Raw genomic sequence first — 48,079 nt, 5'->3', positions numbered from 1 at the left:
CCGCAGACGCGACGCGCCGCCGCTACGCGGCGGTTCAACTGCCCTGCTCCGCAGTGCAGTTGGTGGCGTCACTTCGTGACGCCTGGTTGGATCGCTCCGCGATCCAACCGCTGCGATTCGCTCCGCGAATCGCAGTAAAAGCGGCTGACTACGGGGCAGGGTGCTGCTTGTTTTCGGATAATGGTTTCTTGCCTTTTGCCTTTCTGGTTAATTGGTTTCGGATTTTATTCTTGGATTCTTTGGTGCGGTCTATTCTTGGTTTGATGGGTGGTCATATTGGTCTGGAATTCTTTGTGTTCGTGGTTGTTGGTTGTGTGTGAGTGGTCTGGTGGGGGTGGGTGGTTGTGGTGGCTGTGTGTGGGTGCGGTTGTTTGGCGGTGTCCGCGTTGTTGGGGGGGCGGGCGGGGTTGGGGTCGCGGTTTTGTTGTGGGTGTCGGTCAGGGTGGTGGGTGGCTGGTGGGTGAGGTGGCAGGCCGCAAGGGCCGGGCTGGTGTTGGCGCGTCTGTGCGGTTGCTGGGTTGGCGTGTATCGGGTTCTGTTTGAGGTGGAGAGTGGGTCTTGGTCCGGCGGGTTGTTCTTGGCCGTGCTTCGTGTGGACTGGGGTTTTCTGGTCGGTTCTAGGCACTGGCTTTGGCAGGCGAGTGGGTCTTCAGCTTGTGCTGGGGGCCTGCTTTACCGAGCTGGTGGTGGGTAAGTGCCTGGGCATGCTGGGGCTTGACGTTCCAGCGTCTGGATGAGCGGGCTGTCGAGCAGGATGTGAAAGGAGTCTGCTTCTGGCACGAAGAGACCTGGCTGGGGGCCGGGCTCAGGCGGAGAACGGTGAGGTTCTCTTCGCCGGCCAGGCCGGGGTCTGCTCGCCCCAGGTTGCCGGTCACACCTGGGGCGAGCGGGGACGGGCTCTGGTCGTCCGTCAGATGGGGAACCGGTTCTCCGTGAGCGTGATGTCCGCGATCAGCACAGAAGGCCGGATGTCTTCCAGGGTGTTCACGAAGTGGTCCGACGCGAAGGTCATGTGCCGTTTCCTCGCCCCGGCTTGTCAGCGACTTCGCCTGGAAGGACCACTTGAACATCGACCGGCACTCGGCCCCCCGCTCGAAGACCGTCCGGGCCCGGCCCGACAGCCACGAAGAACAGACCGCGCTGCGCTTCCTGCCCTCCTACTTACCCGAGCTGCACCCGGACGAACTGGCCAACACCGGTCTTGAACGCGGCCCACTTCACACCCACCAGGCCCGGCTGAAGCCGGAGGCGGCGCCGAGGCTGAAGAACATCGGCGCCGCGAAGCCGTACCGGCCGACCGCCAGAGAGGGCGACAACTGGCCGAATCCGGGCCCGCAGCTCTCCACCAAAACGACCGGGACTGGACCTGATCACCCAGCAGCACGACCAGATCTTGAAATACACCACCACCCTGCGCCTGGGCACTACCAAGGCCGAGCAGCCCCTACCGCGCTTCACCCGAGACGGCCCCTGACCCACCTCCACCAGGATTAACCGCTCTCAGCAAAGTACGACCGGTACCAATACCAGGCTCAACCTGACACCCAAACATGCCAGAGAAGCCAGCCCTACCAGGAAGGACTGCTACGCAGAACGTACCGGGGATCACATCTGCTCCATAGCGTCGGAGCGCGGTCAGTAGTTTGCCGAAGCAGCGCGGGCTCAGCCCCGCAAACGGGGTTACTCGGGACGGCTCCGATGCCGTGATCATCACTCAGGCTGTGCTCAGTGCCGAGGCATGCCCACAGCTACGCTGGTCGAGGGAGTCCACAGTGAGCAGAACCGAGGGAGTCCGTGAATCGACCTCTGCTGTTCCTCGACGTGGACGGGCCACTCAACCCCTACGCAGCCAAGCCGGAGAGGCGACCCGACGGCTACACCACACTCCGGGTCCCCCGGGACGACGCTCGTCGGGACGACAGAGGCATGTCGTCCCGACGACGCCCCTTGCGAGTCTGGCTCAACCCGGAGCACGGACGAACCCTGCTCCAGCTCGGCTTCGAGCTGTGCTGGGCCACCACATGGATGGACGACGCCAACCGGTGGATCGCACCGGTCCTCGGCCTTCCGGAACTTCCCTTCGTGGACTTCGGCGATGTCCTGCTCCGAGAACGTCCCGATGGAGTCCACTGGAAGACCGGACCGCTAGTGGACTACGCAGGCGGCCGTCCTTTCGCTTGGGTGGACGACGAGCAGAGCGAGCTGGATCAGACCTATGTGACGGCCCATCACCAAGGTCCCGAGCTCCTCCACCACGTCAACCCACGGATTGGCATCCGGGAGAACGACTTCCACAGGCTTGCCAGCTTCGCCCAGTCCCTGGACACACCACGAACCACCGGCCGAACACCTCGCCAGCTCTGAAAGCCGCTACGCACTCGGGGTCAAGATCCTTGCGCGACAGCCTTTGGGCGATCAGGTTCAGTCGATCGTTTTGGTGGAGAGCCTCGGGCCCGGATTCGGCCAGTTGTCGCTCTCTCCGGCGGTCGGCCGGTACGGCTTCGCGGCGCCGATGTTCTTCAGCCTCGGCATCGCCTCCGGCCTCCGGCCGGACCCGTGTGTGCCGCCGGGCGGCCCGGTTAGTCTGCGCTTCCTCTCCGGCCGGCCGGTGGGCCTGGAGGGTCGCCGTGAAGGACGTGGTGTGGCCGGTGCCGCGCACGATACGAAGCATCTTGGACATGGGCGTATTCGGGACAGACGGCTCTGCCATCAGTGAACACCGGCACGCGCGGGCGGAATTCTCATTACCGTCCATTCGTATGACGACGATCACCACTCGTACGGTCGCATACCCGGCCGACAACCTGACGATGGTCGGATATCTCGCGCTCCCGGCTGGTGCCGAGCGTCGGCCCGCAGTCCTGATCGGACCTGAGGGGATGGGGCTCAGTGATGTCGAGCGCCGTCGGGCCGATGCTCTGGCCGAGCTGGGATACGTGGCCTTGGCCTTCGATCTCCACGGCGGACGCTATCTGGAGGATCCGGAGGAAATGTTGGCCCGTTGCCTGCCCCTGCTCGCCGACCCCGACCGGATGCGAGGAATCGGCCACGCGGCGCTCGATGTATTGCGCGCCGAACCGCGGGCCGACCCCGACCGGACCGCCGCCATCGGCTACGGCACCGGGGGCGCCGTAGCGCTGGAACTCGGCCGCGATGGCGTAGACCTGCGCGTGATCGCGACGGTCAATGCGCTGACCACCGGCCGACCGGGCGAGGCCGCTCGCATTCGCTGCCCGGTATGGGCCGGAGTCGGATCGGAAGACCCGATCATGCCGCCCGCGCAACGGGTCGCGTTCGCCGAAGAGATGCAAGCCGCAGGCGTCGACTGGCGCCTCACGGTCTACGGCGGAGCCCTCCACGCCTTCCACCATCCACCAGTGGACCACACCACGCCTCCCGGCGTCGGCTTCCACCCACGACACGCGCAGCGAGCCTGGCACGACGTCCTCTCCCTGCTCACCGAGTCCATACCCACCACAAACTGATCCGACCAGCAGCCGGCCTGGCCGACTCCTCGGTGCGAGTGCGGGTGCTGGCGAGTCGGTAGGAGTCGGTTCCGGTCTCGGTGATGGTGCCGTTGAAGGTGAGACGGTCGACGATGGCCGCGCAGAGGCGGGGGCGGTGAATGCCTTGGTCCAGCCGTCGAAGGACTCATTGGAGGCGATGGCGACGCTGTTCTCTTCGCGTTCGGTCAGGAACGAGGAGTTCGGCGCCTCGGCGGTCGAGTTCCGTGTGACCGAGTTCGTCGATGCAGAGCAGGTCAACGCGGCCGTAGCGGGCGATCGTCACCTGTCGTCGCACTCGGCTATCAGCAGCTCGGCGAGGAAGCCGCAGTGGGCCATCTGGTCCTTCAGCGCCCGGTCGGCGATGTCGCTGGCGGGGCAGGGGCGCTGCGCTCCTCCCCCGCAGTGTTCACCGTCGCTGGCGCGGTGGCGTCGGAGCAGGTGCTTGCAGTGGGTCACCGAGGGCAGTGGCCTGGTGTCCGGGGGAAGGTGTGCGATCCGCCACTCGTGTAGAAACGGTGGGGGTGAGTTCACCGCCGGGGAGTCGGATGTAGGCATGGGCAGTGCCGACGGATGTCCCGGAGCCGGCCGTGATCCGGGTGAGGGTGTCGTGGCGGCGTAGGTCTACCAGCGCGGCCAGCGCATGCTGGTGCGGTGGGAGTTCGCGGCGCCGATCACTCTCACGGGTGGCGATGAGCATCGTGGCCCACTCGACCACGGCATGAGGAGAGTTGCCGGGTACGGCAGGGCCGGGAATCAGCGAGGCTTTTGTGCCGGTGGGTTGAGACTTCGAACGCCTCCCCTCGACGGCACGGGAACCTCGTGCGTTGCGGCCTGTCCGCTCACCCCGTCGAGGTCACCCGATCGGTAGCCGCGCTGAAAGGCTCCTTGATCACCGCGAGGGGGACGGAGGTCGGAGTCGCGTTCGAGGACGACGCTGCCACCGGCCGAAGACATGGTCATCGAGTTGGAGTCCGGACCGTGCGGGATCGTCACCCATGGATGAGCCGAATCCGGTTTCATCGTCGCCGTCCAAGGCCCCCTGCTTCCGGCCATGAGTGGATCATGGTTTCGGCGGGCGACGGCACGACTGATTCCGAAAGATCTTCATATCGATGGCACAAACACGGAAAGAGCTGCGCCTTGCGGGTTCACCTGGCGTCGAAATCGAGCGCCATGACGGGCCGGTGGCGCCCTTACGACCGTGAATACCTGTCCGTATAAGAGCCAACCTCTACCTGCCTTCTTATGGGATGGGCTCCCCCCGTGTACACATGATCACGGCGGCCCCGAACAGCCCGGGGCGCCTCAGCCATGTGTCTTTGGGGGTACATCTGTCATGCCCAAACCCACTCGCCGCCAGGCCCTCGGGGCCGTCGTCGGCGTCGCTGCGGTCGGCGCGCTCGTCGGCGTCACCTCCGCGTTCGCGGACACCGTGCCGACCGGGACCGGGGACGAAGGAGTCTCAGCCGGGGCGCCCGGCTCATTCGACGAGGTCTTCCATGGTCGCCGTATCCAGGGCACGCCCGGCGCGGCCTACGCCAGCGCACATGCACACGCACACGCCGGGCACGACGCCGGCTACCGCGTGCTGATCGACGGCCGCGAACTCCCCGTGATGCAGCACGGGAGGAGCGGCTGGAGCAGCACGATCAACCACTATGAAAGATTCGCGACCCCGCTGGAGGCCGCTCGTACCGCGGTCGTCTCGCTCAAGGGCGCCGTCGTCGTTCCGTTCGACCCCACCGCCTGATCCGGGAGCAGCCAGCCATGACCGTACGGAAGAACCAGGCGAGCCTTGCCTCCCTTGAGAAGAAGGCATTTGTCGACGCGGTACTGGAAGTCAAACGAAAAGGCCTGTACGACGATTTCGTACTCGCCCATCGTACGCGTTTCGCGATAGACATGAACACCGGTGTGTACGTAGGCCACTTCGGGCCGTCCTTCCTGCCCTGGCACCGAAAGTTCCTCATCGATTTCGAGAACGAACTACAGAAGGTCGACGCGTCGGTCTCGATCCCGTACTGGGACTGGACGGCCGATAACACCGTCGGCTCCTCGCTCTGGGCCCCGGACTTCCTCGGCGGCACCGGACGCCCTCTGGACGACCAGGTGATGGACGGGCCGTTCGCGCATTCCGGCGGGAACTGGACGATCAACGTGTCGGTCGACAGTCGCCCCTTCCTCGCCCGCAATCTGGCCTATCGCGTGCCGTCGCTTCCGCCCCGGTCCGACGTCGACGCCGCCCTGGCCATGCCCACCTACGACTCCGCGCCCTTCCGTGACGGCTCGGCGGGATTCCGCTCCACGCTGGAGGGCTCCGCCGGGTACATGAGCATGCACAACCGGGTGCACACCTGGGTGTGGGGTCACATGGAGACGAGCGTGTCCCCGAACGATCCGGTGTTCTGGCTGCACCACGCCTTCGTCGACAAGCTCTGGGCCGACTGGCAGGCGCTCCATCCGACGAGTGCCCCGTACCTCCCCACCGGTGGGACGACCGATGTGATCGATCTGAACGAGACCATGCCGCCCTGGTCGAACACCACCCCGCAGAGCATGTTGGACCACACGCAGTTCTATACGTACGCCTGATTCGCCGTCACGGGGTGGTTCCTCCCGTGAACCCAGGCATCCCTGCCGAGCAGGTGGTTTCGGTCCGCAGGGATGAGCGGCTCTGATGGGCCATGGTTCGAACACACTGGATCGCCATCAGGATGCTGGGCGACGACCAGAGCCGCTGCGGCCACTGCACGCTCGCCGTCATAGATACCCGGGAGGCAAGCAGCGCTCTCCCCGCCGGAGCCGATCCGATGGGCGATCTGGTTCCGGCGGGCCGTCCGCGCTCCTTCCTCGACGTTCTGGCTGCCGCGCTGACCGGCTTGGCTCCGGGCAGTCGGCTTCGCAAGGGGTGTGGGAATGGCCCGGGGCCGTGCCGGGGCGCGGTGTCCGCCTCGATGGGCGCGGGTTGATTCTGCTGCCCACGTTTCACTACTCGGGGGCCCGCTGCTTCAGGACGTTCCGGGCCGTCCCGTGGTCCTGACGCACCCGGCCGGTCCCGGGTTCCCGCCTTCTGCGGGGCCGTCCGGTCGACCGGGTCGAGGCCTTGGCCGGTGTTCTGGGTCGGACCCGGCTGGACGCCCTGCGGCTGCTCGTCGAGCCTCACACCGCGACTTCCCTGACCCGTGCGCTCCGCGTCAGCAACGCGACGGCCTCGGCCCATGCGGCGGCGCTGAGATCGGCGGGCTTGACGACGACGACCCGCGTGGATCACTCGGTCACCCACCGGTGTACGGCCCTGGGCGCGCTGGTCGCGGGTGTCTGACCGGCGGGGCGGTCCGAGTGCTCCGGCAAATGTCCGAGTCGTGACGGTCGTACGGTGTGGTCTGCCGTGAGGTCCTCTACCTGTCTCGCCACCACCCGCGCCCGGACCGTGTGCCATTCCGTCGGACCTTCCATGGTTCCGCCTGGCCGGATATGTGGGCATTCCCGAGTTCCGTCGCCAGATTGGCCATGTTTCGCAAGCGCTCGTAGTACTCGACCGCGCCGTCCTCCTCATCGATGGACGGCAGGACTCTCTCGATGGCGGCGGCGGATTCGAGAAGGATTTCGCGGCGCTTCTCGTCCAGGGGGCCCTTCAGGAACGAGGAGACGCAGCCGGCGATGTCCGCGTCCAGCATCACCATGTCCTCGCCTTCGATTTCCCGACCGCGCAGGCGGGGTGGGAACGGTGCGCGCGCGTGCTCTTTCCACAGCTGTGAGAGCAGGTTCATTCCCGGTTCACTCATGGTGAAGATCATGCCATATCCATCAGGCGGCTCAAGGGGTCCGTAAAGGAGGTCGTGCGGGCCTGTCCGGATGAGTGGTCGGGGTCTGGCATGCCTTTCGCGCCGCTTTTTCCGGTGTCTTATCCGGTTCCTTTCAGCGGTCTGTGGGGTGAGTCCTGGCTGGTCAGGGTTCGGGTGCGGCGTCGTGTGGCTCTTTCTGGAACCGGAGTAAACCGTGTCCTGTACACCTACTCTGGCCGAATGAGCCTCTGGTTCGGGCGGGACGAGGGCGGAAGCATCCACGGTGTCAGCAGCACGTCCACGAGACAGGGATGACTCATGTTTGCTCGTACCTCACGTGTCGCGATCGCCACGGCTGCCACCATGCTCGCCCTGGGGGCAGCCGCCACCACGGCGCACGCCGCGCCTGTCACCCCGAGGAACTGTGTGCTCAACGTCGATTCGGGCAGTGAGCGGTGCTTCGGCACGTTCCGCGAGGCCATCGCTTTCTCCACCAGCGGGCGTATCACCGACGCGCCGGTGTCGGGGAAGCACATCGACCGGAAGCTGGCGAACCGTCTCACGGGTTTGCCGGTCACCCCGGGGGTGCAGTCCGTGCAGCTCGGCGTCGTCTACACGGACTCGAACTACGGCGGTTCCACTCTCGTCCTGGCCGGTGAGCGGGGCTGCCTGAGTGGCAACGGCCGGGACGGTCAGATCAACCTCGATGGCACCTTCAACAACTCCATCAGCTCGTTGACCACCCTGTCCTGCTGGCTGGAGCTGTGGGATGCCCCCGACACCGCCGGGATCCACCAGGAGTACCAGCAGTCGACCTCGTACGTCGGGGACGCCATGAACGACCGGGCCAGCTCGATCGCCCTGCTGTAAACACTCGTGCGCGACGGCGCCCCGTCTCCGGGAAACCGGAGGACGGGGCGCCGTTCCGCGTGGGCCGGTCGTGGCCTGGTCCCGGTCCGTGCTCAGGCGGACGCGGGGCGGGAATCCTTCAGGGAGCGGATGACCTTCAGGGCCAGTTCGATGTCCTCCGGGGAGTTGACGATGCCCGCCGAGAGGCGGACGTGGGGGACGCCGTACGGGGTGGCGTTGGCGATGACGCGGTTCTCGCGGAGGATGCGGGCGACCTCGCGGGGCGGGTAGCCGTGGACGTCGAACGTGACGATGCCGGCGGACACCTCGGGGTCGAGCGGCGTGTGGAGGGTGACGTGGTCCATCGCCGCCAGGCCCTCCTTGATCTGGCCGTTGAGTTCCGCGATGCGGTCCTGGATGCGCTTGCGGCCGATCTGCCGGACGAACTGGAACGCCTCGGCGGCGGCCCACTGGTGCTCGTACGCGGCGAATCCGCCGGGGCTGAGCCAGGCGGCTTCGGTGGGTCCGTCCGGTCGGCGGTCCTCGCGCCAGGCGGCGGAGGTCTCCTTGCTCATGAGGCTGGGGATCGTGGGCTGGAGGAGCGCCCATGCCTCGGGCTTCGCCCACACGATTCCCGTACCGCGCGGGCCGAGGATCCACTTGTGGGTGCCCGCGGAGAAGAAGTCGACGCCCATGCTCGCGACGTCCTCGTCGGCGACGCCGAAGCCGTGGACGCCGTCCACGACGATCAGGATGCGGTCCTCCTCGGCGCGGTCGCGGTTCAGGTCGGCGATGGCGTCGGCGATCCGGGCCATCGGCAGGCGTACGCCGGTGTTGGAGTGGACCCAGGCGACGCCGAAGACGCGGGTCTGGGGGCGTACGGCGGCGCGGATGCGGGTGATGGCCTCGTCCACGGAGAAGTCCGGCGAGGAGTCGTAGAGGGAGATGGCGTGCGTGGTCGCGCCCCATTTCTCGGCGGCCAGGCGGATGGCTTCGTGGTGCGGGTAGAACTCGTGGGTGGTGGTGAGGATTTCCTGGCCGGGCTTCAGTCGCAGGCCGTTGTAGATGAGGGCGAGGCCTGTGGTGGTGCTGGTGGTGAGGGCGATTTCGTTCGGTTGTCCGCCGACGTATTCGGCGGCTTCGGCGCATACCTTGCGCCAGATCATGTCTTCTTCGCGGCCGAACATGTTGTCGTCGAGGGTGCTGTGCGGGTCGAAGTCGAATGCGTTGCGGTATTTCGTGAGGGCGTCGCGGACGGGGGTGGGGTTCGACGCCAAGTAGAAGTTCGACAGGTGGGCGAGGTCGGGCGAGAGGAGGAACTGTGCGCGGACGGATTTCCAGTCCTGCGGGTCGAAGGGCTGGTTTTCGTCCGTCTCCGTGGTGTCCGGAGAGGGCTCGGCGGTCGAGCCGGCCGGGCCCGCGGGATGCGAAAGGGACATCGTCTCTCCTCTGTGTGCGGGTGGGTTCCGCGTGGGTGGGTCTCGCGTGTGAGTTTCGCGTGTGGGTTTCTTTATCGACCGGTTGTCTTCACGGTTCTTCAGTGAGATTAGGTGGCGCTCATGGGAGCGTCAAGGAGAGGAATCCGGAACTCGAAAGGGGTGCGTCGTATCGAATTCTTTCGATTATTTCCGGCTGCTGTGCGGTGCCTTTCGGACGTGCGCGGGGTGGGTGACGGCGAGCGGTCCGGGAGTCCTCGAAGGGGCTCCCGGACCGCTCGCCGTGTTGTCGTGTCCTAGGCGGTTTCCGCCTTCTGTCGTTCCTCCTGTCCGGTGTCGGTCGTCTCGGGGCGGAGGTCTCCCCCGGTTTTGGCCGCCAGGCCTCCGCCCACCGCCCAGACGATCAGTGCGCAGGCCGCGAATCCGGCGCCGAGGAGGCTGGATCCGACCCATCCGTGGGAGGTGAAGACGGAGGTGGTGGCGGCCGCTCCGAGGGCGGAGCCGAGGGAGTAGAAGACCATGTAGCCGCCGATGACGCCGCTGGTGCGGTCCGGGTGGGCGGTGGTGAGCATGTGCTGGTTGCTCACGTGGACGACCTGGACGGCGAAGTCGAGGACGATGACGCCGATGACGAGCAGCCACAGGGACCAGGTGAGTTGAGCGGTCGCGGTCCAGGAGACGATGAGGAGGACCAGTGCGAGGCCGGCCATCGGGATCGCCCGTCCGGCGTCGGCCCACCGTCCGGCGCGTGCGGCGCCGAGGGCGCCGGCGAGTCCGGCGACACCGAACATGCCGATCTGGCTCTCGCTCAGGTGCCAGGGTGCGTCGGCCAGGGGCAGGGACAGTCCGCTCCACAGCGTTCCGAACGACGCGAACAGGAAGAACGCGATGAAGCCGCGGGTCAGGAAGAGCCGTTGTCCGAACAGGCCACCGAGGGCGGCGACGGCCTGTCGGTACCCGGTAGGGCGGCGGGCGGCGCCTTCGGGTGGCAGGGCGCGCAGGACGAGGGCGGCGAGGCCGAGTGCCAGGACGCCGAGGACGACGTAGATGCTGCGCCAGCCCCAGTGGTCGGCGAGGAGGCCGGTGACGACGCGGGCGCCGAGGATGCCGACCACGACGCCGGAGGTGACGACGCCGATGTTCCGTCCGCGTTCCTCGGGGGGTGAGGCCGAGGCGGCGTAGGCCACCGTGGTCTGGACGACGACGGCGAACATGCCGGCCAGTGCGAGACCGGCGAAGGCCATCCAGGCGGCCGATGCCGTGGCCGTGAGGATGAGGCCCGCCGCGGTGATCGTCAGGTGCACGGCGATGAGCCGGCTTCTGTTGGCGACCACGTCGCCGAGCGGTACGAGCAGGACCAGACCGGCCAGGTAGCCGAACTGGCCGACCGAGACGATCCATCCGAGTTGTCCTGCGGAGACTCCGAGGCTTTCGCCCATCGGGGCCAGCACGGGCTGCGCGGCGTAGACGCTCGCCACCGCGACTCCACAGATGATCGCCAGCAGTAACCGTCGCCAGACGTCCATCGCACTCCCATCAGAGATAAGTAGCAAAGTGAAACCAATTTGACCGTAGGGCATGATGGTCTCAATACGCAACTCATCTAGGAGGTGTCATGCCGCGCTCCTCCACCGGCGCTCCGAGCCCCGCCTGGACCGACCCCGACTGTCCCGTCGCCCGTACGCTCGACCTGGTCGGCGACCGCTGGAGCCTGCTGGTCATCCGGGACGCGATGGACGGGGCGCGTTCCTTCACCGAGTTCCAGCGGCGCACCGGGATCGCCCGCAACATCCTCAGCGACCGGCTGCGCAAGCTCGGCGCCCACGGTGTCCTCGTCCAGCAGACCGCGCCCACGGGCCGACGGCTGGAGTACGTGCTCACCGACAGCGGACGCGATCTCTTCCCCGTCCTGCTCACGCTGCGCCAGTGGGGGGAGCGGCACGCCTTCGATCCCGGCGAGCCGCACTCCACGCTGGTCGACGAGCACTCCGTCCCGGTGCCCGAGGTGACCCCGACCGGTGCCGACGGCGCGCTCCTCGACGCCGGGACCACGCATGTGCGGAAAACCGAGGGAAATCGGTGAGGTGTTCGTGAGGTGACGGTCAGCGTCCGGGTCCACGCACACAGAGCGAGGAGACGACGCCGACCTGCTCACGGGCCGCGCCCGGGGGCCATACGACCTCCACCGGGATGCCCCGGGCGCGGGCGTACGCCACCATGTGGGCGGTGGCGTCCCGGCCGCTGGACGGCGAGCCGTCCCAGACGGCGAGCAGTCCTGCGCAGCCGCCGACGAGCTGTTCGTCCGCGCTCACGCAGGCGTCCCGGTCCAGCGGGTCGAAGGGCAGCATCCGGATCCCCTCGGCGAGCGCCAGCAGCTCGCGGTGGGCCTCCCGGTCGCGGGGCGGCGCGTCGGCGAGGACCTCGGGCCTCTCCGGGAGGAGTACGACCAGGCGTCGGCCGGCCTCGTGCATCAGCCGTCCGAACACCGCCGGCACTCCGGCGCCGGTGCGGACGAGTCCGGTCGTGTCCGGCGGGAGCCCTTGCAGCCGCTCCCGCAGTTCGCCCCGTACCAGCTTCCAGGTGTCGGGGGTCAGGTCGGCGTGTCCGACCGCCGCGATCATCCGTCCGCTCGTTTCCCCGCCCTGGGGTGTGCCGCGCGGGTGTCCGCCGGGTCGGGGTCCCGGGCGGTGGCGGTCAGTCGGCATGGTCCGCACGCGTCAGTTCGGTGCGCAGCAGGTCCAGGCCCATCGGTCCCAGGTTCAGGGCGTGGTGGTGGAAGCGTGCGAGGTCGAAGGCGGCGCCGTCGCGGCGGCGGGCTGCCTCGCGCGATTCCAGCCACACCTTCTCGCCCAGTTTGTAGGCGAGGGCCTGGCCGGGGCGGCCCAGGTACCGGTCGATCTCGAAGGCGACGAAGGAGGGCGGGCCGAGACCGCAGTGGTCGGTGAGGAAGGCGTGGGCCAGTCGGGGGGTCCAGTGTTCGCCCTCGTGGAAGCCGGTGCCTGCGGGGATGGGGAGGCGTAGGTGCAGTCCGATGTCCAGGACGACCCGTGCGGCGCGCAGGAGTTGTCCGGTGGCCAGCATGCCGAGGCGGTGGGCGGGGTCGGCGAAGTGGCCGAGTTCCTCCATGAGCCGTTCGGCGTACAGGCCCCAGCCTTCGCAGTGGCCGGGGTGCAGTTCGCTGGAGAGTCGCTGGAAGCGGTTGAGGGTGGTCGTGTTGAGGGTGGTGGTGCCCAGTTGGAGGTGGTGGCCCGGGACGCCCTCGTGGAACATGGTGCCCGGTACGGTCCAGGTCGGGGCGGGGGCGTCCGGGTCGGGGCGCGACCACCAGATCGTGCCGGGGCGTGACAGGTCCTCGCTGGGGGCCAGGTAGACGGCGGGGCCGTCGCCGGGGGCGATCCGGCAGTCGATGCGGCGCAGGGCCTCGGGGATGGTGAAGTGGGTGCCGTCGAGGTCGGCGATGGCGGTGTCGGCGAGTTCCTGGAGCCAGTCGCGGAAGGCCTCGGCGCCCGTGATGCGGTGGCGTGGGTCGCGGTCGAGGGCCGCGAGGACGGCGGGCACCGGCTCGCCGGGGGCGATGAGGGCGGCCGTGGCGGTCATCTCCCGCTGGATCCGGCCGAGTTCCTCCCAGCCCCAGGCGTAGGTGTCGTGCAGGTCGAGGCGGGTGCCGAGGAATTCGCGTACGCCCAGTCGGTAGCGGTCCTCGCCGACGGCGTCCTGTTCGGGTGCGTCCGCGGCGAGTTCTTCGGCCAGGTAGGCGGCGAACCGTGCGAGGGCTTCGTCGGCGGCGGTCGCGGCCTGGTCCAGGGCGGTCCGCAGGGGTCCGTGGCCGTGTCCCGCAGGCAGGGCGGCGAAGGATGCCCGGGTGTCCTGGCAGTCCCGGGCGTTGCGGATGACCTGGCGGTGGGGGGCGACCCTGCCGCGGCGCCGGGCGGTCTCCAGGCTCTCGTGGAGTCCGGCCAGGGTGGCGGGGACGGCGCGCAGCCGGGTCAGCAGTGTCTCCCAGGCGGTGTCGGGGCCCTGGTCGAGGAGTCCGACCGCCTGGCGTATCCGCTGGACCGGGCCGTCGAGGGTGTCGAGGAGGGTGCCGTAGGCGTCGGTGTCGGCCAGGGCGACTTCCGTGGCGAGCCGTTCGCCGAGGACGGCGGCGGCGATGCGTTCGGTGTCCTCGGTGACGGGGGTGGCCTCGACCGCCTTGAGGGTCCGGCGGGCCAGTTCGGCCCGTTCTCCGGTGGCCCGGGGGCCGAAGTCGGTCAGCCGGTGCTCGTGCCCGGCGACGCCCATCGCGGCCGCCAGGCACGGGTCCAGGGCGGCCATGTCGTCCACGTACCGGTCCGCGAGGTCGCTCAGGGCGCTCATGGGCGGGTCCGTTCGGCCGTGGCGGGGGTGTGGTGTGTCATACCAGGACCTGTTCCGGGGTGGTCGGGGCGGCCGGGCGGGTGCGGACCGTGAGGGTGTCGAACAGGCCGGTGATCCAGTCGCGGCTGCCTTCGGGGGTGTCGCTCGCGACGATCCCGGTGAGGACGGCCTCGCCGGACTGGTAGGTGATGTGCCGGGGCAGTGGTGTGCCGGCCGGGAGTTCGTTCCAGGCGACGACGGCCGGGGCTTCCCGGAATTCCGTCGCGCCTTCGAGTCCCCGGAACTCCTGTCCGGCCAGGTGGTGGCCGGGGTAGACGAACCAGCCGTAGCGGCGCAGGGCGGTGGGGGGCTTGGGGAGGGTGCCCGCGATGGGTTCGCCGAGCAGGGCCCGCAGTTCGTACGAGGGGAGGTGGACGCCGGTGGCCAGTTCGACGGTGGCGACGACGTCGGCTCCGCCCACCCGGTTGCCGACTTCGAGGAAGACGAGTTCGCCGTCGTGGACGATGGCTTCGAGGTGGAAGCTGCCGTCCTCGATGCGTACGGCGGCCAGGGCGCGGGCGACCCAGGTGCGGGTCTGCTCGGAGTATCCCGTCTGGAAGGATCCCAGCGGGCTGCCCTGGGCGTAGCGCAGGCAGGTGCCCACGTATTCGCTGGCGCTGAGGAGGAGGACTTCGCCGCCTTGGACGAGGCCGTCGAAGTGCCGGATGGGGCCGGTGACGAACTCCTCGACCTGGAAGTCCTCCAGGTCCTTTCCCGCGTCGAGCCCGGGGATGCCGGTGCGGCGCTCCGTGACGGCGGCGGCGGCCTGGGCCGGGGTGTCGTAGACCAGGACGTCCTCGCTCGACGCGCCCCGGTGGGGCTTGAGCACGGTCGGGCCGTGCCAGGCGGCGGCCGTCCCTCCTTCGGTCGTGAGGAAGTCCGGCAGAGGGAGGAAGCGCGGGACCCTGAGGCCGGCGTTCTCGACCGCCTGCTTCATCAGGACCTTGTCGCGGGAGAGGGCGACCTGGGCCGCGGGGGCGCCGGGGGCGCCGAGGTGTTCACGCAGCAGGGCGGCGTCGAGGAGTTCGTACTCCGATATCGAGAGGACCCGGTCGAAGGTGCGGGGCCGGTTCGCCAGCCAGTCGCGGGCCTCCTCGAAGGCGGGGCGGGTGCCGGGGCGGCTCGCCCGTTCGCAGCGCAGGCCGTCGGGGAGGGTGGCCAGGGCCTGGTCGGTTCCGAAGTAGGTGACGTCGTGCAGGTCGTGGGAGATCCCCCGGTGGTATTCGATCTTGAAGTAGGGCACGCGGTGCAGGATGAGGATCTTCATCAGGCCTTCCTGACGGGAGTGGGGAGGGTGAGGGCCCGGTCCAGGGCGTCCTGCCAGGCGTCGCGGAGCGTGTGGACGACGGTGCGGATGTCGGCGCGGTCGCCGCGCAGGACGACGCAGCCCTGTGCGGCGAAGTCGGCGTTGTCGCGGGCGACGGCGTGCAGGTCGCGGCGCTCGTGGGAGAGCCAGGTGAACGCGGTGGCGGTCAGTTCCCCGTCGGCGAGGCCGAAGCGTTCGGCGGTGGCCCTGACGGCATCGGCGAAGGGGTCGGTGTCGGCGGCGATGTCGTCCGGGTGGAAGGAGCGGTCGGTGGCGACGCCGAGGAGCACGGTGGCCGCCGCGCGGCCGGGCACGAGCCGGTCGACGGGGGCGGCCGTGCCGAACGCCGTGTCGATCCAGCGGTGGTGGAGGTCGATTCCGTAGACCCAGTGGGCCAGGGACCAGATCTTCATGCCACCCGGGCGCCGGTTGGGCTCCACGACCGCGGCGCGCAGTCCGTCGTCGCTCAGCTTGATCTCGTTGTGGAACGGTCCGTCGCACTGGCCGACCAGCCAGTTCGCCTGGCGTCCGGCCCGGTGCAGGGTGGCGCGTTCGTGGGCGTCGAGGCGGGCGGGCAGGACCTGGGCGACTTCGACGGGGTAGCGGCCGGTGGCGCTGATCTTCTCGGTGAGGAATTCGAGCGAGCCGAGTCCGTCGTGGGAGTACTCGCGCCGGTACGGGATGAGTTCCTCGCAGATCACCCCGCCTTCCAGATAGGGCAGGACCTCGGCGAACACGGCGGTCAGGTCGTCGCCGTGGCGGACCACGACGACGCCCCGGTTGTTGCCCTCGGCCGCCGGTTTGACGACGAAGCCTTCGGGGTGGTCGCGCGCGAAGGCTCTCAGCTGGTCGAGCGAGGCGATCTCGGCGAAGGCGGGAACCATGATCCGCTGGGGTTCCAGGAAGTCGGCGACGCGAGTCTCGGTGAGCCGGTAGCGGTATTTGGAGAACGCTCCCCCGGCGAGGCGGGGCGAGTCGACGGGGACGCCGAGCCGCCGGAGAAGGTCGGCGCCGCTGTGAACCGCGTTGTCAGAGAAAACGATGCCGGCCCTGATCCGGTCGCGTCGGTCGGCGAGGAGCTTCTCGCCCATCTCGGCGAAGTCGTCGCGCAGCGGGTCGAGGTCGATCACCTCGTCGGCGATGGCGCGGTCGGCGTCGGTGGGGTCGGCGCGGATGAGGATCACCGTCGCGCCGTGGCGGTCGCGGGCGTGGTTCCGCAGGTGGCGGACCTCGTCGATCCGGCTCAGGTTGTAGTCGACGACGAGGAGGATCGGGGGGTTCATCCGCGCTCCTTTTCGTACACGATCTCGATGGCGTGTTCGGAGGCGGGCCGCAGCGCGGGGAGGATCGTGTCGCGTTCGGTGCGGTCCATGCTCCAGAGCACCTGGCCGAGGAACACCTCTCGCGCGGACGAGCGGATGGTGTCGCCGGGCTTGAGGAGGATGTGCGAGAGGACCGGCCGCAGGGGGAGGTCGTCGGCGAGCCGGACCTCCCGGATGGTCCCGGGGTCGGCGAAGAAGACACGGAAGAACGTGGCGCCGCGTCCCTGCGGGGTGCCGTCGGGCGTGTACGAGAGGGCGTGCAGTTCCTCCCGGAAGGCGGCCGGCCGGTGGGCGGTGAGCAGGGAGTCGAGCCAGAGGTCGAGCAGGTCGGGGCCGCCGGTGAGGGCGGCGACGCTGGGCGAGATCAGGCTGCCGCCGACGCGCGGGTTGACCTCGATGAGGTCCCAGCCGGACGGGGAGTGGCGTGCTTCGACGTGGAAGCAGCCCCAGCCGAGACCGAGGGTGTCCAGGACGCTCTTCACCCAGCGGATCCCGGCGGCGGTCTCCTGCGGCGAGACGCTGACGGGCGGGCTGACGCAGGCGTCCTCCAGGACGGTGTTCGCGGTCTCCGTGACCTCACACTTCTCGTGTACGGCGATCACGTGGGGTTCATGGTCGACGGCGATGACCTCGAAGCTGAACTCGCGTCCGGGTACGTAGTCCTCGATGAGGAACCGCATCGCGGGGGCCGTGGGGTTCACAGGGCCCTTGGAGTTCACAGGGCCTGTGGGGTTCACAGGGCTCGTGGGGTCCGCGGGGTCCGGGTCCGGGGTGAAGACGCCGGCGTAGACCGTGTCGGAGCGGGCTTCGGCGGCGATGCGTTCCAGGTCGGCCCAGGTGGTGGCGGCGGTGAGGGGGAACGTTCCGAAGGAGGCGATGCCGCTGACCGGTTTCACGAAGTAGCGGCCGCCGTCGCGCTGGTGTGCGGCGAGCGTCTCGGGGGTGAGCAGGGAGGCGCGCCCCCGGGTGAGCCCGGCGTCGGCGAGGCGGTTGCGCAGTGTCGCCTTGTCGCGCAGTTCGAGGACCTGCTTCTCGTCCAGGTCCGGTACTCCCAGACGGGCGTTGGCCAGGGCCATCAAGTGCCGGTAGCCCTCCCAGACGGTGAGGCAGCCTTCGATCCGTGCGCCTTCGGCGCGGAGCCGGTCGAGGTGGTTCTCGACGTCGTGTGCGGTCAGGACGTGTCCGGCCGTCACCCGGATGTCGTCCGCGAGACCGGCCAGCTCGGCCGGCCGGGTCTTCTGGTGCTGCGGTTCCGGCAGCGAGCTGAGCACATGGCACTTCAGCCCCCGTGCCTTGACCGCGCCGACGAGGTCCTCCATGAACGAGAATCCGACGTGGCTGAGCAGCAGTACTCCCCTGGCGTTCTCGGTGCTCAATCCGGCCTCCTTGCCGGCGGGCGGGGGCGCGGCGCGGCGGGCGCCGCGCCCCCGCTGGGGACGGGGGTCAGGCCGGCTGCTGCTCGGCCTTGGCGACGGTGTCCAGGTAGAGCTCCTCGAAGTACTGCGCCAGGATGGTCTGGTGCTCGGCGAGGTAGCGCTTGAACGCGGCGATGTCGTCCTCGTCGCGGAGGAGGTGGCGGACGGCCGCCCAGACCTCGCCGGGGTGGTCGTCGTTGATGTCGGTGTGCGAGTGGTTGATCTGGCCGCCGATGTTGCCCTCGCCGACGGACTGCTTCAGGGCCTCCAGCTTCCTGGGCTCCAGCTTCACGTTCACGTACTCGACGAGGTAGGAGTACGCGACGACGCCGAGGGGGCCCTCGTGGTCGAGGAGGTAGGAGAAGTAGCCGGTGAGCAGCTTGGTGGAGAGGTAGGGCTCGGTGGCCAGGAACTGCTCGCGGGTGACGCCGACCTTCTCCAGGTCGGTGATGAACAGTTCGTCGTGGAGCATTTCCTCCTGCTCGTAGTTGGCCCAGACCTGGGCCGCCTCCGGGCTGCGCTTGGCGATCTCCACCAGGGCCTTGGCCTCGGAGACGCGCAGCAGGCGGATGCGCCAGGCGGTCTCGATCAGGTTGCGCTTGTAGTACTCGGAGTCGACGTTCCTGCCTTCGAGGTGCGCGGCCTCGGGGACGTTGGCGTACCACTCCAGGACCTGCTGGTCGAGCTGCTCGTCGATCTCGGCGCGCAGCTTGGCCGAGGCGGTGGCGCTGAGGAACCGGGTGCGGTCCCCGTAGCCGACGTTCGTGACGCGGTTCGACATGGTTCACCCTTCTTCGGGACGTGCTTGACGTGGGTCGGATCGGTTTTCGGGTCGGGCGGTCTAGAGGGCGTCGGCGACGCGAACGGTCGCGTCGCCCCGCAGCCGGCACTGGCAGGCGAGGCGGTGGGATCCGCCGGTGCGGCCGAGGTCTTCGAGGAAGTCGATTTCGTCGTCGTCGGGTTCGCCGAGGGAGCCGAAGCCCTCCAGTACCTCGATGACGCACGCGCCGCAGGATCCCGAGCGGCATCCGAAGGGGATGAGCTGCTCGGAGATCTCGTACTCGACTTCGGTGAGGGGGGATCCGGCGGGCAGGAGGATCTCGGTTCCCGTCGGAAGAATGGTCAGCTTCTTCATGGTCATGACAGCGGTGTGGGGTCGATGCCGGTGGAGTGCTCCGGTGCGAGGCGGGAGCCGGGGCGCAGGGCGACTGCCACGTGGTTCGCTGCGGTCGCCGCCTCCCCGAAGCCCACCGAGATGAGCGGGACACGGCCTTCGTAGGAGCAGATGTCACCGACCGCGTAAATGCCCGGGAGGTTGGTCCGCATCGCCGTGTCGACGAGGATCCTGCGGTTTTCCATACGGAGTCCCCAATCGGCGATCGGGCCGAGGTTGGTGATGAATCCAAGGGCCGCGACAAGGGATTGCGCGGGTAGGTTCCATTCTTCTTCCCCGGTCCTCACGCGGACTTCCTCCAGGTTTTCGGCGCCATGGCAGGCCGTCACCCGCGCATCGGTCATCACACGGATTCCGGACGCGTACATCTGCTTGACGCCGTGTTCGTGGGCGCGGAAGGCCGAGCGGCGGTGGACGACGGTGACGGACCGCGCGATCGGGGTGAGGGCGAGAGCCCAGTCGACCGCGCTGTCTCCGCCGCCCACGATCACCACGTCACGGTCCCGGTGCTCGTCGAGCCGGGGTACGTGATGCGCCACGCCCCGCCCTTGGTACGGCCCCAGGCAGGGCAGGGTGCGCGGGACGGAACGGCCCAGTCCTGCCGCGACCACGACGGCTCCGGTACGGATCCGTGTGCCGTCCTCCAGGCGGATCACCCAGTCCTTGCCGGGAGCCGCGCTCTTGTCCGAGGTCAGGGAGGTGACCGTGCGGCCGAGCAGGTAGCGCGGGAGGAACGGTGCCACCTGGGCGACCAGATTGTCGACCAGTTCCCTGCCGCGTACGGCCGTGTGCCCGGCGATGTCGTAGATCTTCTTCTCCGGGTACAGGGCCGCGATCTGGCCGCCCGGTTCCGGAAGGGCGTCGACGATCACGCTGGAAAGCCCTCGGAAGCCCGCGCAGTAGGCGGCGTACAGGCCGGCCGGGCCTGCTCCGACCACAGCCACGTCCGCGCTCGTCTCCGCGCCGGCCATGGTCGTATCCACTCGAACTCCCGCTTGCTTCATCCTGAACTCCAGGCCTTTCTGGCGTTAGGTCGAACGGCTCGGCCGCCTTGTCCTCGCGGCCGGGTCATCCTCGTGACGATCGGAGAGCCTTTCTTTCTTCCGTTCGGTTTTCCACGCTTTCCGCGAGAGCGCTCCGACGGTTTCTCTCTTTCCCGTCGGAGCGACTTTCCCGGCGAGCGCTATTTCATAGTTCAGCGGGGCGGCCGAACCGTCAAGAAAAGGCCTCGGAACTCCGTACGCCTTCCTGTTCCGGAGGAATCCGAAAGGCGGTTGTCGGGTCTGGCGCGCCTATGCCTCGGCCGTGTCGACGACGGCGCGGTCCAGCGCGCTGGCGAATCGCTGCCACTCCCGGGCGTAGGAGTCGGCCAGTTCCGCGACGGCGACCGCACAGTGCGGCGGGACCGCGGCCATCAGCTGCCGCCCCTTCTCCAGATCGGGAGCGCGCTCGTTCAGCCAGCGCAGCAGTGCGCGCCCGGACTCGGTGAGGCGGAGGGAGGGGTCCTTCGCCAGGTTCTCGACGCGACGGGCCCTGCCACGCCGTGCGCGCCCCTCCCCCGCCGGCGCCCCGGGGCCGCTCTCCGGGACGTGGTCCCGGCGTCCGCGCGCGGCCCCCGGGCGGGGCGGCGGGGAGCCCTGTTCGTCGCGCCGCATGCGTCGGCGGACCTCGCACGCGGTGCTGACCGAGACGCCTGCGCTGTCGGCTGCCTCCTGGAGCGTGGCGCCGGGGTGCTCGGCGAGGAACGCGCGTACGGCCTCACGGCGTTGGGCCGCGTCGAGCGGGCGGGCGCGGCCGTCCGCCCCGACCCGGACCTTCGACTGGGGAACTTCCCCACTCGAAGCGCGGCGGACGGCGCTGACGGTCTTGGGGGAGAGTCGGGTGATGCGTGCGATCGCCCGGTCCGACAGGTCCGGGTGTGAGGCCAGGATGCGTCCGGCCGCCGCTTTCCGGTCCTTGAGCGTCAGCGGCAGACCGTGGTTGACGTTGGCCGCGACGGAGTGGATGAAGATCTCGGCGGCCGGTCCGTCCAGATAGCGGACCGGGATCACCTCCTCCCCCTGGAGCCTGGCGGCTTGGAGGCGGTGCATTCCGTCGACGACGCGCCGGGTGTCCCGGTGCACCAGGATCGGCTCGATGGCGCCCTGCGCGAGAATCTCGACGTGCTCCCGGCTCACTCCGCCCAGTCGGGGCGAGTCGGCGTCCGCAAGGGAGGCCAGCGGCACCAGATGGATGCCGGAGGAATCGCCCTCCGGTGGTTCCTCAATCTCCCGGACCGTCACTTTCAAACGGTCCGTCAGGCGGTTGGGCGGAGGGGCGTCCGCAAGGTCTATAGGCACCGAGGGCCTGCTTTCTGTCCGGTCTTCCGCGTGGGGGGTTGCAGGTGCCGGGGGCGCGCCGACGGCTCCGGTCGGCGCGGCCTCCGGCGGGAGTGCGGTACGGGGAAACACGAGGTTGGTGCGTCTCACCTGGGGGAACGCGGTATCGCCCCTCCCTCGCGAGGGCGGAGGAGGGGGAAGGCGCGCGGTCCGCTCCGGTGAGTGCGCGCTCCGGGTGGCGGCCCGGGGGCGCGGTGCGCTGAGCGGGAAGGCCGCCGCCGGGGAGCCTGGACCGGCGGGGGCCGACGAGGCCGGAGAGTCCGACGAGGGGCAGTGGACGGCGGCGGACGGCGCACCGGCACGGCCGGAGCCCGGGGGCCCGGTCGTGCCGCGCCGGCCACGCCGCCGCGTACGGGCAGACTTCGCCCCGTGTGCGACGGAGCCGGGCAGGGGCGAAGCGCCGATCGGAGCCTGGCGCCGGATCCCTACGGCAGCACTTTGACGGTGCGCCGTGCTCCGATGCGCCGGTCCGCCCCGGGTCGACAGCCGAAGGCGGTCCCGGCGCGGGGCCGGTCATCTTCGGTGGGCGCGGGGGGCGTGGTGTGGTGCAGCAGTGTCATCGGGACTATCCCTCCCGGGTGATGGACCGCTGTCCCCGAGGCGTGATCTCACCACCGGTCACGGGGTATTCACCGGCAGTGAGGACGAGCCAAGCATAAATAGCGCTATTTATGTGTAGCGCGAAGGGGGGCGTGCCGCGACTTGGGCAAGTCCGCCGGAGTATGCCCGGCGGTGGATTCGCAGGCTACCGACCCCACCGGAAAGACGCCGCGCGTCCGTCGCGGCCCGCCCGTAGGTCCCGAACGCACCCCGGAAGCCGCATTCGCCGCCTTTCTGGCGATACGCACTCCCAGACTTGCCCAAGTCGTCCCGCACCCTCCCGCACCTAGCCCTACATAAATAGCGCTCTTTATGCTTGGTCGGGCCTCGCCTCCGGTACATCCCCCGTCCGGTGGCGGGGCCCTTCAGGCGCCCCACGGGGGCAGCGGTCCGGCACCCGGAAGGGACAAGTCCCGATGACACTGCCGCACGAACCCATGCCCATGCCCATACCCATCCCCCCTACGCTCGCCGAGGACGGCCCGTACCCCTGTCTCCGGCCCTTCAGCGAGGCCGTCTTCGCCTGTCTGCCCCGGGCGGACCAGCGCAAGTGGGCAAGGCTCTACATCGAGGCCCTCCTCCGTACGCCGGGCAAGAAGTCGCCCCGGCGGATGGCGGAATCCGTCAGCGACTCCCCCACGGCCTCGCAGGCACTGCACCAGTTCGTGAACGCCAGCCCCTGGGACTGGCTGGCGGCGCGTCAGGGGCTGCTGCGCTGGGTGGAACAGGCCGGCCCGGTGACGTCCTGGACGCTGGCCCCCGCCTTCATCCCCAAGCGCGGCGACCACTCCGCCGGGGTCCACCGCAGGTTCGACCCCGCCCTCGGCAGGCTGTCGAACTGCCAGTTCGGCGTCGTCACGCTGGCCACGGGCGCGTACGGCCCGCTGCCGGTCGACTGGAACCTGTACATCCCGCGCGGGTGGGCACGGGCGCGGCGGTCCAAGGCCCGGGTGCCGGAGGAGGTCGGCGGGCCCTTGTGGTCACAGGCCGCGGAACTCCTGCGGCGGGCTCCCCTGTGGCATCCTGACGCACATGCCCCTGTCACCGCCGAACTGTCCTGGTTGCCGGACCATGACGCCTTCCTCGCCCATCTGACGCGTGGTGAGCGGCCGTTCGTGGTGGAGGTTCCCTGCACCACGCGCGTCGCGCCCGCCACGGCCCCGGCGGGCCGCTCCTCGGCGCTCACCGTCCGGCAGCTCCTCGTGGAGCGCCCGGCCACCGCCGGGGAGGAGCGTCATCATCTCCTCTCGCTCCCGGTGGTGCTGCCCGGCCCCTCGGCGGAACGGGTCAGGCTCCGGTTGCTCGCCCGGCGAAGGCCCGACGGTTCGGCGCGGGCGTGGCTGACGAATCTGGTCGACCGGCAGTTGCCCGAATTGCTGCCGCTGATGCGCAGGCCACGGCTGGCCGCGAGTGTGGTCTCCGCCCTGAACGGGGGCTTCGGGCTCCAGGACTTCGAGGGCCGGTCGTTTCCCGGATGGCATCACCACACGACGCTGGTGTCCGCCGCCTTCGCCTTCTCCCGGACCGGCGGGCGCGTCGCCGTCGGCGGCGGCGGGCCTCGCGGCTGAGCACGGGCCGGGACCGGCAGGCGCCGGTGTCCGGCGCGCGGTGCTCAGCGTCCGCCCGCGACCAGGCCGCCGAGCATGGCGCGCCAGACCTCGGTGAAGTCGGAGACCGTCGGGCCCTGCTCGGCCGCCGCTCTGCGGGCCTCGGCCGCGGCGCCTTCCACCACGTACCCGATGAGCCGTACGGCGGTGGCCGGCCGTACGTCGGCGACGAGGTCGCCGGAGGCGTGGGCCGTCTCCAGGAGGCGCTGGATCCGCGCGCGGAAGGCGCCGATCCAGCCGGAGTAGACGTGCCCCTCCTCGACGAGACGGACGGCGGCCCGGGTCAGGACATCGCCTTGGAGGGCCGTCGCCACCTGGAGGACGAGGAGCGAGAGTTCGGGGAGCGGCCCCGGGTTCTCGGGGCGTGCCGCGCCCGCGCGGTGCAGTTCGCCGATGCCCGCGTCCACCACCGCCGACGCCAGGATGGCCTTGCTGCGGAAGTGGAAGGTGAGGGCCCCGAGCGTGACGTGTGCTTCCCCGCAGACGCTGTTGAGCGTCGTGCCGTCGTAGCCGTAGCGGTCGAAGTGGCGCGCGGCTGCCAGGACGAGGTTCGCTCGGGTGCATGCGGCTCGTTCGCTGTTCTTCATGGTGGGACCTCGGGATCGCGACGACGATGAGGACATGGGCCCGCCGGGCATCGGACTCCGGACGGGCCGGTCGGACCGGATCGGACTTCCTTCGGGGGCGCCGGGCCGGATCAGGGAGCGCTGTCCATGCCGTGCGGGTCGAGGCGGGGCGGGAGCCATCGGGGGTTGCCCGCGGGGAGCGGGTGCCGACTCGCCGGAACGGGCCGGGCGTACGAGGGCCCGACGGCCACGCCTACGGCCGCGGCCACGCGCGGTCGCCCGTCGGTGAAGGCGGGGCCGGAGCCCGTACCGCCGACGCCGGGCCTCGCCCCGGCGGGGCAGGGGACCGTATCCCCGAAGCCGGTTCCCGTGGCGCCGGGGTCGGTTCTCCGGGCGCGGGAACCGCACCCCGTGTCGAGCGCCGCGCGCTTCGTGCCCGCCCCGGGTCCCTCGGAAGGGGTGGTGCCGGGTCGGTCGGGGTTCTTCCGGCCTCCCGCCGTATCGCGGTTGCCGCCCGTCTTGACGAGGCCAGGCAGGTCCCTCACGTACCGTCCCCCACTTGGGCTGCCCGTGGCCGCGGGCGGCGCGGGCCCGCGGCGGCGGCTCGACGGGCGGTCTGACCATACGGTGAGCGCCGGGTGATGGGCACGAGAACAAGGGAAACCCGGAACGTTCTGGGCAAGTTCGCTGGTGCGCTGTGGTTACCGGGCGGTCCACCCGCCGTCGACCGGGATCACGGCGCCCGTGGTGAACGACGAGCGGTCCGAGCAGAGCCACGCGGCGGTCTGGGCGATCTCGACGGGGTCCGCGAGGCGCCGTTGGATGGCGCGCTCCGTGAAGGGGGCGAGGAGGGCCGGGGTGTCGGAGAGCACCTGGTCCATGAGTTCGGTCCGGGTGCTGCCGACGGCGAGCGCGTTGACGCGGATGCGGTGTTCGGCGTACTCGTCGGCGGCGGCTCTGCTCAGGCCGATGACGGCGTGTTTGGCCGCGATGTAGGGGGCGGAGGCGCCGGTCGCGCGGACTCCCGCGACGCTTGAGGTGTTCACGATGGAGCCGCCGTGTTCGAGCATCACGGCGATCTGGGCGCGCATCGCGTTCCATACGCCTCGGGCGTTGACGTCCATGATGCGGTCGTAGGCGTCGTCGCTCATCAGGTGCATCGGTGTGCCGGTGGAGGTCCAGCCCGCGTTGTTGAAGGCGGCGTGGAGTCCGCCGAAGGTCTCGACCGCCGTCCGCACGGCCGTGCGCATGTCCTCGGCGCGGGTCACGTCGGCCACCACGGCGATGGCCCGCCCGCCCGCCGCGGTGATCCGGTCCACGAGGGCGCGCAGCCGGTCCTCGCGGCGGGCGGTGAGGACGACGCTGGCTTCCTCGCGGGCGAAGAGTTCGGCCGCCGCCGCGCCGATGCCGCTGCTCGCTCCGGTGATGATGACCGTCTTGCCGTGCAACAGGCCCTGTGCGGGCATGGGTCTCCTGCCTTCCCTGTACGGCCCCGCCGCCCGTGGGTTCCTTCGGTGCGGCGGGCTCCGAGCATCGTCGTACGCGTGCCCGTGCCCGGTCTCCGAGTTTCCAGGATCGTCGTACGGATTCCTTGTCCGGTTTCCGCGTGCGGGTTCGCGTGGCGCGGGCCCGGCGGTCTCAGGTGAAGCGGTCCCTGTGGCCGGCCGCCCATTGGGCGAAGGTCGTCGGGGGCCTTCCGGTGAGCCGCTCGACGGTGTCGGTGGTGTGGGCCTTGGCCCCGGCGAGCTGTCGGCCGGCGCTTTCCACCAGGGCGTCGGCCATGGCCTGCGGGTAGCGGCGCGCGTAGCCACGGCGTGCTTCCTCCGGGGAGAGGTCCCGGCAGACGAGGGGGCGGCCCAGTAACTCGGCGAGGACGGCGGTCTGTTCGTGGGCCGACAGGGGCTGCGGGCCGGTGAGCTGGTAGGACCGGAAGTGGTGGCGGGGGTCGCCGAGGAGGCGGGCGGTGACCTCGGCGATGTCCTCGGGTGCGACGCACGCGTTGCGGCTGTGCGGGTGGAGCGCGTGGGTGGCGTCGTGGTCGCGGATGCCGGGTGCCCAGGCCAGGGCGTGGGACATGAAGGAGCGCGGCTGGACCATGGTCCAGGGGATGCCGCTCGCTTTGACGCGGTCCTCGTTGGTCCGCTGCCAGCGGGTGACGAGATCGTGGGCCGCGCCGTCGCGTACGGCCGCCGCGGAGAGTTTGACGAGGTGGCCCACGGGGGCTTCGACGGCCGCGTCGAGGATGTTCCGGTCGTGGGCGGGGCGGGTGGGGTCATTGGTCACGACGAAGAGGACGTCGGCTCCGCGGAAGGCTTCGGCGAGGCTGCCGGGGTCGTCGTAGTCGCAGGCGACGTGCCGGACACCGGGGCGCCGGACACCGGGGGGCGGGGTACGGCTGGCGAGGGTGACGCGGTGGTGCGCCGCGAGGTGCCGGGCCACCAGGGAGGAGATCCGCCCGGTGGCTCCGGTGAGGACGATGTGCCGGGACGGGGGCGCCGTCATGGCTTCGGGGTGGGTACGCGGGTGGGTCCGACGTGGATGTCGTGCCGTATCGCCTCGATGGCGATGCTGGGCAGCAGCAGGTCCCACATGTCGCAGACTCTTTCCGTGAGGTCGGCTCGCTTGGTGGCGAGGTTCGAGTAGACCTGCATGCCGGTGCAGGCGCCGACGACGAACCGGGCGAGCCGGTCGATGTCGACTCCGTCGCGGAGTTCCCCGTGACATCGGGCGACGTCGAGATGGCTGCGCATGAGTGCCTGCCACTTCTCGAAGGAGGTGGCGTCGTTCATGCCGTGGCTGCCCTGTTCGATGGCGAGGCGGACACCCGCGCGCAGGATCGGGTCCCGCTTCATGCGGTCCGCCCACACCAGGGTGATGTCGACGAGGCGCTGGAGTCCGGTCGATTCGAGGTGGGGCTCTATCGTCGTCGGCTGGGCGTTCATCAAGGCTTCGGCCAGGCCCTGCTTCGAGCCGAAGTGGAAGTAGAGCGCGCCGAGGGTGAGGCCCGCCCGCTCCACGATCTGGGTCACCGCCGCCTTCTCGTAGCCGGACTCCTCGAAGACCTCGGCCGCCGCCAGCAGGACTCGCTGCCGTGTCCGAGTAGCCCGCTCCGCCTTGACAGTTGCCACTCTCAACCACTCCTCGACAGACATAGATAACGTAATTTATGTTAGCCCCACCGCAGTCACCCAGGCCATCGACTCAGGGGGAACCGCTGTCATGTCCCACTCTCGCGAGCAAGGGCACGAAGGGCACGACGGAGCGCGGATCGAGGAAACGATTCCTCAGGAACTCGTCCACAAACACGCTTCCACCGAGGTACTCCTCACCGACTGGACCACCCAGGGCGACAACCGGCATACGGTATACGCCCGTTGGCCCCATCTGCACCGCTTCTACCCGTACCCCGACCGGCGTTTCGACCCGCTGCTCTTCGTCGAGACGGTGCGCCAGACCTTCCCGCTGCTGTCCCACGTGGCCTACGGCGTCCCCTTCGGCAGCCATCTGGTCTGGGACGACTTCAGTTTCGAGGTCAGACCCGAGGCGATGACGGTCCCGCAGGGCCCGGCGGACGTGGTCCTGGAGATCACATGCACCGACGTCCGGCTCCGCAGAGGCTGCCTGGTCTCGATGAACATGCACGCCGCCGTACGCCTGAACGGGCGTCACATCGGCGATTCGAGCACCCGGTTCACCAACCACTCCCCCGCCGTCTACCGCAGACTGCGCGGCGAACACGACCTCGCCGAGGTCCGGCGCCGGGCAGTGCCGCCCCCGCCTCCCCTGCCGCCCGCCGCCGTCGGGCACCTGCTGCCCGAGAACGTCGTCCTGGCCGCCACCGAACGCCCGGACCGGTGGCGATTACGGGCCGACATGGACCACCCCGTCCTCTTCGACCACCCGGTCGACCACGCTCCCGGCATGCTCCTGCTCGAAGCGCTCCGGCAGGCCGCCCACGCCGCCTCCCCCACCGCGGACCGCGTGGTGACGGGCATGTCCGTCTCCTTCGAAGGCTGGGTGGAACTGGACGCCGCCGCCTGGGTCTCGGTGGCCCCGCTGCGCGGTGACGTCCTGCGGGCCGTCGTCGAACAGGCCCACGGGACCTGCCTGACCGCCGAGATCACCCTCGGCCCCGTACCGCCCGCCCGCCCCCGCGGTTCGGACCACGCGCCCCTCCAGATGGCGACAACCGGCCTCACCACTCACTAGATCCGGCCGTTCTCGGCCCGGACCAGGGCAGCCCCTTCTTTCGGCTCCGCGAGGAAGCGGGCGCCCGGGTCGGTGCGACCCGGACGCCTGCCCGGCCTGCCGTAGGACACGACGGCCCCGCCATCGGACACGACCGCCCCGCCATCGGTCGCGGTCGCGGTCGCGGTCGCGGTCGACGAGCCGAGTGCGCGGCTACTCCCTCGTGTTCGCCATCGCCAGGAGCCCCTGGAGCTGTTCGTGGCTGACGGGGGCTCCGGGGAAGCCCGCCAGGCGTCCGATCGGGAACGAGGCCATCATCTTGCGCAGCCCCTCGTCGTCCGCCATCACCGACGTCGCGTCGGTCTCCGACGAGTTGCCGTACGACGGATTGTCCTCAAGGCGCAGCGGGATGGTCTCGGTGAGCTTGCCCGAGGGGTTGACGACGCCGTACAGGATGTCGGCGGTCGCGCCGCCGCCCGCCTGGCCGAGCAGCCATCCCTCGACGAGGGCGGGGACGCGGTCGCGGAAGGGCAGGGCGACGACGCCGCCGTTGGAGAGCACGACCACCGTGTTCGGGTTGGCCGCGAGGACGGCGTCGAGCAGTTCGAGCTGTTCGGCCGGGAGGTCGAGGTGCTCGCGGTCGAAGCCCTCGGACTCCTGCGCCGGGGGCAGGCCGAGGAAGAGGACGGCGACCCCGAGGCACCCCCGATCCCGGCTTTCGACGAGTTCATCCGGCACGAAGTGGTGGTGAGGGGCTCGGCTTGAGGGGTGGCACGCGCGGAGACCCCGGCCGGGACGGCGGGCTCCGCCCTGTACGCATGGCGATGATCACTTCTCATACCGTGCGACGAGTGCGGCGGAGTCCTCGGCGTCCAGCCCGAGCCCGAACTCGTCGGTCAGCAGCCCGGCCAGTTCCCCCGCCGACACCCGGCGCCTCTCCTCGGTGTGATCCGGTCGCAGCCGGGTGAGTTCCGTGTCGCGCAGGACGAGCCGCTGATCGGCCCCTGGCTTCTGCACCAGCAGGGTGTCGTGGAAGGGCGAGAGCGGGTGGGTTGAGGTGAAGTAGCTGGTCACGGCGAGATCGGCCGGGAAGCGCGGTTCGGTCCCGATCGCGTACAGGTCGAACCAGCCGTCGCGCCTCAGCCGCCGCAGGACGAGCGGTCCGGCCGTGCCCGGGGTGGGACCGGCCTCCCGTACCAGCCCGTACGTCCAGCCGGACTGCCGTGCGACCTCGCCGTCGCGCAGCCGGATCGGTTCGAGGATGCCTTCGGCGCCGAAGCCGACGTCGGTGAACCACACCTGATCGTCGAGTTCGACCCGTAGCGAATAGTGCGTGGCCGGGCGGATCCGTCGCTCGCCCAGACGCACACGCGAGGCCGTCGCGGTGAAGGTGAAGCCGATCGCGTCCAGGGCCGCGGCGTAGAGGAGGGTCTGTTCGCAGCAGGTGCCCCCGCGCCGACGCCGGATCATCTTCGCCTGTACGGACTCCAGGTCGAGCCGGACAGGCCTGCCCAGGACGACCTCCAGGTTCTCGAAGGTGAACGCCGCCGTATGGGCGGCGTGCAGTGCGCGCAGCACCGTCGGCACCGGCTCGCGGTCGCCCTCGTACCCGATCCGGGCCAGATAGGCGTCGAGGTCGAGGCGCCGTCCGCCCCATTGCGGGCTGACCGGCCTGTCCATGCGCTCCTCCTCGCCCCGGCTGCACCACCTCACCTCCTACCTTGGTCCCGGGAATCCGAGGTCGCACGACGGGGCGGGACACCTCGGCGGCGGCCTCGGGGCACCCGGCCCGGCGCCACCCACGTCCCGCTCGTCCCGCTCGTCCGCAGCCACCCGTACGGGCAAGCGCAGCCGTGCGGGAGCGCATCGCCGGACCGGCTGTGCGAGAGTGCCGACATGGTCCGGCGAGCCGCCGGGCCGCGTTCCGACGCCGCTCTCGGTCGGCGTGCGGACCCCCGCCGGAAGCCGTCCACGCCTCACGCGAGGGAGTCGGAGCCCATGCCGGAGCTGTTCGAGGCCGTACGGCCGCTGCCTGCCACCGCCGCGCGCTACCGCGAGCAGGGCTGGTGGCGTGACGGCACCTTCCTCGACGACCTGCACGCCGCCGCCGGGCGGTCACCCGGCCGGCGTGTGATCGTCAACTGGCGCTCGGCGGAGAACCGGGCCGTCACCCTGACGTTCGCCGACCTCGCCGCCCAGGTGAAGCGGTTCGCCGACGGGCTGCACCGGCTGGGCGTCCGGCACGGCGAGGTGGTGGCCTTCCAGCTGCCCGACTGGTGGGAGACGGCCGCGCTCACCCTCGCCTGCTGGGGCACCGGCGCGGTGATCATGCCGATCTCCCTGCGGTTCGGCCGTCGCGAGGTGGAGCGGATGCTGACCGCGACCGGAGCCGTCCTGCTGGTCACGACCGACCGTCTGCCCAGCCCGGAACACATCGCGGCCCTGGCCCGGCTCGCCGACGGTCTGCCGAGCCTGCGCCACCACGCCGTCCTCGGCGACGCGTCGCACGTCGGCGCACTCGACTTCGACGCCTGTCTGCGCGCCGTCCCCGGGCCCGCGCCACGGCACACCGCCCTCGGGCCGGACGAGGCGGCGACGGTGCTGTTCACCTCCGGCACCAGCGGCAGCGCCACCGCCGTCGTCCACAGCCTGAACACCCTGCACGCGGGCGTCCGCCGCCCGCTGCCGCTTCCTCCCTCGTCGCAGGGCGAGCCCTTCCCGGTCCTGACCCCGCTCAGCCACGGCGTCGGCCTTCGCAACGGCGTGCTGCGCCCGCTTCTCCACCGCACCAGCGCCCTGTACTGCGACGAGTGGGACGCGGGCCGCTGGCTCGATCTGATCAGCGCCCACCGGAGCGGTGCCCCGTTCGCCCCGCCGGCCATGCTGGCATCCCTCGCTGCCGAGCAGGCCCGCCGACCGCGTGACCTGCCCGTCTGGGGGGCGGTGGCGACCCTCGCCGCGAGCCCCTCGCGTGAACTCGTCGACCTCCTTCGCCGCACCCTGAGCGACCGCGTCGTCAACTCCCTGGGCTCCACCGAGGCCGCCGGCATCACCGCCACCAGCCCCGCCGACCCGCCCGATCAGGCGGCCAGGAGCATCGGCCGCCCGATGCCCGGCGTCGAACTGCGGACGGCGCCCGCCGCCGAAGCGGACCGGACCGCTTCCGTAGAGGTGCGCGGCCCGTCCGTCTGTCTGGGCACCTTCGACCGCGACACCGGCCGCCTCCAATGGCGTGCCGCCGACACTGACGGCTGGTACGCCACCGGCGACCTGGTCCGCCCCGATGCCGAGGGAGGCCTGTCCTACGCCGGGCGGGCATCCGACCGGATCTCCGGCACCACCCAGTTGATGATCCCCGTCCTGGACGTCGAGGCGGAACTGCGGGAACACCCGGCGATCGCCGACGCCGCCCTGGTCGGCTACCCCGCCGAACACGGCGACCTGCCCTGCGCGGTGATCGTCCCCACCGGCGGGCCCGCCCCCGACCTGGCCGAACTGAACGCCTGGCTGGCCGGACGCGGCATGACCGACTGGTATCGGCCCACCCGCGTCGAGACCGTCGCGCACCTCCCCCGCAACGAACTCGGCAAGGTCCGCAAGAACGTCCTCCGGGCCTGGCTCACCGGAGAACAGCCCCTGCCGGACACCGGCGCGGGGTGACCCGGCGGACGCCCCGAAGGCCACGAGCGGCGCGCGGACGATGACGATCCTCGCGGCTCGTGCCTCGGCCCCCGGGCCCGGCCCCAGGGGGTTGTGCCCTCCGTTTCCGGGTGCGGGGGGTTGTGCCCTCCGTTTCCGGGTGCGGGGGCGCACACTGGAAGGAGGGGGGTCGTCGGGCTGGTTCCGGTCGAGGGTGGGCCGGTTCCGGTCGGTTCTGGAAGAGGGTGCCCGGATGGCCCGAGCCCGGTCCTTGTCCCGCTCCCGGTACGCCCCTGACCGGGGGCTCTCGGCCCGTATGGCGACGACGATGTTCCTCATCGGCTTGCTGTACGTGGTCTTCGTCGGCGTCCTGATGGTGCTGCTGCGGGGAGCCTGGCCGGTCGTGCTGCTGATCACCGGGCTGCTGTTCGTCGGGCAGTTCTGGTTCAGCGACAAGATCGCCGCTCTGGGCATGGGGGCGCGCGAGGTCTCCCGTGAGCAGGCGCCCGAGCTGCACGGCACCGTGGACCGGATCTGCGCGCTGGCCGACATGCCGAAGCCGAAGGTGGCGATCGCCGACAGTGACGTGCCCAATGCCTTCGCGACCGGTCGCGGGCAGAAGACCGCGCTGGTCTGCGTCACGACGGGGCTGCTGCGGCGCCTTGAGCCCGAGGAGCTGGAAGGCGTCCTGGCGCACGAGATGTCCCATGTGGCGCATCGGGACGTCGCGGTCATGACGATCGCCTCGTTCCTCGGGGTGCTCGCCGGGATGATGACGCGCGTCGCGCTCTACAGCGGTCTCGGGCGCCGCAACAGCAACCTGGGGATCGCGGTGCTGCTCGTGCCCCTCGTCAGCGCCGCCGTCTACGTGGTCAGTTTCCTGCTCACACGGGTGCTCTCCCGCTACCGGGAGCTGGCCGCCGACCGTGCCGCCGCGCTGCTCACCGGGCGCCCTTCGGCCCTGGCTTCGGCGCTCACCAAGGTGAGCGGCGAGATGGCCCGTATCCCGACGCGCGATCTGCGGAAGGCGGAGCCGTACAACGCCTTCTGGTTCGCGCCCGCGTTCTCCTCGAAGGAGGGTCTGAGCCGTCTGCTGTCGACCCATCCCCCGCTGGAGCAGCGGCTCGAACAGCTCGGGCGGATCTCGGCGCGGCTCGGCGAGGTGTGAGGGCGGTGGGGTTCCTCGACACGGTGCTCGGGCGCAGTCGTCCGGTACGGCCGGACCTCGATCGGCTCTTCGGGCTGCCGGGAGCGGCGATCACCCTGCGGGCGGGGGCCGGTTTCGTGCCGACCGGTACGGGATCGGTCTGTTTCGCGGCGGTGGAGGGCGGGGCTTTCGCGCGGCTCAAGGAGGAGGTGCGGTCGCTGCTGGACGTCGACGAGGGCGTGGCCGGGGGGCCGGTGGCGTACTCCGGGGACGCGTACGGCTACACCTGGCTGACGGTGCGGCGGCCGGGTGACGATCTGGTGACGCTGGTCAACGATCTGCACGCGGTCAACACCCTGCTCCAGGAGGCCGGTTTCGGGCCGAATCTGCTGTGTTCCCTGGCGGTTTTCCGCGCGGAGGAGGGAGGGGGTGACGGCGAGGGGCGTGGGGCGCGTGATCTGGCGCTGGTCTATCTGTACAAGCGGGGGACGTTCTATCCGTTCGCGCCGTACGGGGACCGCGCCGAGACCCGGGACAACGTGCTGGAGCTCCAGGTCAGGGCGCTGCTCGCGGACGATCTCGCGGTGGAGCCGGAGACGGACCGCTGGTTTCCCGTCTGGGGGGCGCCGGGGCTGGGCGGCGGCTGAGGCGTGAGGCGTCGGTTCGATCGCCCCTGAGCCCGGTCGCCTTCCGCGCCTGGTCTTCTCCGCGCCCGGGGCGTCGGGTGTCGTCAGTCGGCGATCGTCCAGTTGAGTTCGGTGCGCAGGTCGCGCGGGTCCATGTCGGGTGAGGGCCGGGTCACGTACACCTCCCAGCGCTCGGCTCCGGGGGCGAGTCCCCGGTCGCGCATCCAGGTGCCGAGGCGTTCCCAGGAGGCGCCGAGTCCGTCGAAGGCGCCGCGGTGGGTCGTCCGGGCGACGCGGCCCTCGGGAAGGGTCGCGGCGACGACTCCGTCCTCGGCGCGGACCGCGTGGTCGGTGACGAAGCCGACCTCCAGGTCCGTCCTGTCCCCCAGGGACCCTCGGTAGAGGCCGAAGGCGGCGCCGAGCGGGGTGATCCGCTGGTCGTGGAAGACGCGTCCGAGGGTGCCGAAGGAGGTGTCGAAGAAGCCTCGCAGCTCGGGGAGGGAGATCTGCCCCCGGACGACGGCGGTGGTGACCGGTTCCTGTCGTACGACCCGGGGTGCGGGCGGGTTCGGGCCGCCGGTCCTGCCGTCTTCTTCCGGTGTGCTCATGTCGCTCCTGTCCGTGTCCGGATGGTCCGTCCTCGAAACGTACCGACCCTGGCGGGCGCGGGACGGGATTCACCGGGGCGATTCGGGCGGCGTGGCACCGGGACCGAGCGGGGCCGCTTCATCGTGGGAGGCGGGCCAGGAGACCGTCCAGAGGGCGTGGGGTCCTTGTCGGGTCCAGGGCGGTGACGAGTGCTCGGGCGTACTGGCTCTTGCGGCCGCTGATGGTGCCCATGAAGCGGCGTAGCTGCCGTTCGACGGGCCGGTCCCGCTGGGCGGGCTGTCCGCGGAAGATCCGCCAGGCCCTCAGGTCGCCCTGGGTCTCGATGACCTGCCGGACGCGGTCGGGGCCGAGGGCGCGGATCAGTTCCTCCTCCAGGTCGTCCACGCAGACGTGGAAGCCGAGGGGTTCCATCCCGGCGCGGGAGAGGCCGTCGCCGAGGCCTTCGCGTTCCAGGGCGCGGGCGAAGTGGGCTTCCTCCGGGGCGTCGCAGAGTCCGGCGAGTCCGAGGCCGAGACCGCGGGGGCCGAGCAGGGTCAGGAACCTGCCGATGTTCGTCACGCCGCCGAGGGGGATGACGGCGGTTCCCTCGGCGGCGAGGTCGCGGCCGTGACGGGCGGCCAGGGTCTCGACGGCGGCTTGGTCGCTGACGCCTTCGACCAGGACGGCCGTACGGACGGGGGCTCCGGCCAGCGCGCGGGCGGTCTCGGCCGCCGCCGGGGCTCCCGGGCCTCCGGTGTCCCACTCGATGACCGCCTCGCGAAAGCGTCTTGTCTCGTCCACGCGGGCAGTCTGACAGCCGCGACCGGCCGGGGACCAGGCGTTTTCTCCGGACCCGGGTGGACGGTCAACCCCGGTGGAGGGAGGAGCGTCTTCCCGCCTGAGGCGAGCCGCGGAGGCGAGCGGTGAGCGGTGAGCGGTGAGCGGTGAGCGGTGAGCGGTGAGGGTGGGGACGATGGAAGAGATCACCGGGGTGGCCTTGGTGCGGGTGCTCCAGGGTGTGGGTTCGGTCGCGCTCGACGTGGCCGGTGCGGTGGTGGACGCGTTCTCCTTCCGGGAGTCATGGAGGGACCGCAAGCCGCGTAGGTAGCGCGACCTCGCGGGGGGCGGTGGGCGGTGGGCGGATCCGTTCCCCGGCCTCCTCACCCGTTTCGGTGCTCTCTCCGTTCCCTCCCCGTGTGCAGGAGGTAGCCGGCCGCCGCCGCGACCAGGAGCAGCATGCTGGCGGTGAAGACGAGGCCCGCGCCCTCCAGGCCGAGGGGGGAGGTCAGGAGGCCCACTCCGATCACCGGGATCGAGATGCCGGTGTACGCGACGACGAAGAGGGCCGAGATGACCGCCGCCCTGCGGTCCTCGGGGGCAGCCGAGGCCACCGAGGCCAGGGCCGCGCGGAAGGCCAGGCCTTGTCCCACTCCCCCTACGGCGGAGGCGAGGACGATGAAGGCCAGGATGTCGGTGGAGAGCGCGGCCGCCAGGAGGGCCAGGCCCGCGAAGAGGACGGCGCAGCCCAGGACGAGGGAGCGGGCGACGCCCACCCGGTCGACGGCGAGCTGTCCGCCCGTGGAGGCGAAGAAGGTGAGGGCGACGATCGCCCCGGTGGCCGCGTGGTTGTCGACGTGGAGGAAGCGGGCGAGGAACGCGGGGCTGACGGAGGTGAAGACGCCGAAGAGGGCGAAGCCCACGAAGGCGGCGATCGCCGCAGGGACGAACACCCCGCGCACCGCCGCGGGCAGCGCGGGCAGCCGGGGCCGTACGGAGGTGAGCGGGCCTCGTTCCCGTACGGTCTCGGGCAGGCGCAGCAGGACGACGGCGGAGAGGACCACCAGGCCGAGGTGGACGGCGAACGGCAGCAGCAGCGGCTCGGGGGCGTACTCGGCGAGCAGTCCGGCGAGGAGGGGGCCGCAGCCGAGGCCGCCCATGTTGGCGGCGGTGGCGACGAAGGTGGCGCGGGTGGTGCCGCCGGGCGGGGCGAGTTCCATGACGTAGGCGGTGGCGGCGCCGGTGAAGAGGCCCGCCGCCAGGCCCGAGAGGAGCCGTCCCGCGTACAGCCAGGCCAGGCTGTCGGCGGCGAGGAAGCACAGCGCGCTGGCGGCGGAGAAGACCAGGCCCCAGAGGAGGGTGGGCCGCCGTCCGACGGTGTCCGAGACATTGCCCGCGAGGAGCAGGACGCCGACGACCCCGAGGGCGTACACGGCGAAGACGACGGTCACCGTCAGTTCGGAGAAGCCGAATTTCTCCTGGTAGAGGGGGTAGAGCGGGGTCGGCAGCGTGGTGCCGGTCATGCAGACGACGAATACCGCTCCGGCCAGCAGACAGCGGAGCCAGCCCTGACGATCTCCAACCATGCGCCGACGGTAACCCCGGGTGACGGCCTGCGAGGGTGTGCGGGGCGGTGGGGGGCCGGTGTCGTACGGAGGCGGCGGCCGTCCGGGTGAGGGCGGGGGCGGTGGCGCGTTCGGGGCCTTGGCTTGGCGGGTCGCTCGCGGAGCCTGGTTCCGGGGCCGTGGTTCCCGGGTCCCGAGGGATGCGGCCGGTGTGACGTCTCCGGTCCCGTCTCTCTCGTCGTCACGGTTCCCGTGGCGGTGACCAGGACGGGTTCCGGCCGCTGAGGCCGATCGCGCGGTCCAGCAGGGGCGCCGTGCCGGGGACGGGGACCACGGGGCCGAAGACGCCCTCTCCCCGGTCCTTCTCGGCGGCCTTGAGGAAGGCATGCGCGGCGTCAAGGGCGGCGGGGTCGGGGACGTACGGCAGGCCGGTGGCGCGGGCGAGGTCCCAGCCGTGGACGACCAGTTCGTCGGCCGCCACCGCCGCCGCGACGGCCCCGGGCAGGTCGATTCCGCCCGCGCGGGTCATGCCCGTCCAGGCGGCGGGGTCCCGCCAGGCCTCGGCCAGCTCGGCGAGGGCGCGGGGCAGGGCCTGGCGCCAGTCGGCGGGCAGGACGGGCACGGTGTCGCCGGGAGGCGTGCCGGTGGCCGGGCCCTGGATCTTGCGGGCCACGTCGTGGAAGGCGAAGGCGAGGCCCGTGAGATGGCCCAGGAGTACGCCGACGGTGTAGTCGGGGCAGGGGGTCGGGTCGCCGAGCCGGGCATCGGGGGTGTCGGCCGCGAGCCGGGCCACGATCCCGGTCTGGGGTCCGAAGTCGAAAGTCGCCGTGTCCATCACATCACCGCTCCTCGGGGAAAACCAAGGGACGCCGCCATGAGCCATGAGCCATGAGCCATGAGCCATGAGCCATGAGCCATGAGCAGCCTACGGAGGGTGGACCGGAGGCGCGGCTCGTACTCATCGGTCGGCGGATGGCCGACGCCCGGCGGCGAGGTCCCGTGAGGCTTTCCCCGCCGGGCGTTTCACCTGCCCTCGCCCGTTCGGGTGCTCCGGGTGGTCCGGGTGGTCGCCCGCGCGGCGGCGAGCAGTCGTTCCCGGTCGACGAGCTTGACCCGGGGGCGGCCCTGGCGGAGGCCCGCCGCGCGTTCGGAGGCGTCGATCGCGCGCCAGCCGTCGAGACCGATGGCGTCGGGGTGGGGGGCAGGGGCAGGGCCAGGGGTGGGGTCGGTGAGGTGTCCGGCGTCCCAGTCGTCGAGGAGGGCTTCGACGGTCTCCTGGGCGCAGGATTTGTTGGTGCCGATGAAGCCGGTGGGGCCGCGTTTGATCCAGCCCGCCACGTAGACGCCTGGTTCGACGCGTCCCTGTCGGTGCGGGACCGTGCCGGTGTCCTCGTCGAACGGAAGGCCGGGGACGGGGCGGGCACGGTAGCCGATCGCGCGGAGCACGAGCGAGGTCTCCAGGGTCTCGGTGTCCTGGGTGGGGGCGGCTTCCACGGCGCCTTCGCGGGTGCGGAGTTCGGTGCGGGTCACGGTCAGTCCGGTGACGCGGTCGCCGCCTTCGAGCCGGGTGGGGGCCGTCTGGAAGCGCAGGACGAGTCGGCGCAGGCCCGGTCGCGGCGGGCGGGCGGCGAGTTCGGACAGGACCCGGGTCCTGGGGGTGGCGTCCGTCGGCAGATCGGCGGGCCAGCCTTCCACCAGGACGTCGATGTCGTCGAGGGCGGCGGTCGCCAGGAGTTCCGGCAGGGTGAAGGCGGCTTCCGCCGGTCCTCGGCGGCCGAGGACGACGACCTCGCGGACGCGGCTCGCGCGCAGAGCCGCCAGGGCGCGGTCGGAGATGTCCGTGCGGGCCAGTTTCTCCGGGTCGGCGGTGAGGACGCGGGCGACGTCGAGTGCCACGTTGCCGTTGCCGATGACGACGGCCCGTTCGCCGTCGAGCGGGTAGTCGGCGGCGCTGTGGTCGGGGTGGCCGTTGTACCAGGCGACGAAGTCGGTGGCGGAGACGCTGCCGGGCAGTTCCTCGCCTTCAATGCCGAGCCGCCGGTCGGTGGCCGCGCCCACGGCGTAGAGCACGGCGTGGTGGTCGCGGAGCAGGTCCTCGTGCCGGAGGTCGTGGCCGACGCGGGTGTTGAGCCGGTAGGTGAAGCCGGGCTGGCTCTCGATGGCGCGGAAGACTCCGGTGACCTGCTTGGTGTCCTGGTGGTCGGGGGCGACGCCCGCGCGGGCGAGCCCGTAGGGGGTGGGCAGGCGGTCGTGGACGGTGACGCGTACGCCGGGGTGGCGGAGCAGTTCGTCGGCGGCGAACAGTCCTGCGGGACCCGCGCCGACGACGGCGACCCGTAGTTCCCCCGCGCGGATGCGGCGCTGGGGAGGGACGAGGGCCATGGGGGTGCGGTCGTCGTGGGGGTGGGTGTCGTAGTAGGCGCGGTTCACTTCGAGGAAGGGCAGTTCCGCCTCGGTGAGCGCCGTGTGCGGCTTGAGCGCGTCCACCGGGCAGGCCGTCGTGCAGGCGCCGCAGTCGACGCAGGTGCGGGGGTCGACGTACAGCATCTCGGTCCGGCCGAAGCCGGGTTCGCCGGGGGCGGGGTGGATGCAGTTGACCGGGCAGGCCAGGACGCAGGACGCGTCGGCGCAGCACGAACGGGTCACGACGTAGGGCATGGCGGGGTTCTCCGTTCGCGGGACCGGTGGGCTGGGTCCGGCCGGGGGAAGGGAAGCGCGGGGGTGGCGTGGGGGGGCGGGTGCCGCAGGCGCGGGGACGCCCAGGCGGGGGGGGGACCGTACGCAGGTGGGACCGGCGCAGGTGCACCCGTACGCGGGCGCGCCCGTACGCGGGTTCCTGTGCTCGCGCGGGTCTCGGTCCCACGCTCGCGTGCTGGAGCGCTCCGGCACGGCCCCGGATGCGCTCGGGCACAGCCCCGGACGTACTCGGGCATGGACGCGGAAGCGCTCAGGTACGGACCCGGCAGCGATCAGGCGCTCAGGCGGGCCGGTTCGCCTCGGTAGCGGGCGGGGCGGCCGTCGATGCCCAGGGCGCGCCAGACGGGGCGGGAGGCCTTGTTCATCAGGCCGATCTCCTCGGCGAGCATGCGGACGTCGGCGAAGAGGTCGCGGAGCATGCGCTCTCCTTCGGGCGACTTCCAGAAGATGTCCTTGATCACCCGGTGCGGTACGCCGATCTTCGCGGCGGTCCTGCGGTCGGGAACCACGATGACCTCGCCGAGTGTGCGCATGATCACCGGGAAGGCGATCGACAGCGCGCCCCTGCGGAACCGGCCGTAGCCGGGGACCTTGCGGCGCAGGAACTCGTGGGCGAAGGAGATGTGGCGGGCCTCCTCGGCCACGTGGATCTGCATGAGGCGGCGCATCAGCGGGTGGATGTCCTCGCCGCCGCGCAGGATCGCCTTCTGGAGGTGGTCGATGGGTTCCTCGCCCGCGAGGACGCCGGTGAAGAAGGACTCGGGGAGGAGGGAGCCGGCCAGGGGCATGAAGCGGCCGAGGATCCGGAAGGAGCGCCGCCCGCCGGGCACGTCGGCGCCCGAGCGGTTGACGAACTCCTGGAACATCTGGGTGTGGTGGCACTCCTCGGTGGCCTCGTGGGTGAGGTAGCGGAACTCGGGGTTCTGGTTCGGCAGGGAGAAGAGGTAGTCCATCACCCCCCGGATGAGGATGTTCTCGAACTGCATGCCCACCTTGACGATGTTGGCGTACCGCCACAGTCCGATCCTGGCGCGGACCTCCAGCGGCTGTTCCCGGTACCAGGGGTGGCCGCCCAGCGGGTCGGCGGCGGGGAGGACCCAGCGGGGGTCGGTGGGGTCGACGGCGTAGTCGGGGTGGTCCCAGTCGATGTCGGCGAAGGCGTCGAAGTGAAGGTGCACGGAGGCCTCGGACAGGGTCCGGAGCCTGGCGTGGTACGTCTCCTGCGGGGTCGTCATGGTCCTGTTCCTCACTCTCGTGACTCTTGGGCTGCTCGTGCCACTTGGGCTGTCTGAGGTGCCTGGGGCGCTCGGGGCGCTCGTGGCGCTCGCCGGTCGAGTGCGGTGTCCTCGTCAGGTGCGGGCGTGCCGCTCGCTTCCCGTGAAGCGCAGGGCGGGGTCCTCGATCGGGGCGCGGCCCAGGGCGCGCCGGTCGCGGTGGTAGTCGTTGTGCACCCGCCAGGGGTCGCGGGTGCCCTGGCGGGGCATGACCGCGTCGCCGCGCCGGATGTAGCCGGAGGTCAGCGAGGCGCCCATGACGGAGTCCGGGGAGCGGTCCGCCTCGGTGGCGACGGGGGTGGCGGTGGTGTGTCCGTGCCGGTCCAGGTGGGCGAGGAGCCTGCTCACATAGGTGGCGGCGAGGTCGGCCTTGAGGGTCCAGGAGGCGTTGGTGTAGCCGATGATCATCGCGAGGTTGGGGACGCCGTCGAGCATCACTCCCTTGTAGAGGAGGTGGTCGCGGGTGACGACCGGGGTGCCGTCGAGCGTGATGTCCATGCCGCCGGCGAGCTGCATGCGCAGTCCGGTGGCGGTGACGACGATGTCGGCGGGGATCTCCTCGCCGGAGCCGACCCGGACGCCGGTCTCGGTGAAGGTGTCGACGCGGTCGGTGACGACGGAGGCCCTGCCGCTCTTGAGCGCTTCGAAGAGGTCGCCGTCGGGGACGACGCAGAGGCGCTGGTCCCAGGGTTTGTACGCGGGGGTGAAGTGGCGCATGTCGACGCGGTCGCCGAGGCGGGCCCGTACGGCGCGCAGGAGGATCCGGCGCATGGTCAGGGGGGCCTTGCGGCACAGGGCGTAGAGGGCGCGCTGGAGGGCGATGTTACGGGCCCGGCCGAGGCGGTGGACGAGCCGGTCGGGGACGTGCAGGGTGCGCAGGAGGCGGGAGACCGTGTCGTCGGCGGGGAGTGCCATGACGTAGGTGGGCGAGCGCTGGACCATGGTGACGTGGGCGGCGTCGGCGGCCATCTCGGGGACCAGGGTGACGGCGGTGGCGCCGCTGCCGATGACGACGATCCGCTTGCCGGTGTGGTCGAGGTCCTCGGGCCAGTGCTGGGGGTGCACGAGGGTGCCGCCGAAGCGTTCCTCGCCGGGGAAGTCGGGGCGGTGGCCCTGGTCGTGGTCGTAGTAGCCGGTGGCGCCGACGAGGAAGCGGGCGGTGCGGGTCTCGGTGGCGCCGGTGGTCTCGTCGAGGGTCCGGACGGTCCACCGCGCTTCGGTGGCGGACCAGTCGGCGCTGAGGGCCTTGCGGCCGAAGAGGACGTGGCGGGTGACGTCGTACGCGTCGGCCGTGTCCTGGAGGTAGCGGCGGATGTCGGGGCCGTCGGCGAGGACCTTGGTGCCATGCCAGGCGCGGAAGCCGTAGCCGAAGGTGCGCATGTCGGAGTCGGAGCGGATGCCGGGGTAGCGGAAGAGGTCCCAGGTGCCGCCGACGCGGGTGCGCCGTTCGACGAGGGCGTAGGTGAGGCCGGGGTTTCCGGTTTCCAGATGGCAGGCGGCGCTGATGCCGGAGAGTCCCGCGCCGATGATCAGCACGTCGACGTGTGCGTACTCCATGGTTCGTCTCCTCTGTCGGAACTCCCGTCCACAGGAAGGAATTTACCTGTGTCACCGCGTCCAGGATACCGACGGTAACGTGATACGCGTCACCCTTCGCGGGGGCCTCGGCGGGTACGATCCACGCCGTGACGGAGACACACCTGCGCAGCGACGGACAGCCGGACGGACGGGACACCCGGTGGACCGGGCACCGTGCCGAGCGGCGTGAGCAGGTCCTCGCGGCGGCGCTCGCGGTCATCTCCCGGGACGGCGCCTCGGTCAGCGTGGCGGCGATCGGCGCCGAGGCGGGCATGCCCCGGTCGGTCGTCTACCGGATCTTCCGCAGCCGCGAGGACCTGGACGAGCGGATTCGCGCCCGTATCCTCGACGACCTGATGGCCGCACTCGCCCCCGCGCTCGCCCCGAGGGGCACGATCCGCGGCGCGATCGAACGGGCGGCGAGCACCTACGCGGGCTGGGTCGCCGAGCACCCCCTGCTCCACCGGTTCCTCGGCACGGGGGCGCAGGGGCAGCCGCTCGCCGACTCCCCCGCCGTGGCGGACACCCGTACGGCCGTCGCCCGCGATCTGGCACGGCTTCTCGACGCGTACGCCGTGCAGTTCCTCGACGGCCGTGCGGCGCCCCCCGGGTTCAACCTGAATCTGGCGGTCGGCATGGTCGGTCTGGTGGACGGGGTGGTCAACCACTGGGCCGCCCACCCCGAGACCCGCAGCTCCCTCGACGACCTGACCCTGTTCCTGGGCGACGCGCTGTGGGGGATCCTGTCGGCGGCGACCCTGCGCCTTGGCCTCGTACTCGACCCCGATCAGCCCATCGGGCCGCCGCCCGCCGCCCCGGTCCCCGCGCCCGGTCCGCCGGAGTTCCGCGCGCCCGAGCCCCGGCCGGTCACGACGCCGACGGGAGGGGCGGGACGGGGCTGACCCCGCCGCCCGGGAGGTCCGGGGCGGGACCGCCCGTACCCCGGGGCCGGGACGAGGCCGCCCGTGGGAGGCCGGTGCGGGTCCGGTCGACCGGACCCTCGTCCCCCTCGCAGGCCGTCCGGTGGATCACCATGTCCCCGGCGCCCGGCGGACGGTACGCTCTGTGTGACGGTTCCCTCGCCGAGCGCGATATGGCGCTTCGGAGTCAAGTGAGTTCCGCGCGACGGCAGTAGAACGTTAGCGCGACGTCAGTGGGACGTGAGTCGGACGCGGGACCCTGGAGACGACCAGGGTGGCCGATGTCGTCCGCCGCGAACCGTCGACCTCGGGGGGCTCACCGTGTGCGCCGACCATCGAACGGGCGAAGCCGCTCCAGCCGCCTCCGCGGACGCGTCCGGGTGCCCTGCCGCGCCCGGACCTTCCGGGCAAGCGAGAAAGTGCAGGTAGCGGAAGTGCTCACCAAGCGGGTGACGGTGACCGTCCACGCGTCCGATCCGCTCAGCCGGGCCGGGCTCATCAGCCACTTGCGGCACCAGCCGAGCCTCGACGTCGTCCCCGACCAGGACGGCACGGGGCGGGAGGGCCGGGGGCCGGACGGGGTGGAGCCGGACGGGGACACGGGCTGCCGGGGCGCCGCTCCCGCGGTCGCCGTGCTCCTCGCCGAACAGATCGACGAACCGACCACGGCCGAACTGCGGCGGCTGCTGCGCGGCCGGGACCAGCGGGTCGTGCTCATCGCACGCGAACTGCGCGAGCCGGATCTGCTGGCGGTGGTGGAGTACGGGGTGCGCGCCATCATCTGGCGTCACCAGGCCACCGAGCAGCGGCTGCTGAGCGCGGTGCACAGCGCCGCGCGCGGCGAGGGCGAGCTGCCGCCCGACCTCGTCAGCCGGCTGCTCAACCAGGTGGGACGGCTCCAGCGGGCGTCCACCTCCGGAGCCTCCACGGGCGGGGCGGTGCCGCTCTTCGGGATGGCACCACGCGAGGTCGACGTCCTGCGGCTGCTCGCCGAGGGGCTCGACACCCGGCAGATCAGCGAGAAGCTCGCCTACTCCGAACGCACCGTCAAGAACGTCCTGCACGCGCTGATGACGCGCCTCCAGCTCACCAACCGGGCGCATGCCGTCGCGTACGCGCTCCGCGAAGGCTACATCTGATGATCCACGAGATCGACGAGGCACTGCGGGGGCTGCTCGCGCCCGCCGTCACGGGCGACGTCGCCTTCGAGGCGCCGACCCGCGAGTGGGCCGCGCGGCGCAACGCCCCGACCCTCAACGCCTATCTGTACGACATCCGGGAGGACCTGGCCCGGCGGGAACGCGGCGCGCTCGCCGAGCGGGACGCCCAGGGAGTGGTGACGCGCCGACGGCTGCCCCCGCGCTGGTTCAGGCTCTCCTATCTGGTGACCGCCTGGACCACCCGGCCCGAGGACGAACACCGGCTCCTGTCGGGCGTCCTCGCCCTGCTGCTCCCCCACGAGACGCTGCCGGAGGAGGCCGTGCCCGGCTCGGTCCGCCCGATCAGCACGGCCCTGCCTCTCTCCGTCGGCGTACCGCCCGCCGAGTCCCGGTCGCTCGCCGACATCTGGTCGGCGCTCGGCGGCGAGCTGAAGCCCTCCCTGGACGTCGTGATCACCACCCCGTTCCCGGTCGCCCCGTCCTACGCGGCGGCGCCGCCGGTCACGGAGGCGGAGATCGTCGTCCAGGGCGGCGAGGGCGCGCGCGGCGAGCCCCGCCCCCGGGTCGTACGGCGCATCTCGATCCCCGGCCCGCGCGAGGGGTCCGGGTCGTGAGCGGCGAGGTGCGCGGCCTCGTGGAGACCTTGCGGACGCGGGTCGCGGCGCTCGTGGACACCCGCGGCGCCGCCGACCCCACGATGGACGACCCCCTGCGCGGCATGTACGTCAGCGGGGACACGGCCCGGCGGATCGCGGCGGGGCCGCGGGGCGCGGCGGGCCCCGACGAGCGGGTTCCGCTGCCGGAGACCGGCGGCACGGACCGGATCGGCACTCTGGCCCGGACCTTCGGGCTCTCGCCGCTTGACGCGCACATCCTCGTCACGGCGCTCGCGCCCGACGTGGACCGGGGCTTCGAAGCCCTGTACGGGTACCTCAACGACGACGTAGGGCGGCGGCGCGCCACCATGGCCCTCGCCCTCGACCTCGCGGGCACCGGCCCCTTCGACCCCGCCGCCCGCGACCGGTTCCACCCGGCCGCGCCGCTGCGATCCGGAGGGCTCCTGGACATCGAGGAGGAGGACCGGCCCCTGCCCGGCCGGGCCCTGCGGGTGCCCGAGCGGGTGGTGGCCCATCTCCTGGGCGACGACGGGCGACTCGACGGACGGCTCCTCGGCGCGGGCGTGGAACTGCTCGCCCCGGGCGGGACGGCGGCGGTCGCCGGGCCTTCGGCACTCGGCGTCCGGGTGGCCGCCGCCGGGCCCGTGACCGTACATCTGCGGGAACGGACGCCCGGGACCGTGGTGGACGGGGTGGTCGCGGCACTGCTCGCGGCCGGGCGGCCGGTCCTGCGGCACCGGCCGGAGGCCGACCGCTCCCCCGAGGCGACGGCGCTCGTGACGGCCACGCTGGTGCGCGAGGCCCGGCTGCGGGGCGCCGCCGTGGTGGTCGAGCCGCTGCCGGAACGGCCGGGACCGCTGGTGCGGGCCCTGGCCTCGTCCGGTACGCCGGTGGTGCTCGTCGGCGGGGACGCGCCCGATCCCCTGTGGGCGCCGGACGCGCAACTGATCGCGCTGGACGCGCCGTCCGAGGCGGCCGCCGCCGGGGACCTGTGGGAGCGGGAACTCGGCGGCGCGGAGACCCGTCCCGGGCCGGACGCCGGGCCTGACCTCGGCCTCGGCTTCGATCTGGCCGAGGCCACGGCTGCGTACCGGCTCGGCGGGGAGCAGATCCGCCGGGCGGCCCGCGCGGCACGGGCGCTCGCCGCCTTCGAGGGCACCGGGCTCACGCTCGCGCATGTGCAGCGCAGTGCCCGGCTGGTGTCGGCGCCGCTGCTCGACAGCCGGGCGCGGCGCGTCCGGCCTGCCGTCGGCTTCGCCGATCTGGTGCTGCCGACGGAGCCGATGGAGATGCTGCACGAGCTGACGGGCCGGGCCCGGCACCGGGACCGGGTGCTCGGCGAGTGGCGGCTGCGGACCGGCGGCGGACGGGGCCGGGGCGTGGTCGCCTTGTTCGCCGGGGAGTCGGGGACCGGCAAGACGCTCGGTGCCGAGGTCGTCGCGGGCGAACTGGGGCTCGACCTCTATGTGGTGGACCTGTCGTCGGTGGTCGACAAGTACGTCGGCGAGACCGAGAAGAACCTGGAGCGGATCTTCGCCGAGGTGGACCGCACGGACTGCGTGCTGCTCTTCGACGAGGCCGACGCGGTCTTCGGGAAGCGCTCGGAGGTGAAGAGCTCGCACGACCGGTACGCCAACCTGGAGAGCGCCTATCTGCTCCAGCGTCTGGAGTCGTTCGACGGGATCGCGGTGCTCACGACCAATCTGCGGGCCAACATCGACGAGGCGTTCACCCGCCGCCTCGACCTGGTCGTGGACTTCCCCTTCCCGGACGCCGAACAGCGGATCGCGCTCTGGCGGTCCTGTCTGGCGGGCGTGCCGTGCGAGGCGGACGTCGACGAGGAGATCACCCGCTGTGCGCGGGAGTTCGAGCTTGCCGGTGGTGCGATCCGGTCGGCGTCGGTGACGGCCGGATACCGGGCGGCGGGCCGCGGCTCCTCGGTGACCGGGGAGGACCTGCGGGCCGGGGCGCGGCGCGAGTACCTCAAGGCGGGACGGCTGGTGCCGACCACCCGGGAGCCCTGGTCGCCGTGAGGGGGCCGTCCGCTCCCTGAGCGCGAGGGATACGGGGGATACGGGAAGAGACGGAACAGGGGCGGGATCACCCATCCGGGTGGTCCCGCCCCTGTTCCGTGGTGTGCGGTGTGTGACGTGTGGCTCAACCGGCGGTGTGCCGTGGCCGGGTCACTTGATGCTGCCGCCGACCATCTTCTTGAGGGTCGCCGAGTCGACCGTGCCGGAGGGGTTCAGCCCGACGATCACCTGGTACTCCTTGACGTGGGCGATCATGTTGCTGTTGTAGCTGCTGAGCCTCTCGGTCTTGTCGCGGTAGTAGTCGACTCCGCTCTGGGCGTAGCTGCGGGCCACGTCGAAGTCGTGCGCATCGAAATCCTTGTTCCACGCCCACCAGAAGGCTGCCATGAACTTGGTGTCGTGCCAGTTCTTGGTGCCCTCGGCCACCAGCGTGGGGGTGAGGCCCTGGGCCCAGAGCGAGGTGAGCGTGGCGCGGCCGAGGGTGCCCCTGGCGTCGTTCTCCAGGATCTCCCCGGAGTTCTTCCCCTTCTGGCCGTCGGCCTTGACGGCGTCCTGGTAGCAGACGATCGAGTTGTACGTCGGGGTGTCGATCACGCCCGGGGTCCAGCTCTGCTTCAGCTTGCACGGGTTGGTCGACCCCATGGCCGCGAGGCGTTCCTGCGCGAACTCGACCACGACGTCCTTCGCGTTGCCGTAGCGCCACACGGGGACCGGCTTCGGCGCGGTCTTCGGGGCGGTCGTCGGCGCGGCGGACTGCTGCGGGGCGGCCGGCGGGACGCCCTGGGTCGGCTGGGCGTCGACCGGCGCGTCCGCGCCGCCGGAGGAGCCCAAGACCGAGACGACCCTGACGACCCGTATCCGGATCAACATCCCGGGTTCGCGTCCGATTCCGCCGGTCGTGGTCCGCAAGACGGTCAACGAGGCGCCCGCT

43 protein-coding genes and 5 pseudogenes are annotated in these 48,079 nt (G+C 71.1%); 18 read left to right on the top strand and 30 right to left on the bottom strand.

Annotated features, from left to right (window positions below; all coding sequences use genetic code 11):
* Positions 1 to 320 (top strand): hypothetical protein (locus BU197_RS30760; RefSeq protein WP_223184130.1); only part of this gene is annotated, 320 nt, incomplete at its 5' end.
* 1,283 nt (positions 321 to 1,603) lie between these two features.
* Here the strand turns inward: BU197_RS30760 and BU197_RS24785 are convergent.
* Positions 1,604 to 1,711 (bottom strand): annotated as a pseudogene (locus BU197_RS24785) (IS5/IS1182 family transposase); the annotation flags it as partial.
* A gap of 83 nt (positions 1,712 to 1,794) precedes the next feature.
* On the opposite strand from BU197_RS24785, the gene BU197_RS24780 reads away from it, so the two are divergent.
* Positions 1,795 to 2,364 (top strand): hypothetical protein, encoded by a 570-nt coding sequence (locus BU197_RS24780; protein ID WP_188270529.1) that lies wholly within the window; start codon positions 1,795 to 1,797, stop codon positions 2,362 to 2,364.
* 395 nt (positions 2,365 to 2,759) lie between these two features.
* Positions 2,760 to 3,485: a dienelactone hydrolase family protein gene (locus tag BU197_RS24775; RefSeq protein ID WP_188270528.1), complete on the top strand. Its 726-nt coding sequence runs from the start codon at positions 2,760 to 2,762 to the stop codon at positions 3,483 to 3,485.
* Here the strand turns inward: BU197_RS24775 and BU197_RS30755 are convergent.
* From BU197_RS30755 to BU197_RS30750, 3 genes and pseudogenes are all read right to left on the bottom strand, one after another.
* Positions 3,457 to 3,786: pseudogene (locus BU197_RS30755) on the bottom strand (ATP-binding protein); the annotation flags it as partial. The gene BU197_RS24775 and the pseudogene BU197_RS30755 sit on opposite strands and share 29 nt — an antisense overlap.
* A complete protein-coding gene (locus BU197_RS24770; protein WP_188270533.1) occupies positions 3,786 to 3,962 on the bottom strand; it encodes a hypothetical protein in 177 nt (58 codons plus the stop codon). The pseudogene BU197_RS30755 and the gene BU197_RS24770, both read right to left, overlap by 1 nt.
* Positions 3,963 to 4,029: 67 nt before the next feature.
* Positions 4,030 to 4,263 (bottom strand): annotated as a pseudogene (locus BU197_RS30750) (IS5/IS1182 family transposase); the annotation flags it as partial.
* Between the two features lie 579 nt (positions 4,264 to 4,842).
* Between BU197_RS30750 and melC1 the strand changes: the two are divergent.
* The 3 genes from melC1 to BU197_RS30745 all read left to right on the top strand — a co-directional run bounded on the left by melC1 (position 4,843) and on the right by BU197_RS30745 (position 6,828).
* Complete coding sequence (melC1, locus tag BU197_RS24765; protein WP_188270527.1) at positions 4,843 to 5,256, top strand: apotyrosinase chaperone MelC1; 414 nt, start codon at positions 4,843 to 4,845, stop codon at positions 5,254 to 5,256.
* Positions 5,257 to 5,273: 17 nt separating this feature from the next.
* Positions 5,274 to 6,098, top strand: a complete 825-nt coding sequence (locus BU197_RS24760; RefSeq protein ID WP_188270526.1) for a tyrosinase family protein — start codon at positions 5,274 to 5,276, stop codon at positions 6,096 to 6,098.
* Positions 6,099 to 6,609: 511 nt separating this feature from the next.
* Positions 6,610 to 6,828 (top strand): helix-turn-helix domain-containing protein, encoded by a 219-nt coding sequence (locus BU197_RS30745; protein ID WP_223183388.1) that lies wholly within the window; start codon positions 6,610 to 6,612, stop codon positions 6,826 to 6,828.
* A 76-nt stretch (positions 6,829 to 6,904) separates the two neighbouring features.
* On the opposite strand, the gene BU197_RS24750 is transcribed toward BU197_RS30745, so the two are convergent.
* The gene (locus BU197_RS24750) at positions 6,905 to 7,303 is read right to left on the bottom strand and encodes a hypothetical protein (RefSeq protein WP_223183387.1); all 399 of its coding nucleotides are present in this window, start codon (positions 7,301 to 7,303) and stop codon (positions 6,905 to 6,907) included.
* A 306-nt stretch (positions 7,304 to 7,609) separates the two neighbouring features.
* Here BU197_RS24750 and BU197_RS24745 point away from each other — a divergent pair, with 306 nt between their 5' ends.
* On the top strand, positions 7,610 to 8,161 hold the full coding sequence (locus tag BU197_RS24745) for a hypothetical protein (RefSeq protein WP_188270525.1): 552 nt from the start codon (positions 7,610 to 7,612) through the stop codon (positions 8,159 to 8,161).
* A 92-nt stretch (positions 8,162 to 8,253) separates the two neighbouring features.
* On the opposite strand, the gene BU197_RS24740 is transcribed toward BU197_RS24745, so the two are convergent.
* Together BU197_RS24740 and BU197_RS24735 are read right to left on the bottom strand one after the other, a co-directional pair.
* Positions 8,254 to 9,579: an aminotransferase class V-fold PLP-dependent enzyme gene (locus BU197_RS24740; RefSeq protein WP_188270524.1), complete on the bottom strand. Its 1,326-nt coding sequence runs from the start codon at positions 9,577 to 9,579 to the stop codon at positions 8,254 to 8,256.
* Positions 9,580 to 9,872: 293 nt separating this feature from the next.
* Positions 9,873 to 11,102 carry an MFS transporter gene (locus BU197_RS24735; protein WP_188270523.1) on the bottom strand — a complete coding sequence of 410 codons (1,230 nt, stop codon included), beginning with the start codon at positions 11,100 to 11,102 and terminating at the stop codon, positions 9,873 to 9,875.
* An 89-nt stretch (positions 11,103 to 11,191) separates the two neighbouring features.
* Here BU197_RS24735 and BU197_RS24730 point away from each other — a divergent pair, with 89 nt between their 5' ends.
* Positions 11,192 to 11,659, top strand: coding sequence for a winged helix-turn-helix transcriptional regulator (locus BU197_RS24730; protein ID WP_188270522.1), 468 nt, complete (start codon positions 11,192 to 11,194; stop codon positions 11,657 to 11,659).
* A 19-nt stretch (positions 11,660 to 11,678) separates the two neighbouring features.
* On the opposite strand, the gene BU197_RS24725 is transcribed toward BU197_RS24730, so the two are convergent.
* From BU197_RS24725 to BU197_RS24685, 9 genes are all read right to left on the bottom strand, one after another.
* The gene (locus BU197_RS24725; protein ID WP_188270521.1) at positions 11,679 to 12,197 is read right to left on the bottom strand and encodes a hypothetical protein; all 519 of its coding nucleotides are present in this window, start codon (positions 12,195 to 12,197) and stop codon (positions 11,679 to 11,681) included.
* A 73-nt stretch (positions 12,198 to 12,270) separates the two neighbouring features.
* Positions 12,271 to 13,932: a DUF885 domain-containing protein gene (locus tag BU197_RS24720; protein WP_188270520.1), complete on the bottom strand. Its 1,662-nt coding sequence runs from the start codon at positions 13,930 to 13,932 to the stop codon at positions 12,271 to 12,273.
* A gap of 37 nt (positions 13,933 to 13,969) precedes the next feature.
* A complete protein-coding gene (locus BU197_RS24715) occupies positions 13,970 to 15,238 on the bottom strand; it encodes an acetyl-CoA carboxylase biotin carboxylase subunit family protein (protein WP_188270519.1) in 1,269 nt (422 codons plus the stop codon).
* Positions 15,238 to 16,560, bottom strand: coding sequence for an acetyl-CoA carboxylase biotin carboxylase subunit family protein (locus BU197_RS24710; protein ID WP_188270518.1), 1,323 nt, complete (start codon positions 16,558 to 16,560; stop codon positions 15,238 to 15,240). Before BU197_RS24710 ends, BU197_RS24715 begins: the two co-directional genes overlap by 1 nt.
* Positions 16,557 to 17,975 carry an acetyl-CoA carboxylase biotin carboxylase subunit family protein gene (locus tag BU197_RS24705; protein ID WP_223183386.1) on the bottom strand — a complete coding sequence of 473 codons (1,419 nt, stop codon included), beginning with the start codon at positions 17,973 to 17,975 and terminating at the stop codon, positions 16,557 to 16,559. Before BU197_RS24705 ends, BU197_RS24710 begins: the two co-directional genes overlap by 4 nt.
* 67 nt (positions 17,976 to 18,042) lie before the next feature.
* Complete coding sequence (locus tag BU197_RS24700) at positions 18,043 to 18,795, bottom strand: hypothetical protein (protein WP_188270517.1); 753 nt, start codon at positions 18,793 to 18,795, stop codon at positions 18,043 to 18,045.
* Between the two features lie 60 nt (positions 18,796 to 18,855).
* A complete protein-coding gene (locus tag BU197_RS24695; RefSeq protein WP_188270516.1) occupies positions 18,856 to 19,155 on the bottom strand; it encodes a 2Fe-2S iron-sulfur cluster-binding protein in 300 nt (99 codons plus the stop codon).
* Complete coding sequence (locus BU197_RS24690) at positions 19,152 to 20,159, bottom strand: NAD(P)/FAD-dependent oxidoreductase (protein WP_188270515.1); 1,008 nt, start codon at positions 20,157 to 20,159, stop codon at positions 19,152 to 19,154. The genes BU197_RS24695 and BU197_RS24690 overlap by 4 nt, the downstream gene beginning before the upstream one ends.
* 321 nt (positions 20,160 to 20,480) lie before the next feature.
* Positions 20,481 to 21,470: a ParB/RepB/Spo0J family partition protein gene (locus BU197_RS24685; RefSeq protein WP_317452214.1), complete on the bottom strand. Its 990-nt coding sequence runs from the start codon at positions 21,468 to 21,470 to the stop codon at positions 20,481 to 20,483.
* A 1,139-nt stretch (positions 21,471 to 22,609) separates the two neighbouring features.
* On the opposite strand from BU197_RS24685, the gene BU197_RS24680 reads away from it, so the two are divergent.
* The gene (locus BU197_RS24680; RefSeq protein WP_223183385.1) at positions 22,610 to 23,734 is read left to right on the top strand and encodes a transposase; all 1,125 of its coding nucleotides are present in this window, start codon (positions 22,610 to 22,612) and stop codon (positions 23,732 to 23,734) included.
* Positions 23,735 to 23,778: 44 nt separating this feature from the next.
* Here BU197_RS24680 and BU197_RS24675 read toward each other — a convergent pair whose 3' ends face one another.
* The 4 genes from BU197_RS24675 to BU197_RS24660 all read right to left on the bottom strand — a co-directional run bounded on the left by BU197_RS24675 (position 23,779) and on the right by BU197_RS24660 (position 27,467).
* A complete protein-coding gene (locus BU197_RS24675) occupies positions 23,779 to 24,360 on the bottom strand; it encodes a TetR/AcrR family transcriptional regulator (RefSeq protein WP_188270513.1) in 582 nt (193 codons plus the stop codon).
* A gap of 680 nt (positions 24,361 to 25,040) precedes the next feature.
* Entirely contained in the window at positions 25,041 to 25,805 is a 765-nt protein-coding gene (locus BU197_RS24670; protein ID WP_188270512.1) for an SDR family NAD(P)-dependent oxidoreductase, read from the bottom strand.
* 172 nt (positions 25,806 to 25,977) lie between these two features.
* The gene (locus tag BU197_RS24665; protein WP_188270511.1) at positions 25,978 to 26,841 is read right to left on the bottom strand and encodes an NAD(P)H-binding protein; all 864 of its coding nucleotides are present in this window, start codon (positions 26,839 to 26,841) and stop codon (positions 25,978 to 25,980) included.
* Positions 26,838 to 27,467, bottom strand: a complete 630-nt coding sequence (locus BU197_RS24660) for a ScbR family autoregulator-binding transcription factor (protein WP_188270510.1) — start codon at positions 27,465 to 27,467, stop codon at positions 26,838 to 26,840. Before BU197_RS24660 ends, BU197_RS24665 begins: the two co-directional genes overlap by 4 nt.
* A gap of 91 nt (positions 27,468 to 27,558) precedes the next feature.
* Between BU197_RS24660 and BU197_RS24655 the strand changes: the two genes are divergently transcribed.
* Positions 27,559 to 28,548 carry a ScbA/BarX family gamma-butyrolactone biosynthesis protein gene (locus BU197_RS24655; RefSeq protein ID WP_188270509.1) on the top strand — a complete coding sequence of 330 codons (990 nt, stop codon included), beginning with the start codon at positions 27,559 to 27,561 and terminating at the stop codon, positions 28,546 to 28,548.
* 357 nt (positions 28,549 to 28,905) lie between these two features.
* Here BU197_RS24655 and BU197_RS24650 read toward each other — a convergent pair.
* Positions 28,906 to 29,217: pseudogene (locus BU197_RS24650) on the bottom strand (glycoside hydrolase family 3 protein); the annotation flags it as partial.
* Positions 29,218 to 29,355: 138 nt separating this feature from the next.
* Entirely contained in the window at positions 29,356 to 30,207 is an 852-nt protein-coding gene (locus BU197_RS24645; RefSeq protein ID WP_188270508.1) for an arylamine N-acetyltransferase family protein, read from the bottom strand.
* A gap of 318 nt (positions 30,208 to 30,525) precedes the next feature.
* On the opposite strand from BU197_RS24645, the gene BU197_RS24640 reads away from it, so the two are divergent.
* The 3 genes from BU197_RS24640 to pspAB all read left to right on the top strand — a co-directional run bounded on the left by BU197_RS24640 (position 30,526) and on the right by pspAB (position 33,960).
* The gene (locus BU197_RS24640; RefSeq protein WP_188270507.1) at positions 30,526 to 32,187 is read left to right on the top strand and encodes an AMP-binding protein; all 1,662 of its coding nucleotides are present in this window, start codon (positions 30,526 to 30,528) and stop codon (positions 32,185 to 32,187) included.
* A gap of 232 nt (positions 32,188 to 32,419) precedes the next feature.
* Entirely contained in the window at positions 32,420 to 33,334 is a 915-nt protein-coding gene (gene htpX / locus BU197_RS24635; protein ID WP_188270506.1) for a zinc metalloprotease HtpX, read from the top strand.
* 5 nt (positions 33,335 to 33,339) lie between these two features.
* Positions 33,340 to 33,960, top strand: coding sequence for a PspA-associated protein PspAB (gene pspAB, locus BU197_RS24630; protein WP_188270505.1), 621 nt, complete (start codon positions 33,340 to 33,342; stop codon positions 33,958 to 33,960).
* A gap of 83 nt (positions 33,961 to 34,043) precedes the next feature.
* Here the strand turns inward: pspAB and BU197_RS24625 are convergent, their stop codons facing one another.
* Together BU197_RS24625 and BU197_RS24620 are read right to left on the bottom strand one after the other, a co-directional pair.
* On the bottom strand, positions 34,044 to 34,547 hold the full coding sequence (locus BU197_RS24625; protein WP_188270504.1) for a GyrI-like domain-containing protein: 504 nt from the start codon (positions 34,545 to 34,547) through the stop codon (positions 34,044 to 34,046).
* Positions 34,548 to 34,665: 118 nt separating this feature from the next.
* Positions 34,666 to 35,328, bottom strand: coding sequence for a TOPRIM nucleotidyl transferase/hydrolase domain-containing protein (locus BU197_RS24620; protein ID WP_188270503.1), 663 nt, complete (start codon positions 35,326 to 35,328; stop codon positions 34,666 to 34,668).
* 172 nt (positions 35,329 to 35,500) lie between these two features.
* Here BU197_RS24620 and BU197_RS31110 point away from each other — a divergent pair, with 172 nt between their 5' ends.
* Entirely contained in the window at positions 35,501 to 35,635 is a 135-nt protein-coding gene (locus tag BU197_RS31110) for a hypothetical protein (RefSeq protein WP_262928269.1), read from the top strand.
* A gap of 52 nt (positions 35,636 to 35,687) precedes the next feature.
* Here BU197_RS31110 and BU197_RS24615 read toward each other — a convergent pair whose 3' ends face one another.
* The 5 genes from BU197_RS24615 to BU197_RS24595 form a co-directional block, all read right to left on the bottom strand.
* Positions 35,688 to 36,890 (bottom strand): MFS transporter, encoded by a 1,203-nt coding sequence (locus BU197_RS24615; RefSeq protein WP_188270502.1) that lies wholly within the window; start codon positions 36,888 to 36,890, stop codon positions 35,688 to 35,690.
* A gap of 220 nt (positions 36,891 to 37,110) precedes the next feature.
* A complete protein-coding gene (locus BU197_RS24610; protein WP_188270501.1) occupies positions 37,111 to 37,704 on the bottom strand; it encodes a TIGR03086 family metal-binding protein in 594 nt (197 codons plus the stop codon).
* Between the two features lie 188 nt (positions 37,705 to 37,892).
* Positions 37,893 to 39,527, bottom strand: coding sequence for an FAD-dependent oxidoreductase (locus tag BU197_RS24605; protein WP_188270500.1), 1,635 nt, complete (start codon positions 39,525 to 39,527; stop codon positions 37,893 to 37,895).
* A 311-nt stretch (positions 39,528 to 39,838) separates the two neighbouring features.
* Positions 39,839 to 40,801 carry an AurF N-oxygenase family protein gene (locus BU197_RS24600; protein WP_188270499.1) on the bottom strand — a complete coding sequence of 321 codons (963 nt, stop codon included), beginning with the start codon at positions 40,799 to 40,801 and terminating at the stop codon, positions 39,839 to 39,841.
* 114 nt (positions 40,802 to 40,915) lie between these two features.
* Complete coding sequence (locus BU197_RS24595; protein ID WP_188270498.1) at positions 40,916 to 42,397, bottom strand: flavin-containing monooxygenase; 1,482 nt, start codon at positions 42,395 to 42,397, stop codon at positions 40,916 to 40,918.
* A 128-nt stretch (positions 42,398 to 42,525) separates the two neighbouring features.
* On the opposite strand from BU197_RS24595, the gene BU197_RS24590 reads away from it, so the two are divergent.
* The 4 genes from BU197_RS24590 to BU197_RS24575 all read left to right on the top strand — a co-directional run bounded on the left by BU197_RS24590 (position 42,526) and on the right by BU197_RS24575 (position 47,148).
* Complete coding sequence (locus BU197_RS24590) at positions 42,526 to 43,320, top strand: TetR/AcrR family transcriptional regulator (protein WP_188270497.1); 795 nt, start codon at positions 42,526 to 42,528, stop codon at positions 43,318 to 43,320.
* Positions 43,321 to 43,772: 452 nt separating this feature from the next.
* On the top strand, positions 43,773 to 44,477 hold the full coding sequence (locus tag BU197_RS24585) for a response regulator transcription factor (RefSeq protein WP_317452213.1): 705 nt from the start codon (positions 43,773 to 43,775) through the stop codon (positions 44,475 to 44,477).
* Positions 44,477 to 45,112 carry a DUF4255 domain-containing protein gene (locus BU197_RS24580; protein WP_188270495.1) on the top strand — a complete coding sequence of 212 codons (636 nt, stop codon included), beginning with the start codon at positions 44,477 to 44,479 and terminating at the stop codon, positions 45,110 to 45,112. Before BU197_RS24585 ends, BU197_RS24580 begins: the two co-directional genes overlap by 1 nt.
* Positions 45,109 to 47,148 (top strand): ATP-binding protein, encoded by a 2,040-nt coding sequence (locus BU197_RS24575; protein ID WP_317452212.1) that lies wholly within the window; start codon positions 45,109 to 45,111, stop codon positions 47,146 to 47,148. Before BU197_RS24580 ends, BU197_RS24575 begins: the two co-directional genes overlap by 4 nt.
* 150 nt (positions 47,149 to 47,298) lie before the next feature.
* On the opposite strand, the pseudogene BU197_RS24570 reads toward BU197_RS24575, so the two are convergent.
* Positions 47,299 to 48,079: pseudogene (locus tag BU197_RS24570) on the bottom strand (hypothetical protein); the annotation flags it as partial.

Source organism: Streptomyces sp. CBMA291 (assembly GCF_014596525.1).
In the GTDB taxonomy this organism is placed as follows: Bacteria; Actinomycetota; Actinomycetes; order Streptomycetales; family Streptomycetaceae; genus Streptomyces.
The sequence above is the reverse complement of the archived record's forward strand: the minus strand, read 5'-3'. Positions and strand labels throughout refer to the sequence as shown.

Coding starts and splice junctions, on each gene's coding strand:
- BU197_RS24775 (WP_188270528.1), top strand. CDS start 2,760: ATGACGACGATCACCACTCGTACGGTCGCATACCCGGCCGACAACCTG.
- melC1 (WP_188270527.1), top strand. CDS start 4,843: ATGCCCAAACCCACTCGCCGCCAGGCCCTCGGGGCCGTCGTCGGCGTC.
- BU197_RS24760 (WP_188270526.1), top strand. CDS start 5,274: ATGACCGTACGGAAGAACCAGGCGAGCCTTGCCTCCCTTGAGAAGAAG.
- BU197_RS24750 (WP_223183387.1), bottom strand. CDS start 7,303: ATGATCTTCACCATGAGTGAACCGGGAATGAACCTGCTCTCACAGCTG.
- BU197_RS24745 (WP_188270525.1), top strand. CDS start 7,610: ATGTTTGCTCGTACCTCACGTGTCGCGATCGCCACGGCTGCCACCATG.
- BU197_RS24740 (WP_188270524.1), bottom strand. CDS start 9,579: ATGTCCCTTTCGCATCCCGCGGGCCCGGCCGGCTCGACCGCCGAGCCC.
- BU197_RS24735 (WP_188270523.1), bottom strand. CDS start 11,102: ATGGACGTCTGGCGACGGTTACTGCTGGCGATCATCTGTGGAGTCGCG.
- BU197_RS24730 (WP_188270522.1), top strand. CDS start 11,192: ATGCCGCGCTCCTCCACCGGCGCTCCGAGCCCCGCCTGGACCGACCCC.
- BU197_RS24725 (WP_188270521.1), bottom strand. CDS start 12,197: ATGATCGCGGCGGTCGGACACGCCGACCTGACCCCCGACACCTGGAAG.
- BU197_RS24720 (WP_188270520.1), bottom strand. CDS start 13,932: ATGAGCGCCCTGAGCGACCTCGCGGACCGGTACGTGGACGACATGGCC.
- BU197_RS24715 (WP_188270519.1), bottom strand. CDS start 15,238: ATGAAGATCCTCATCCTGCACCGCGTGCCCTACTTCAAGATCGAATAC.
- BU197_RS24710 (WP_188270518.1), bottom strand. CDS start 16,560: ATGAACCCCCCGATCCTCCTCGTCGTCGACTACAACCTGAGCCGGATC.
- BU197_RS24700 (WP_188270517.1), bottom strand. CDS start 18,795: ATGTCGAACCGCGTCACGAACGTCGGCTACGGGGACCGCACCCGGTTC.
- BU197_RS24695 (WP_188270516.1), bottom strand. CDS start 19,155: ATGACCATGAAGAAGCTGACCATTCTTCCGACGGGAACCGAGATCCTC.
- BU197_RS24690 (WP_188270515.1), bottom strand. CDS start 20,159: ATGGCCGGCGCGGAGACGAGCGCGGACGTGGCTGTGGTCGGAGCAGGC.
- BU197_RS24680 (WP_223183385.1), top strand. CDS start 22,610: ATGCCCATACCCATCCCCCCTACGCTCGCCGAGGACGGCCCGTACCCC.
- BU197_RS24675 (WP_188270513.1), bottom strand. CDS start 24,360: ATGAAGAACAGCGAACGAGCCGCATGCACCCGAGCGAACCTCGTCCTG.
- BU197_RS24670 (WP_188270512.1), bottom strand. CDS start 25,805: ATGCCCGCACAGGGCCTGTTGCACGGCAAGACGGTCATCATCACCGGA.
- BU197_RS24665 (WP_188270511.1), bottom strand. CDS start 26,841: ATGACGGCGCCCCCGTCCCGGCACATCGTCCTCACCGGAGCCACCGGG.
- BU197_RS24655 (WP_188270509.1), top strand. CDS start 27,559: ATGTCCCACTCTCGCGAGCAAGGGCACGAAGGGCACGACGGAGCGCGG.
- BU197_RS24645 (WP_188270508.1), bottom strand. CDS start 30,207: ATGGACAGGCCGGTCAGCCCGCAATGGGGCGGACGGCGCCTCGACCTC.
- BU197_RS24640 (WP_188270507.1), top strand. CDS start 30,526: ATGCCGGAGCTGTTCGAGGCCGTACGGCCGCTGCCTGCCACCGCCGCG.
- htpX (WP_188270506.1), top strand. CDS start 32,420: ATGGCCCGAGCCCGGTCCTTGTCCCGCTCCCGGTACGCCCCTGACCGG.
- BU197_RS24625 (WP_188270504.1), bottom strand. CDS start 34,547: ATGAGCACACCGGAAGAAGACGGCAGGACCGGCGGCCCGAACCCGCCC.
- BU197_RS31110 (WP_262928269.1), top strand. CDS start 35,501: ATGGAAGAGATCACCGGGGTGGCCTTGGTGCGGGTGCTCCAGGGTGTG.
- BU197_RS24615 (WP_188270502.1), bottom strand. CDS start 36,890: ATGGTTGGAGATCGTCAGGGCTGGCTCCGCTGTCTGCTGGCCGGAGCG.
- BU197_RS24610 (WP_188270501.1), bottom strand. CDS start 37,704: ATGGACACGGCGACTTTCGACTTCGGACCCCAGACCGGGATCGTGGCC.
- BU197_RS24605 (WP_188270500.1), bottom strand. CDS start 39,527: ATGCCCTACGTCGTGACCCGTTCGTGCTGCGCCGACGCGTCCTGCGTC.
- BU197_RS24600 (WP_188270499.1), bottom strand. CDS start 40,801: ATGACGACCCCGCAGGAGACGTACCACGCCAGGCTCCGGACCCTGTCC.
- BU197_RS24595 (WP_188270498.1), bottom strand. CDS start 42,397: ATGGAGTACGCACACGTCGACGTGCTGATCATCGGCGCGGGACTCTCC.
- BU197_RS24580 (WP_188270495.1), top strand. CDS start 44,477: ATGATCCACGAGATCGACGAGGCACTGCGGGGGCTGCTCGCGCCCGCC.